We start from the raw sequence: 57,671 nt of genomic DNA, 5'->3' as shown, positions 1-57,671 counted from the left end.
CTAATCAACAATTTTTTCCATATCTTGACACAAGTCAAGAACTAACAAGGATATCACCCTTGTCTTGAGGAATATATTAATGTTGGCAACTCTTGAAGTGTCAAACTTCTCAATGATCGTAACAGCTTTGTCTTTTTGATCATACAATAGGGGCGATTGGCCGTTTGTCTCCACAAAGACCCATTAAAATCTTTGACCTATACCTAAATGTACTCGGCTTTCTCCTTGGTCATTAATTCCATAGTCAGCGCGAATTAAACCCAGAGGGGAGTCAATCCGGACTCCAGCCCCATAACCAAAACCATTACCTGGTTTACCGCGCACACCCGCGGGATCTCCGATGACGGTATCACCAGAACCCAAGTCTGAGGCAAAGTCAGCAAAGACGACACCACCTAACACAGGGATAATGGGAAAACGATATTCTGCGGAAGCCAATACATAAGTCCGCGCACTACCCACTTCGCCCGACTCATAACCCCGCACTGAATTAGAACCACCTAAGTTAAAACTTTCGTAGGGTGGTAAATCGCCGAGGACAGTCCCCGCTTGGAAATTGACAGCGAATACTTGTGACTGGGTGTTGTTAGTATTAAATAATTTTACTGGCACATACTGACTGTAATTCGCCGTGAGGCGATTCATGGAAATATTACCTTGACCAATGGGTAGGGATTGTTCTGCACTTAAACTTACCAAAGAACCTTGAGTGGGATTAAAAATATTATCTCGTTTGTCTTGGGACGCAGTGAAAGATACAGTAGCCAAATCATCAATCCCCGTACCACTGGCTGATAGGCGATTCCCTAGTTCGTCAACCGGGGAAATATTACCTTGGCGATCGCGAATACTGGTGCGTGTATAATTTAATCCCAAAGATGTATTCCAGTCGTCTAGTGGTTGCTGGAGGCTGAAGGACGCACCAATTTGACCTTCTCGCGCTTGGTCACCGTTGGGTAAGGGAACACTATTATCCAAGGTTGAGGAAATTTCCCGGCGACGGAAAGTATTAATGCTATAACCTAAACGATCTGGTTCTGTTGAACGATAGGGACTGGTAAATTTAGTATCAAACTGCACGTCTCGCCGACTTACACCTAAACTTACAGCCAAATTATCGTTAATACCACCAATGTTTTGGTCTTGATAACTTAAAGTTCCTAATAGTCCCAAGTCAGCGTTATAGCTACCACCAACGTTAACCGCCCTAGCCCCCATTTCCTTGAGATCGTAAACAACATCAACTTTATTGGCATCGCCTTCAAGGTTGACATTCACTGTCTGAAATAAACCAGTACCGTATAGTCGTTGAACATCTTCCCTGACAGTATTTTCTTGGTAAATTTGCCCTGGTTGCAGTTGTAATTGCTGCTGGAGGAAATCGGGTTTGGTACGTCCTGCTACTGGTTGTCCCTGACTGTCAACGGTTTTCCCATCTTCGCCAATAAAACGAAACTTGATGTCACCCACCAAGCCTTCCGCGACATTTACGGTGAGAACGCCTTGGCGGTTGGGCAAAATTGATAGCACATTTGCCAGTTGATAACCATTGTCGGCATACCATTGGTCGATTTGTTGGACAACTTGTTTGAGTCCCTCCGGACTAATGGGTTTGCCAATTTGTGATTGGAAACGTTCTTGCGCTACTGGATAAGTTAGTGCTTTAGCTCCTGACAGTTGCAGCGATCGCACGATTACTGGTTGCACCTGATACACTACATTTAAACCTGCTGGTGTGGTGCTGCTACTGACATTAGCACTAGTAAATAAACCTGTCTCTAAAATTGCCGCTACGTCCTGTTGTAGCTGGCTTTGACTAGTGTCCCTACCAACTTTGGTTTTCACCACTTGGCGCACAATCTGCTGCAATTCTTCGGTAGCACCTACTACTTGGATGTTTGTAGCTGTGACTACTAAGTTGTTATCAGTATTGGCCAAGATGAGGAGGGATTGTGGGGAGGTGAGGCGATTTTCTGGTACAGCTAGAGAGTTTCGGGAAAAATGTTGGATATCTAGAGTTTCTGGTGAAGCAGATATGGGTTGATTTTCTAGATTTATTGGCGTTAAAGCTACTGGAGATTTTTGATTGGTGCTTACTGGTACAACTAGAGAATTTTGAGAAAATTGTTGGATATCTAAAGTTTCTGGTGAAGCAGATATGGGTTGATTTTCTGGATTTATTGGTGTTAAAGCTACTGGAGAATCTTGATTTACACTTGCTGGTACAACTACAGAGTTTTGAGAAAATGATTCGGTAGTTACGGTTTCTGGGGATGCAACAGATTCCATGCGCGCAGGTGTTGCTTCTATAATCGGCACAACGGAGTTTTCCGCAGGTTCATCTTGAGAAATGGTTTTGCTAGATGTAGCCGTTGCTTGTTGTGTAATATTGCTAGCTGCCAAAGTAGCTAAAGTTAAAATTGCAGCAGAAGAAATTCGCATAATATTTATTTTAATTAACTGGTAGTTAGTTGTAATGAGGTGAGTTAATGAGGATTATACTAACTTCCAGCTGCTTGGCCGATTGATATCCTCATTTATACCTCTTGTCCAAACAGACAGTTAATTTTCAGATTTTGTTTCTATGCTGGATGAAAAGCGTTATTTACTAGATATTGCAGAATCTAAAATCCAAAATTGTTTAATGACCTTCACCAATTAGTTTTATTTGTGTCTACCTATTTATATGAGTAATGTCTCTCGGTTATCTTCAGATGCAACTTCTCGTTTGCAGTTACTAGTTTTAAGCAATGGTCATGGAGAGGATATAATTGCTATCCGCATTTTGCATGAACTCCAGCAACAACAAAATTCCCCGGATATTTTTGCTTTACCTTTGGTGGGTGAAGGACACGCTTACCAACAATTAAATATCCCACTGATCGGTTCAGTACGTACCATGCCTTCTGGTGGGTTTGTGTATATGGATAGTCGTCAACTAGTAAGAGATGTGCGTGGCGGTTTAGTGCAACTTACCCTGAATCAAATTAAAGCTATGCGTCGTTGGGTGCGTTCCCAAAAAAAATTAGGCAACAAGACAGCTATTTTAGCTGTAGGAGATATTGTACCGCTGTTGTTTGCTGCTTTTAGTGGTACTAATTATGCTTTTGTGGGTACGGCAAAATCAGAATATCATGTCAGAGATGAAGTAGGGTTATTATCCAGAAACTCAAAAGCCGCCTATTGGGAAAATTTTTCTGGTTCGATTTATCATCCTTGGGAACGTTGGTTGATGAGTCGTCGCCGTTGTCGGGCTGTGTTCCCTAGAGATTCTTTAACTACAGAAATATTACAAAAGTGGTCAATTCCCGCTTTTGATTTCGGTAATCCCATGATGGATGGTCTGCAACCGTCATTTTCTTCGGCAAAATTTTATAATGTCGCAGCCCAACAGCAAGAAATAGCTAGACCATTGGTAATTACTTTATTACCCGGTTCCCGTGCCCCGGAAACATATAATAATTGGCAAGTCATTATGACTGCTGTCTCTGCATTAATAGCTAGTTTTCAAGAACGAGATTCTATTTTCAACTCTTGTGGCAGCATAGTATTTTTAGGAGCGATCGCCCCGAGTTTAGACACCAACATTTTATCCCAAACTATTCAATCCCAGCGCTGGCAACCCCACACAGAATCGCCCATTCCCCTACCTGACCCCAATGCTTTAATATTTCAGCAAAAAAATGCATATTTAGTGCTAACACAACAATCATATAACGATTGTTTACATTGGGGAGATGTGGCGATCGCAATGGCCGGCACAGCCACAGAACAATTTATCGGCTTAGGTAAACCCGCCATCGCCATTCCCGGTAATGGACCTCAATACACCCCAGCCTTTGCCGAAGCCCAAAGCCGCCTTTTAGGATCATCCTTGATTTTAATAGATCATCCCACCAAGGTAGTGCAAGTAGTGCGATCGCTACTCAAAAATCCTGATAGTTTGCACGTCATTGCTGAGAACGGGATGCAACGCATGGGTAAACCAGGTGCTGCAAGACGTATCGCCGATTGTTTACAAGCAAAATTAGGGAGTAGGGAGTAGGGGAACACTTTTGAACGCCAGTTGCTACAAGTCGAGAAACCCGCCCAAAGCACTGGCTCCTTTTGACTTGCGCTATGCGGCCCCTTGTCCCTTAATCACCCAACTAAACCAGAACGCAACGCACGGACAGCAGCTTGAGTACGGTCATCGGCACAGAGTTTATTCAGAATATTCCGCACATGGGTTTTCACTGTCCCAACTGTGATGTAAAGTTGTTCGGCGATTTGCCCATTGCTACACCCAGCAACAATCAACTCTAGAATTTCTAGTTCGCGTTGTGTTAGAGGATAGGTTTCTAAAACTTGCTCGTATTCTGTGGCTAGGGCCTCGATTTTTACCGTTTTTGGCTTATCAGAACCTGGGGTTTCTCCAGGAATTCCTTGGCGCATTTTCCGTAACACTACGTTGGCAATGGCAGGATCAATCCAAGAGTTACCACCGTGAGTTGCTTGTATGGCTTCTGTTAATTTATTGATACTTGTCTCTTTCATGTAATACGAGTCTGCACCTGCTGCAAAAGCTGCTAGTACTGCATCCTCTGTATGATCCATTGTCAAGATCAAAATTTTAGTCGCTGTTTGTCCAGTTTCCGCTTGAAAGCGCCTAAACTTACGGGTAAGTTCAATTCCATCCATGTCAGGCAAGCCGATATCTACCACTGCTACGTCTGGCTTGGCTGTTTCCAAAAGTTTTAGTCCTTGGGTGGCATTTGCTGCCTCACCAATTACTTTCAATGCACTGTGGGACTGCAATGCAGCTCTTAGTCCCATTCTAGTCAGGTCATGATCTTCAATTAAAATAATGCTGATTTCACTCATCGCTATACCCGCTCTTTTCTGATTGCATCATGCAAACTATGGCTTTTTTTAGCAGTTTATCTGATTTTCCCAAACCTCAAGATAGAGGATATTTTATTAATCCTGCATCCACCGATAGAAATAATAAATACCTATTTTTTCAACAATATATACAGGAAAAAATCTAGCCTTAGATATATAGCTAGTTTAGCAAGAAAAATGAAATATTGATACGGACTATAATTTGTATCATTGCTTTAAGTATTAAGCAGTCATCTCATAATTAATACTATTCTAAATCCTTAAAAAGATCTAAAGAATATGCATAAATCAGATAAAGTTAAAGATGAAATGACAGAAAGTGAAAGACGTCTACGTGCTATTTTTAACCAAACCTTTGAATTCATTGGCTTAATGAAGCCAGATGGCACTCTGATTGAAATCAATCAAACGGCGTTAGATTTTGCGGCCCTCTACAAACACCAAGTGATTGGCTTGCCCTTATGGGAAACTCGTTGGTGGTCAATCTCTAAACAAATTCAGAGACAACTGAAAAATTCCATTGCTTGTGCAGCTAGTGGACAATTTGTGCGTTATGAAGTCGATATTGTCGGGACTGGCGATAGAGTTGCTCACCTAGATTTTTCGATTAAGCCCATCAAAGATGAAACTGGGCAAGTTACTTTCCTGATCTTGGAAGGTCGAGATATTACAGACCAAAAAATTATGGCAGTTGATGCCCATAGGTTATTTAATGAACAGGTTTTTTCATTACCTCATCAGTGTTTCAAGATGGGGTTTGATCATATGACTCAACGTCATCAGACAGAACAAGCATTACACGAAAGTGAAGCGAGATTTCGCGCTACCTTTGAACAAGCTGCTGTAGGTATTGCTCACATAGCGTTAGATGGTCGGTGGATACGCGTTAACCAAAAACTGTGTGAAATACTAGGTTATACCAATGAGGAGCTTTTAAAGCTGACCTTACAAGATATTTTTCATGCCGATGATTTAGCAACTGATGCAGTCAAAATTCGGCAACTATTAGCCGGAGAAATTCAGACTTACTCAACGGAGAAACGCTACATCCGCCAGGACAAGTCGTCAGCTTGGATTAATCTCACAATGTCATTATTGCGAGAAGCCGATTGGCTACATGGAAATTATGAGGCAAAACCTAATTACTTTATTGCGGTGATGCAAGACATTTCCCAGCGCAAACAAGCAGAATTTACTTTGCAACAACGGGCAGAGGAACTTACACGTTTAAACACAATTTTGGCCCATACCACTAGCTTATTACAAAAGCGTAATCAAGAATTAGATCAGTTTGTATATGTAGCTTCCCATGACCTGAAGGCACCACTGCGGGCGATCGCCAGTCTCTCTGAATGGTTAGAAGAAGACTTAAAAGAGCAATTACCCCCAGACAACCAACACCAGATGCGCCTGTTGCGGGGGCGAGTCCGCCGCATGGAAGGGCTAATTAATGGCTTATTAGAGTATTCACGAGTGGGGCGCAGTCAAACAGAATTATTCTTAGTTAATGTTGAAGCTTTGTTACGGGAAATCATCGATTCCTGGGAATTGCCATCAACATTTGTCATCGATATTGCTCCGGAAATGCCTACTTTTATCACCAAGAAATTTCCTTTACAACAAGTATTTGCCAACTTGATGGAAAATGCCATTAAGCATCACTCACGCGCCGATGGGCACTTAAAAATTTCTGTGCAAAATCAGGGGAAATATTACAAATTTATCGTGGCAGATGATGGCCCGGGAATTTCTCCTGAATATCAAGACAAAGTATTTGTGATTTTTCAAACGCTAGAAGCCCGCGATCGCCAAGAAAATACGGGTATTGGTCTAGCGATCGTCAAAAAGATTGTCGAAACCGAAGGCGGTACAATTACTTTAGAGTCTCAGCCTGGTATTGGCAGCACTTTTAGTTTTACTTGGCTGAAACAACCAAATGAATAACAACGTTCAGGCTTACGATACAGCATTTTGCTATTTAACTCTCACTAATGACTGAGGACGGGCGTTAACTCGCTCATTTACAATTATTGTGAGGTTTAATAAAGTATTTTATTTTATTTTCCTTGCTGTTATGCTGATTCTTGTCACTTAGCAAACTAACAGACCTGATTCTGAAATTTGTTACTTGACAAATTAACGAATTTCAGATTGTTAATAACTAATTGTCTACTAGCCATTAGTTATTAACCATTAGCTACAATTTAACATTTTAATTCTCATACACTGTTTAATTAACCAGTCAAAAATAAAAAAAAGCGAATTTAATGCCAGGAAATGCAAGAAAGAGTGATTAACATATTGCTAGTGGAGGATGACGAAGTAGATGTCATGAATGTCAAGCGGGCATTCAAGAAGGTTAATATTACCAATCCAATTTACCTTGCAGGCAATGGCATAGAAGCACTCAAAATGCTGGGTGGCAATGGGCAACCGCCCCAGATACCGGCACAAAGACGTTTGGTCTTGCTGGATTTGAATATGCCTAAGATGGGTGGGATCGAATTTCTCCAAAAATTACGTTCTGATCCCCAACTGAGGACAACTCCTGTAGTTGTGATGACAACATCCAACCAAGATCAAGACAGAGTAGAAGCTTACAAATTAAACGTTGCAGGCTATATTCTAAAACCTATTACCTTCACAAATTTTGTGGAAATGATGGCAGCACTGAATAAGTATTGGATATTGTGTGAAATACCTTGACTAACCAAAGCCGTGGTTTGACATCCTCAGAGTCTTCAGCCGATGAGTGGGAAAAATTCATAAAAAACCCATCTAATTTCAAAACTATTTAGTTGCCTATTTTGAACATAAAGATGCTAAACATCAACCTGTATTTGACAGCGAAAATAAAAACCAATGGAAGAGACGCTGAGAATTTTGGTTGTAGATGATGACGAAGTAGACCGCATGGCAGTGGGACGGGCCCTGACTCAAGCAGGAGTTTGTATGAAACTGTCTGAAGTAGACAATGGAAATGATGCACTAGCTGCTTTGAAGTCTACTACCTACGACTGTGTGTTCCTTGATTATCGTTTACCAGACCAGGACGGTTTAACACTGATCCAAACACTACGGGCTGCGGAAGTGAAAGTTCCTATGGTAGTTCTGACTGCCCAAGGAGATGAGCAAATCGCTGTCGAGTTGATGAAAGCTGGTGCTACAGATTATCTTTCTAAGTCGAGAGTAGGTGCAGAAACTCTGGCCCAGGTGTTGCGTCATGCCATGCGGGTACACCGTGCAGAAATGCAAGCAGCTTTGGCCAACCAGCGGCTGAGAGAAAGTAATGAACAGCTGATTCGTAAGAATCAAGAACTGGAGAGTCAACGTCAACAAATTCAGTTACAAAACTTCAAATTATTAGAAGCATCACGTCTCAAATCGCAGTTTTTGGCAACGATGTCTCATGAGCTGCGGACACCGATGAATGCCATTATTGGGTTCTCTCAAATATTGTTGCGCCCTAAGTTTGGTCATTTGACCCAAAAGCAAACAGATATGGTGGAGCGGATTCTCAACAATGGTAAACATTTGTTGATGCTAGTCAATGAAGTCCTGGATTTTTCTAAGCTAGAAGGAGGGCGATTAGAACTAAAACCAGAATTATTTGATTTAACAAAGGTGATCAATCTGGGCGTCGCCGAAATGCGTTCTTTAGCTGAGGCCAAAAAGCTGTCTTTGCGAGTTGACATTGACATCGAAAATCCTTGGATATTTAATGACTCAGTGCGCGTGCGGCAAATTTTAGTGAACTTACTATCCAATGCCATCAAATTTACAGAGTCTGGTTGTATTTGGGTGGAAATTGAAGAAGTAGCGAAAAATCGCGTGGCGCTGGTAGTTCGTGATACAGGTATTGGCATAGCAACCAAAGATTTTCCCTATATTTTTGAAGCTTTTCGCCAAGTTGATCAAAGTATCACACGCAAGTATGCTGGTACAGGGTTAGGGTTGGCCATCATTGATTCTTTAGTGCGAATGATGGGAGGCAAAATAATTTTGGAAAGTCAATTGGGAGTTGGTTCGATGTTTAGAATTGAAATCCCACGGCAAGTTTTATTACGCCAAGATTCTGGGGGAAATTTTCCGGCTCTAGATGTGGATGGCCATGATATTTTTGGTTCTGTGCAGAACCCACATCATTCTGCGACTAAATCCAGCAAAGCATCGATGGGATTTCACAAGTTTAAAATATAAAATATTTCAATTTTTTTTACAAAAAGTCGTTAATCATGTCTGTAGTGGAAAATTCTCAAATTGATCGTATTCTCGCCGTTGATGATACTAGAGACAACCTGATCTTGGTTCAGACTATTCTGGAAAGTGAGGGGTATGAAATTGATTTAGTTACAGACGGTATCACAGCTTTGGAGCATATTGAAAAATCTCCACCCGATCTGATTTTGCTAGATGTGATGATGCCAGGAATTGATGGTTACGAAGTAACTCGGCGGATTCGTCAAAACCCTAACTTGAATGTCAATTATATTCCCATTCTCTTAATTACTGCCTTTCACGAATCTAGTGTTGTGGAAGGCTTAGACGCAGGTGCAGATGATTTTATTCGCAAACCATTTGATACCGATGAACTTTTAGCCAGAGTGCGATCGCTCCTGCGCCTCAAACACAGTTTGGACGAACAAAAGAAGATGGCCCGCCAGCGCGAAGACTTTGTTTCGCGTTTAACCCATGATTTGCGGACTCCTTTAGTAGCTTCTGATCGAATGCTGAGTTTGTTTGAACAGGAAACATTCTGCAAAATTTCCCCGGAAATGAAACAGGCGATCGCTGTAATGATTCGCAGTAATCAAAACTTAATGCAGATGGTGAATACTCTGCTAGAAGTTTCTCGATTCGAGGCTGGTAAAAAGACTTTAAATGATGACATTTGCCATCTTCCAGAGATTATTCAAGAAGTCGTGAGCGAACTTAATCCTCTTGCTAGTGAGAAGAATTTATATCTAAAAATAGACACTAGCAAGTTAGAGCAACAGCCAGAAATGAATGGTGTCGTCATGGGTGACCCGTTAGAATTACGGCGTGTATTTAACAACTTGATTGGCAATTCTATCAAGTTTACGGATACAGGAGGTATAGAAATTCAGATTTCGGAAAAACTAGCTGATTCTCAGAGTCAGGGTTGGGTAACAATTGACGTTAAAGACACAGGTTATGGTATTGCTCCTGAAGATCAATCAACCGTTTTTGAGCGATTTCGTCAAGGCAGAAATAAACGCTCAGGTAGTGGATTAGGGCTGCATTTATCGAGCCGAATTGTCGAAGCACACGGGGGAAAAATTACGCTGACCTCTGAAGTTGGTAAAGGTAGTATATTCACCGTGACAATACCGAAAGATAGTAGTCAGTAGTCATTGAAGAAAGTAGGGGGAGCCGGGGAAGAAAAGAAAATATTTTTAATTGGTAGCTAAACGCCTCAAATCCTTGCTTGATAATCAATGTTTCTTGTATTTGCTTCCCCAGAATTGCCATATCACAAAATCGCGTTGCTTCCAAGGCTTTTACAAAAATTTAAACCGAGAGTTTCCATCTGGGCCAACTTTTCCAGACTACTTCCGCGCAGGTATACCTCATCTTATTGAGAACTGCTATGTTAATTGATTATTATTAAATTATTTTCCTTGTTTTACTTAGTATTCAGCACTTTTGAGAGTCGAGGGAGATTTAAGTTTACCTTGTAGCAGTCGGTGAAGTATCGCCTCTAAATCCTCAATCATGTAAGGTTTGCTGATGTAGTCATCAAAACCCCCTGCGAGGAGGCGCTCTCGATCCTCTTTACCAGCCAAAGCTGTAACTGCGATTACTGGAATTTCGCAAGTTAGCGGTTCTTGTTTCAGATAATGCACAATATCGACTCCACTCAGACCTGGTAACAGAATATCTAACATGATCAAGTCTGGCTGATACTCTTTTGCTACTAGTAAGGTAGTAGAACTGTCATTTTGACAAATAAATCTACAGCCAAGTGACTCAAGGGCATAACTAAGCAGCAGTAGACTATCATCATGATCTTCCACTGCTAGAATTAAAGGCTGCTGTGAGTTGTACTTCTTTTCATCACTCATGAAGGAATGGGCCAGATACATCTCTTCTCCAGAAGATTGAATTGGAATTTATCGTCTCACTTAAAGATACGAGTCATTCCGTAAGGGTATAGAATCACGCTAATCCAGGATTGGCTCAAGTTTTTCTTTTCCTTTGTTGATCAGTTAATAATTATCAGTCACGCTACAAGGATCAAGATAAATAAAATCTCTAGCCAATAGGTTTAGCAAGTACCCCTCGATTATACGCAAAATTACAGAATATGTTCCTCAGAGTTTATCAGAAGTGTCCATAAAAAATTAGCATCCACCGTATTATCTCTGGTGTGACTAATTTCCGTAGAGCCAAATATACAGAATCATAAATAGAGATTACTGCCAATCTTATCTGGAACTACTTGTCATTTATCTCTCAATCTCAGTAGAAATAACAGGACATCTTACTGCTAAATTTTTTATCTATTGGAATTTTTGTGCTACAATTGTAGTATACAAAAAATACAGCTTAAAAAATCAAAAATTTAACATATCCTAGAGCCACATAGCATTTCCCAATGACACGAGGTACACCCTAACTCCTAGCTGGTGTCAAAATTCGATTATCGCTGCGTAATTCAGAAATATGGAATTTGATTATTTTAGAAACAAAGAAAGTACTCCGAATAATAATAATGGTCAAAGTTTACTGTCTAGTGGTTGGCGACCATTTCATAGAGAGTTAGACTGGGAGTTTTTCTGGCAACTGTTACATAACGACAGCCACGAATTAACTCAAAAAAGTTTGAATTTAGTGAGTAATTTTGCTGAAGTTTTAGGACGCAATAATTATGCTTGGTGGGCTAATTTATTGAATGTCGTATCTGATAATACACGTTACGAAGTAGAAAAATTTTGGAATTATATTACACCAGACCCGCAATCACCAGATCATCGCCACAAAGATGTTTTGAGTACAGAAACACCTATTGTGCAATTTGTGAGCCGTAGCAGTATTCCTATTGACTACGTTTTGAACCGTCTGCAAGAAATTACCATATTACGAGTTTTACAACTTTTAGGTCGTCCCGATATTATTACCCAATACTACTTAGAAAGAGATTTTTATTTTCCTGTAGATAAATTTGTGACTTGGGAACGCTTAGACGTGATCAATACCGTTTATGCTTATTGGTCACAGGAAGATACTTGGCTGCAAATTGAGTCTTATGAGCGGGGACGGCGACAATATACTTTAATGTCAACCAATCTCTCGCCGCTGATTAACAAAGCAACTTATGACTTAGCAGTGATGCTGAGTGGATATCAAAGTCGTGTCGGTAAGGTTCATAGCCAATACCCCATTCGCAGTTTTCCAGCAGATATTCAAAACTTTAGTGACACAGTACAACAGGCAGTTTTGAATCAACATCAGTTAGCAGTTGTGGTACATGGTGAACCAGGTACAGGTAAAACTGTCTGGACACAAGCAGTAGCTAAAGAAATTATTGTGCCTTTAGGGTATGTAATTTTCATTTTGGATCATGATGCGATCGCTAACTTTGTACCACCAAGTTACTTAGAACGTATTTGCATCATCATCAACGAAGCTGATAACTTGGCACAAAATCGAGCATCTGAAGTAGCACAGTACAACAACAAAACAGAACACATTCTGGGTTTGTTAGATGGAACTTTGTACCAAAGTATCATTGATGATTCGGGGATTCAAAGCAAGCAGCGACTAGTAGTTTTGATGACTTGTAATACCACCGAAAGATTAGACCCAGCGATGTTACGCAAGGGACGAGTAGACTTGATCTACGAGTTTACCGAGAGATTTGTCTAGTAGGGAAGTAAATTTTGCCGCCCATGTATCAGCCTAATTTTCTGCCCCAAGTCAAAAAGGCATAAATACTTATTCATTGGGGAATTATGGACAAGCGATCGCCTTAGCTGAAAAACTACTCAAAATTCTCCTTCTAGAAGATGCGCCTGCTGTCAAACTATTAAATCCCCCCTCAATCAAACCGTTAATTTTGCCACAAAAGTCAGGGGTTACTATGAATTGTATTCAAAAATTCAATGCATTTTGACAATTAAGCTTCTTTAATATTCCAGATTTTTGGGACTCTAGTATCCTAGACATACAAACCTTTAGACAAATTGATATCAGTTGAATTTTGTCAGATTGGGGAAATTCCCCTATCAATAGCCCCATGAGGCTGAGGTACAATGCAAAGAAATATTTAAATTATGAGCGCCAATCCACATGATCTCATCAGAAAACAACACCACATCCACCGATAAAAGCCTAGAAGCAATGCGGCATTTTTCCGAACAATATGCCAAACGGACTGGAACCTACTTCTGTTCGGAACCTTCTGTCACCGCAGTGGTAATTGAAGGACTAGCCAAACATAAAGATGAACTAGGTGCGCCCTTATGTCCCTGTCGCCACTACGAAGACAAAGAAGCTGAAGTCCACGCTACATACTGGAACTGTCCTTGTGTACCCATGAGAGAACGCAAAGAGTGCCACTGTATGCTGTTTCTCACACCCGATAACGAATTTGCTGGAGATCAACAAGAAATTTCTCTAGAAACAATCAAAGAAGTGCGAGACAGTATGGGATGAGCAAAATGATGTCCCAAGAGTTTTGGCAAGGCGTAGAACAATTCAACTCTGGACAATTCTATGCCTGTCATGACACTTTAGAGGCTTTGTGGATAGAAGCAAGCGAACCAGAAAAAACCTTTTATCAAGGTATTTTACAAGTTGCTGTGGCACTATATCATTTGGGTAATCGCAACTGGCGAGGTGCAGTGATTTTACTGGGAGAAGGCAGCAACCGCCTGCGACGCTACCCATCTATTTATGGCGGCATTGATGTAGACGAGTTATTGAGTCAGAGTGCAGCATTGTTGACGGCATTACAAAATACTGAAGCAGATAAGATTAGCACTGGTGACTGGGATGAAAATCAGTTCTTGCCTTTGCCTAGAATTGTCCTCATGAACGATTAGTCAGGTGGTTTGGGGTCAAAAATTGGGGAATGGGGCAACTTTCCTCTTCCCCATTATGCTGATCTGACTTTTCCGCATCCCGTAAAAAGTCAGTTTCTAGAACTGGTAGACTTACCAAAGTGTTCTCATGCAAAGGACAGTTTAGACATCGCCGTAGCCAACTAAATTGCAAATGTCTCAAATGCCACCCGCACGGATTCAGATGCAGTAGAGATAAAATTGAGCTTTTCAAAACCAATAACCTTCCCATCTTTATCCTTCATCAACAACACCTCATCCCCCGTTTCTTCAACCTCATATTCATCTTCGGGATTGCCAAACCAGACAACTAGAGTATTACCAGTTTTGTCGTGAAAAACTTTTACTTGTGCCATATAACTTCTCCTTCTTTAATCGCACCTATTCGATATGCTGTAATCAGAAAGCCTTCACCATTCAGTTGTTTAGTCACTGCACAAACCCATCGCTTCTCACCATCTGCACGATAAAACAAGTAAACTTTTTGATCGCTTTTACTTAAACGAATTTCATCGGGTTCGCTGAGTGTAGCTTGAATATCAACTTCCCGTCCTCGCATAATTAATGTAATTGAGAAATTTTTACTTCCCATTAACCCTGGCACAGGGGTCACACCTTCCCCAAGTCCTTGACAAAATGAGAGTTACGCTAAGATGCTGCATATTGGCGAAACCTTGTTGCTGGGCCAAGCGTCAATATTTCAGCCAGCAGTTATCCCAAGTTATTCCAGAATGTAGATTTTATCTCTGGACAAAGTAATTGAGATAAGTGGTATACAAGCTGATATCCTAAATTCGTAATTAATCTATGACCACCTGCTATAAATTGCCAATATCACAAATACGTCGTTTTGGATTAGCCTTGATGCTACCCGCTGCACTCTTGGGTGCCTTGACATTTCCTACCCAAGTCCAAACAGCTACGGCACAAACATCAGGCGACAATCGTCCCCTAACCATCCGTTCTGATGTACAAGAATATAACGCCAACACTGAAGTAATTACAGCTCGTGGCAACGTGCAAATGTTGTATCCGGCTCGCCAACTGCAAGCAACTGCTGCTCAAGCACAGTATTTTAACAAAGAACGCCGCATTGACTTTAGTGGGAACGTTTATATTTTGCAACAGGGTGTCAATAGTATGCGCGCCGAGAGAGTGACTTATTTGATTGACGAGGGCCGGTTTGTGGCTTTACCTCAAGCCAATCGTCAAGTAGAGTCCACTTACATGGTCAATGACACTGAAATTGGTGGACAAGCTACCACACCAGCCCCAGCGACACCAGGTTTAAACTTGTCTAATTAGCATTAACCAGTAAGTAAAGGCGCGAATCGTGAAAATTGTTTTAGAAAACATTCACAAATCCTACGGTAAGCGAAATATCGTTAATCGCGTCAACATTTCTATTGCCCAGGGTGAAGTCGTTGGGTTACTAGGCCCTAATGGTGCAGGTAAAACGACGACTTTTTATATTGCCACGGGTTTAGAAAAACCTAATCAGGGAAGAGTTTGGCTAGATAGTCAGGAAATAACCGAGCTGCCTATGCATAAAAGGGCACAATTGGGCATTGGCTATCTAGCTCAAGAAGCAAGTGTTTTTCGCCAACTGTCGGTACGAGATAATATACTTTTGGTGCTAGAACAAACTAATGTGCCACGATGGGAGTGGTCAAGGCGAATGCAAACTTTATTGCGGGATTTTCGCTTGGAAAAAGTAGCCAATAGTAAAGGAATTCAACTATCTGGTGGCGAACGCCGTCGGACGGAATTAGCCAGGGCTTTAGCCGCAGGGCCAGAAGGGCCAAAGTTTTTATTTTTGGATGAACCTTTTGCTGGTGTTGATCCCATTGCGGTTTCCGAGATTCAGCACATTGTTGCCGGATTACGCGATCGCGGTATGGGTATCTTAATTACAGATCATAATGTGCGCGAAACTTTATCTATTACTGACCGCGCTTATATCATGCGTGAGGGACAAATTCTCGCTTTTGGTAATGCTGATGAACTTTATAACAATCCATTAGTACGTCAATACTATTTGGGTGATAATTTTCAAGCTTAATTAAAATAATTAATTCTTAAAAAGATAATTTTAATTTTTAATTTTTAACTCCCTTAATTTCATCTTTATTAGTCTGTTTTAATTACTAAGTTCAAAATCGTATATTTGTACTTTATTTCGCCTGGAGTGTTCAGACTTAATTTGAAAAATTTCTTATGATATCAAAAAAGCTCAAATTTTTTTACAGCCTCAATTCACTACTGCCTTTTACAATCATGGATCGCTACCTAACCAGTGAATTGGTAGCACCATTTTTATTTGGTGTAGGAGCTTTTTCATCACTGGGCGTCACTATTGATGCTGTATTTGAGCTAGTGAGAAGAATTGTCGAATCTGGACTGCCAGTAAACATTGCTGTTCAGGTTTTTTTATTAAAATTTCCCAATTTTATTGTCTTAGCCTTTCCCATGTCCACGCTGCTGGCTACTTTAATGACCTATAGTCGTCTTTCCAGCCAGAGTGAACTGATTGCTCTGCGTGGCTGTGGAGTCAGTGTCTATCGCATGGTACTAACTGCGGTGATGTTGAGTCTTTTGGTCACAGGACTAACATTTGTGTTTAACGAGCAAATCGCACCAGCAGCAAATTACCAAGCAAGTATTACTCTTGAGAAAGCTTTGAAATCAGACAAGCCGATTTTAAAGCAGCAAAATATTTTCTATCCCGAATACCAAGAAATTGAGCAGCCAGATGGTAGTAGGAATAGGATACTAGCGCGCTTATTTTATGCCGACCAGTTTGATGGTCAGCAGATGAGAGGTCTGACAATTATAGATCGCACTACAGAGGGTCTTAATCAAATACTTGTGTCAGAATCTGCCGAGTGGAATCCTGCTCAAAATGTGTGGGATTTTTACAACGGCACAGTTTATTTAGTAGCTCCCGATCGCTCCTATCGCAATATCTTACGATTTGAACACCAACAACTGCAACTACCGCGGACACCATTAAATTTGGTAGAGAGAAGCCGAGACTACGGCGAAATGAATATTGCTGAATCCCTAGAACAATTAGAAATAGAACGGATTGGAGGCGATCGCCAAAAAATTCGTAAACTGGAAGTACGGATTCAACAAAAATTTTCTTTGCCATTTGTCTGCGTAGTCTTTGGCTTGGTAGGTGCAGCAATGGGCAGCATACCCCAACGAACTGGACGAGGAACAAGTTTTGGTGTCAGTGTCATCGTGATTTTTACGTATTATTTAATTTTCTTTATTAGTGGTGCAATGGGACAAGCAGGGATTTTCTCTCCCTTCATAGGCGCTTGGTTGCCTAACTTCCTGTTTTTAGGAATAGGTTTATTTTTATTAATGCGGGTTGCAGGACGTTGAGGGAGTAGGGAAGGGGACAAGGAAGAAGACAAAGGGGAATCCATATTTTATCTGTACTGTACTAGTAACAAAATCTTTCTTCCCCGTAGCCCCATCTCTGCAACTAAGGATGGAAATTGCGACATTCCGGCGCATCTGGATTGTCCCGACAGTACTCCTCAAACGAAACCTTAGCGGAAACCATACCTTCCGATTTGTGATGAGCAGCTTCGGCCTGAAGTTCTTCTACTTCATCCCAGGCCGCAGCACAAGCTTTAGAATAAGCACCATGCTCAGTACAAATAGCGCGAGCGCCTTCAATAGCTTGCTTAATTCTCTCTTCTAGCATGAGCGCTTTTGGTGATTCCACAAAGTTGCTCTTGGTCAAAATATCCGTAGTCGAGATAATCCCCAACAATTTACCTTGAATTACAGGTGCCCTACGGATACCAGTATTCGCAAATAATCGTGCTACATATTCCACACTTAAATCTGGATTGACGATAATGCAGGGCTTGGTCATAATTTCGTAAACCCTGACCTGCTTAGGGTCTTTACCGTAGGCTATTACTTTATAGACAATATCCGTTTCTGTAACAATGCCATAAGCATCAGAATCATGGCGACAATCTACAACTAAAGCACGTAATCCTTTTTCTTTCAATAGCGCCACAGCTTCAGCGACAGTAGCCGAACCGCGAATGGTAACTACCTCTGTGGTCATGATATCTTCAGCTTTCATCATTACTGTAGTCTCCTGGTAAATAATTAAAATGCAATACGAGATATTCAGTCTTAAGAGACCTATCGCCACAAGTTATAGCCAGGGTATGGCTGAGTGCTAAAGGTAGGAAGATATTAGAAGTACAAAAGAAAAGTATTGCAGCACACAGTTTAGTAACGAGGGCATGAATCCAGCAATATTTTTCAGCCACAACAATAAATTAGTGCAACTTTTAGTTTCTGATGCTATCCAAAATGACCAAAGTCTAAAATCTGAGGATTAATCAACCCAGTCGGTCTAAAATACTTCGTTAAAATAAGCGAAAAGGGAAACAGTAAATTTTTGCCCCTGCCTGGCATTAAAACATGATTAAACTAGCTAAAAAAGCTAGGATCAAATCAAAATTTTGTCAATTATCATACATACACATTTATGCCACGTCGCCATTATCCCCCCGCTTATTTACGTTATTTCAGAGCTAGGTTATGGAATTTAGGCAAACCTAGTTTTTGGGTAACAGCAATTTTTATCTCTGTTTTGGGGTTAGTAATTAGGGAATACTGGCTGAACCCAGATATGTTTACTTATCGGCCAAACCTAGAATTCACTTCCTCTGAGGCTGATGACTCCTCCCTGTCACCAGAAGACAAAGCCATTGCTGCGGATATTGATAACTTACCAGCCTTGTTTAATGACTTTTCACCAATTAATTTGCCACCGATTCCTAGTACCCCTCAAGATAAACCTCAGGCTAACAATAGCAATAAGTTACTTGAGGAAATTAGCAAACAACAACCTGCTAACAGTACATCATTAGGCATAGCTAATGGTACATCAGTACCCCAGGCAAAAAATCCTTTTGTACTAGAAGCAGAAAATTTATTGCAGTTAAAGGCGTTCAATAATACTAGTCAGTCTTTAGGTATCGAATCTGGCTCAGGATCATCTGAACCAACACAAGCAGCCGCAACATCTTCCTTCTTGGACATAGGATTAGTTAATCAGACCGCAAATAATCAAAATATTGACTCAATTAGTCCTTTGCAAACACAGCCTAATCAACCCAACTCTAATGTGTTTGGTTTAAATAATGCAGCTTCTCCTCAAATCAATTCTGTAGGAGAAAGTTCAAATACTGGTGGAGTCATACAGATCCCATCCAAAAATATTTCACCAAGCCAAACTTTTGCACCTAGTACTGGGTTAAATAATGGTGGAGTCATGCAAATCCCACCTAACAATATTTCACCAAGCCCAACTTTTGCCCCAAATACTGGGTTAAATCCTGGGACTGGTTATTTACAGCCTAATACAGTCAACAATTTACCGCCAAACTCATATAATAACTTTAATAGCGGCTCGCCCTTAACCAGCCCAGCATTGCCAACAGCAGTGACATCACCTATTACTTCTGGTGTCCAGACTAATATGGCACCTACTGCTATACAACCGCCCAGTGCAAATGTTGTCACACCAATGACTCCAGTCATAGCCGATCGCAACGGCAATTTAATCTGGCAATCACCTACTCAACAGATGCAGTCTAATTCCTCAGATCCCCGCCAAGTACCAGGACAGGATACGGGTAGGTTTCAGAATAATCGGCCAATTTTGAATTTGAGATTTTAGATTCTACATGGGAAATTTTATAGAGAATTTCTCAGCTGTTCCTCAGAAACCCAGCTACCGTGGAAACCATAAGGTACTCTCTGGGGAATTAGTACCCGCGCCACAGGTGCGGCTGTCACATCTTGGGCGTTAATGACTACCAGTTCAGAAGTAGTGGTATTCTCATCGTGAACAAAAGTAACTAACCAACCATCATCTTCAGATGTGGCATTAAGACGCGGGGCAAATACGGCTTCACCTCCATAACAGCCATGTCCAAATTCATGAGTTTGGGATTTGCCATTGCTCAGGTCATACTTGATTAAACCGTCAAACAGTGGTAATGAACTTTTTGCTAGCTTACTAGCATAGCCGTATCGCATTAGTTGTCCCACGTAATTTTCATTCACCCGGGGAAATTCCGCAGGTACATCGTCTAGCATTTCCTCGCGTACTTTCCCAGTACTGAGATGAAATCGCCAGCAATACAGGCGGGGGATATCTGCGTCTGGATCTGCTGAAGAGTCATCATTTAAAACATTAGTAGACTTCATCCGACAGGCGATTAGTACTACTTCATTTCCATCTTCGTAGGCGTTGAGAGTATGAAAAATGTAGCAGGGAGAACTCTCAAACCATCTGATGTTACTGTTGTCACCATAACGTGGCACTATACCAAAACGACTGGGGCGATCGCGCTCAAACATCATCATAGGTTCTCCCCTTTTTACTCTTTCTAGGCTAAAAGTCAAGGGCAAATCCATAAATATTGTATAGTTTTCGGTGATGGCAAAATCGTGCATCATCACGCCTATAGGCAAATCAATGGGCACTGTCTGCAATAACTCACCTGCGGCTGAAACTACACTGTATTGCAAGTATGGTGGAGTGAAGGAGTAACCAAAAAACATCATTTCACCGTTATTTGGATCTACCTTGGGATGGGCTGTAAAGGCAGAAACCAGCTTGCCATTATAGGTGTATTCACCTTTTGTCTTTAAATCAGGCAGCTTGATGGCGTGTGGCGCACCGCCTTCATTCAATGCCAACATTTGACCAGCGTGCCACACTAACGCAGTATTGGCAGTGTTTTTATATCCACCGTGGGGATTATCCATTTGTGGCGGTTCTAATAACCCAGACCAGACAGCTTTACCTGCGGCTTGTTCTATTTTCCATCCTTGTGTTCGCACATAACGATTGCTATAAGTAGCTTGGCCGTTGCTAATTCTGACACCGTGCAACATACCATCCCCGTCAAACCAGTGATATTGGCCAATGGGTGACCACTGAGGATTAGGGCCATTCCGCACAAATATTCCTGATAGGTCGGGAGGTAACTCACCTATGACTTTGAGGGTATTGGTGGTGATTTCTTCACGCACTGGAGCAAAGTTGCCATTGAGATATGGATTAATAGCAGTAGTTGTCATTGTGTTGATTGTGTGAAGGTATAAACCTGATCATGGCACTTTCTCTATATTAGCGATCGCCTAATTTGTGCTTATCAACTATACCGACGAATATTTAGAGTTTCTCAACGCTATTTAATTTAGGATCATTTATTTTTTACAAAACTTTTTATCCAGGCAAAATTTTATCTATCAATCAAAAATAATAACAACACCTTATTTCATTTGGTAGCAATTTTTATATTAATGCTTTTTTTGATGGTTGCTAGATATTATAAAAGGGTTATGGAGCGCGCGTGTCTCCATAACCCTTAATTGTTACAATGTGGCTTATTACTTATTACCTGTTACTTTTTCCAAGAAATTCTGCACATTCTCTTCTACTGAGGTTGCACTTTGCGAATTTTCAGGACGCTTCATCTGGTTAATATCAGCATCTCCTTGAACTTCGTTAAGTCCTTTATTCGATTTTTCTTGAACTTCTTTCAGTTTTGGAGGTTCAGATTTAGCGACTTCATCAGTTTTTCGTTGGGTTTCCAGAAGTTGTGTAGTGCCTTCTGTAGGATTACTTTGATAGCTACTAATTGCAAAAGCGGGTAGCATATTATTGAGTAGTAGCAGTGTGCAAGCAAAAGCTAGAATTACAAAACGTACTGGGCGTAAAACAGATAAAACAAAAGAAAACATTTTCATTTTTAGTCCTCGATAACAGCATTAACAACGCTAGAATTGCACTTTATAAATAAAATCCATTGCTTTAATTAAATTAAACAACAGGATTAAATTATCAATTGTGCCTCTATGTTTAATTACTTTAAACTATGAAATAGTGAAGAATATTTTTTGTATTTCCGCCTCGAATCATCAAATTGCAAATGCCTAAATAATTCTTGCGTTGTCCAAAAATATTCCGCCAGTCAATTCCATCTTTTACACTTTTACTGGGAAATGACTAATGCTCGTATCGACCTGAGGAATGAAGTTTATTTTAATTGTCTTGACAATAAAATCAATCGCTAGATAGAGACTGGTCTAATTATCTACATTTGTTACTCCCTCATCACAGACGCACAAACTTGTGCTTCTTGCCAAAGTTGATGCAAAAATAACTCAATGCGTGAAGACTTAGGTACAGATGCTCCCATTTGCAAAAGGTCACCGTTTATAGAAAGATAACTATTGTTATTAGGCGCATCGCTAATAGTCGTAACAAACACACCCAAAGCAGTTTCAGAATTCTCTGATAACCACGAACCGCGTAAGGTGACTTCTATGTACTCAGTATCACAGGCACACAGGGCAATAATTTCACTATCGTATTGTTTTATCTCAGCCTGAAGCAAATCTACTCCTGGTAAATCAACAGGAAGCAAAAAGGAAGCCGTGCTAGGTTCAACGCCCAGGCTGTAGCCTACACGCATTGCCAAAACCACTCGCTGCGCTACCCATTGTTCTAAGGAGTGATTAAGACACTCTAAATAAAAGCTTCCTTCGGTATAAGTTAATTTCAGCATTCCTTATGCTCTCCTGTGATTCCAGGTTTGCTTGCACATTTTCCCTGCTGGCAAAATCCCCGTTACTTCATCCAGGGGATACGCTGAAACAGTGGTAAGTAATTTTGAGCAAGCACCACTACAAAATGGCTCTAAAAGTTGTATTGCTTTGGGATAGCGTATTGAATATCTGCTCACAACTGCGCTCCTTATCAAAAACCCCCGCTTCTTATTGGGATGAAGCAGGGGTTAAAATTTGACCGAAAAACTTTCTGGTCTTATGTCGGTACAGTATTACTCAGTCTGTATCCCCTGCTGTTTTTATTTATTTTTAGTTGTCCACTCAGCACACTAATGCCGATATATCTAAAATCATCATTACCCTCTGTGATTTGCCGATGCTCTCGATTACTATCACCCATAAATAAATACTCCACTTCCACAGTGACTGATTCCCAACTGGCTCGACAATTGGTGGCACACAAGAAAGTAGAGATGGGGTAAACGGATTTCACAGAAAATTTCACCTATTGAACATTCCTTTAAACATACTACACTTGTATTACCATCCTGTCTACACATTTAAGGAGAAAAAGTAATGCATACAATCACTCGCACCCCAACCACAGACATGGAAGTTACCAGCATTCGCCTGGAGCGGGAACTTAAAGATAAACTTAAAGAAATAGCTGGCAATCAGGGATATCAAGCCTTGATTCGAGATATCCTGTGGAATTATGTCCAACAAAAATCAGGTGAGTGGAAACCCCGATTTTCGCGAGCCGACATCCGAGCTAGTATAGCTGCCATAGCCCAGCAAGAAGAACGTTGTGTACTCACAGGTCAGTTAATTCAACCCCAACAACCAATGTTATTAGGACTCACGAGGAATGGCGATATGGTTCCTCTGTGTATCGAAAGTTTAGCTGGTTAACTTGTATTCTGGTGGATGCAGCTCAGTTAATCATTCAACTGGGTTGCATCGCCAATTTATCAATTTATTATGATGTCTGGCATAGATAAATTGTATAAATTTTAACATTAAAAAATACCTACTTAGATGATAAATTATGAATAAAGTTGTGTTGTTTTTGGCATTCATCGTCACAAAAGTTGACCAAGGCAAGGAATAAGTTCAACAGATCAATAAATGATCGAAATTATCGAAAATAAAAGTTAAATTGAAGTATCAACTGAGTCTCTTGCTGCCAAGATCCAGAAATCGTCACAGCTTTTCCCTGATCTCTGTCCTCAGAGTATTTAAATTTTCGGCAGTCTAAGATAAAGTTTGTTAATTGTGTTATTTTTTTGTAAAATCCAGTACTTATTCCTAAAAAATGAACCAGTAATAATACGGTTATTATTCGAGAGTTATAGTTCCAATTCAGGAGAAATTACGGTTTATGGATAGTTTACAGACAAAGTATCCTAGTTGCAAGTTAGTTTATTAAGTCTGCACAAACATCTAAGTAGTACTTAGATGAAACATCTTAGTATATTCTAAATATTTTAGTACTTATGTAGACATCAGTTAAATATATCAGCAACTTGGTCATCTGAAAGAGAAAGGGGCTATAACAGGTGAGAGAAAGTCTTAATCAGAGATGGGTAACTCACTATCAGGGTGTAGCAACGTAACTAACAGTGAAGAATATGCCAAGAGATTGGGTGCAGAAAACATGGGGTAATTATCCAAGAGCGTGCCAGGAATGAAAAAGCGTTTATCATTGCCACTACAGTCCCCAGATGACCTAGAGCGATTACAATCATACCCAGTTAAGCTGATGCAGCATCAGGAAGAAGCAGTCCACCAGCTAGCGCAAACAATTAACCACATCATTGCCGACAGTTCGATTACGGCATTGATGCTAGAAGAAATTGCTCAATTACTAGGAGTTACCTTTAAAGTAGATTGTTGCTGTTTAGTGACAGTTACCAACGAAGGTGGAGGTGAGGCGACTGTTGCTAATTGGTGTTCCCAAGAGTATCTGGGGATGCCCTACCCTAGTGAGATGTTCTCCATAGAACAATTAATGATGGACTTGCCAGTAGTACAATGTGCTGCTGAACCGTTAACAATTGAGGACATTTCGACTATTCAAAATAGTTTAGTCGTTGGATGTCAATATCTACCATTACCAATTAAAGCTGTTTTGGCAATCCCCACGCGGTTTGGGGGAAAAAATAACGGTGTGGTTTGTCTGATTCATTTCCAGCCTTACGATTGGAATGAGTCGGAAAAACGTTTGCTCAAACAAGTAGAGCCGTCTTGCGCCATCGCCTTTTCTCAAGTGCTACAAGCACAGTTAATCGCTACTCAAAACCAGTCTCTTCAAAAGACTAACCATCATCAAAGCTTGATCAAGCAATTAACTATATTAAGTCGGACTAACTTGGAGTTAAATCAGATGCTCCAGTTAGCGATCGCCTCAACTGCCGAGTCGTTACAGGTAGATCGGGGTTTACTTATACTCTTAAAATACACAGATCCACTATTTAGAATTCAATCTAAAAAACAAATTCCCAAAGCCAAAGCCACTGTTGCGGGTGAATGGAATCGAGGAATACCCAGTACCCAAACTCATAAACAAGATGCTTTAAATCAGTCATTCTTGCTTGCAGATTGTGGTTTGTGCCAACGCGTATTTATTGACTCCAGCAAACCAGTGCTGATCAATGACTATACAGAAATTCCAGAGAATTGGACAGTTGCTCCATTATTTGCCATTGAATTTTTACCTACAGTGCTGTTAATGCCATTAGAGAACCAAGGCAAAATCCTGGGATTCTTAGTGCTACAACAAGCAGTACCCCGTAATTGGCAACTAGCAGAATTAAATCTTGTGGAGATGGTTTGCGCCCAGGTAAGTAATGCCATCATTCAATCACAGACATTACGCCAAGTTCAGACTGTAGTAGATGAGCGGACTGCCAAATTAAAAAGCAGTCTGGAACTGCAAGCAAAACTGCATGAAAGAACACGGCAATACGTCGAGCAGTTGCGGGAACTCAATGAACTCAAAGACGAATTTTTGAGCAACATGAGCGATCGCCTGCGCTACCCGCTGACAAATATGCTGATGTCAATTAAAAATTTACGTCTGCCAGGAATAGCACCAGAGCGCCAGGCTAGATACTTAGATATCTTGGAGCAAGAATGTACCAAGGAAATCAACTTAATTAATGACTTACTGACCTTACAAAAACTAGAGTCGGAGCAAGAAGCACCGCAGTTAGAAACAATTAATTTAAATAATAAAATTCAAGAATTGGGCATAGCTTTTGAGAAAAGGTTAGTAAATAAAGGTTTGAGCATTACCGTAGATTTACCGACAGAATCGTTAACACTACAAACCGAACTAGAAAGTTTTGACCGCATTCTCCAAGAATTATTAAATAATGCTTATACATATTCGGAGCATGACAGCGCTGTCCACTTGCAAGCGTTTCACCGAGTAGAAGAACAAGTTGATCAAGTTATTATTAAGGTGACTAACATAGGACGTGCCATTTCCGAAGAGGAAGCAACCTATATTTTCGACAAATTCCGTCGTGGTAAAGGGCGTTGGCATCCAGGCACTGGACTGGGACTGGCTTTAGTCAAATCTTTAGTCCAGCACTTGCATGGGGCGATCGCTGTTGAGAGTACACAAATCTCAGATTCCCCATTGAGTGAAGTTTGTTTCACTCTGACTTTGCCTCAATTTTCTGATGTAAGCAAACCATATGCCGAAAGTGACTGAACAAAACAACACCATAGAGAATTTTGACTTTCAAGCTGCTAGCGATGACATCAGCCTCGAAAACAACTTGGCTGCTGATGCAGTTGGTTTACCGGATGTGGCAGTCCAAATTGAGAAAATAGCGGAGCGACAACGGCAAATTACTGCTAAAGTTCAAATTCCTCGTCCTGTTGAACAAATCTGGAAGGTGCTGACAGATTATGAAGCCTTACCTGAGTTCATTCCCAACTTGGCGAAGAGTTGTCGCCTGGAGCATCCTCACGGTGGTATTCGACTCGAACAAATAGGCTCTCAACGCCTACTCAAGTTCAACTTTTGTGCGCGTGTAGTTTTGGATTTGGAAGAATGCTTCCCCAAAGAAATTAATTTTTCTATGGTGGAAGGGGATTTTAAAGGCTTTTCTGGTAGTTGGTGCCTAGAACCATATTCTCTAGGTGAGGACGTCGGGACTATTCTCTGTTACACAATCCAAGTCTGGCCTAAATTGACTATGCCAGTGACAATTATTGAACGTCGCCTGAGTAATGATCTGCGGTTAAATCTTCTGGCGATTTACCAGCGTGTAGAGCAGTTAACTAGTATCTAGTAGTCTGTTCCATTAATTGTGAGGAGTTGGAGGAGTCACGAAAAAAGTAGGCCTTGACACTCCCCTATCAAGTTACAGTTTCTCCACAAGCTGGGATTTCAGTATATCCTAGTGTATTTGTTGACGTATCCTCACCCCTCTTCCCTGACTTACTAAACAGGTTCCGATAACTGACTATCAAGATGGCGAAATAAAAATATCCACAGTGGTAAGGAACTATTAATAGCGATAAGTCGCACTAAATGACCCGCTGTGACAATTTCTACATTATGATTTAATGCTAGCGACACTAGTATCATTTCTGGCGCTCCTCCTGGTGCTGTGACTAAAAGACAAGTTAACCAGTCCCAAGAGGTTAATTGCATAGCCAGAATAGCGGCAGCAGCACCGGCTACAAGAGTCATACCCACAGACACAAAAGCATAACCTATAGCTTTTCTATCTAAGTTGGGATTATCTCCCCAATACTCTCCAATGGTAATTCCTAGCAGTAGTTGACCCAATAATTTGATGAATAATGGCGAGTCCAAGTTAACGTGACCCCAGATAGGTAGCCAATGTAACACAGGATTAAAAGCTATACCAACTAATAATGCCCCACAAAACTCGGCAGCAGGAATTTTGCACAATGCAGCCAGATACACTACGAATACGGTGGTTAGAAGGGCTAACAATAGTAATCCTAATTGAGATATATTAAAATTCAGGAATATATCTGTCACAGGCAATGTTTGTGGAATCAGTACATGATCAACTGACACTGATGTCCGAGCAATTAAAGGAATCAGCAAAACTACAGTGGTGACACGAATTGCCTGCACCAGGGCGACTAAAGAGACATTTCTATCATAATCGGCAGCAATAGATGCCATTACGCCCACACCACCGGGAACAGTAGCCAGCAAGGAAGTTAATAAATTGGTTTGACTCAGGCGAGAGTAAATATAGCCAATGCAGCTACCACATAGCAGCAAAAATAAAGTGAGAAAAATAAATATAGGAATACCAGAGGCTAGAACAGTGAAATTACTACTGCTGCTTGACACGCCCACAGACAAACCCACTAACGCCATACCCACCTTTCTGGCAGTGCGGTTTGGTGGGGGAGAGTATTGATAAAAAATTCGACATCCTTGCAGAACCATAACACCAGCCGCAATTCCGCCAAATATCCAAGCAAATCCACCGACGTGTAATTGAAATAACGCTAAACCCAAAGGCAGTGCCAGTAGCATTTCCCAGAAGAGGACAATTAGTCGCTTCATGGATAGCAGCGGTTTAGCAATAACAGGATTTTCATGAGTGATTTCCTCTGGGGTGGGAGTAACACTGAGGTTTTGGTTCATCGATAAAGGGTTGTTAAATTAATTTTGCTATGCACTCAAAATAACGCGGTCAGCGTAGGTAAGCTGTTAGGCTGATATTTTATTTGTTCATCTGTTTTAGGTAAGGAAATAATTACAAAAATTCGACATGTTGCAGGCTATCTACTACAAGTCGGGGAACCCTGCTAACGCACTAGCTCAACTTTTCGCCAAATCCAAAATGGTATAACCTTCCATTTCTCGTTCTTCCATTCCCTAACTGTGGCACAATAAAAAATTGTAATCAGAAAAATATTGTTAAGGTAATTTAGTGACTCCAACTGCTCAATCCACGGCAAGTGCGCGTCGCGTGGTATTTCCATTTACAGCAATTGTGGGCCAGGAAGAAATGAAACTGGCACTGCTGTTGAACGTGATTGATCCCAAAATCGGTGGTGTAATGATTATGGGCGATCGCGGTACCGGCAAATCCACAACTATTCGAGCCTTGGCTGATTTGCTGCCAGAAATCCCTGTGGTTGCCAATGACCCCTTTAACAGTGACCCCAACGACCCCGATGTGATGAGCGATGAAGTCCGCCAAATGGTAGAACAAGGGGCGGAAATTCCTGTAGCTCATAAAAAAGTGCAAATGGTAGACTTGCCATTAGGAGCGACAGAAGACCGGGTTTGCGGTACTATCGACATCGAGAAAGCTTTATCTGAAGGCGTCAAAGCCTTTGAACCGGGGCTACTGGCTAAGGCTAACCGGGGCATCCTCTACGTAGATGAAGTCAACTTGCTAGATGACCACCTAGTAGATGTGTTACTCGACTCTGCTGCCAGTGGCTGGAACACCGTAGAACGGGAAGGTATTTCTATTCGTCACCCAGCACGTTTTGTGCTTGTAGGTTCTGGTAACCCCGAAGAAGGTGAATTGCGTCCCCAACTATTAGACCGTTTTGGGATGCACGCAGAAATTCATACAGTTAAAGAACCAGCTTTGCGGGTGCAAATTGTGGAACAAAGGTCGGAATTTGACCAAAATCCTCCACATTTTTTGGAAAATTACCAGTCCCAGCAAGAAGCTCTGCAACAAAAAATCGTCAACGCGCAGAATTTGTTGCCAGAAGTTAAAATTGAATACGACCAACGGGTCAAAATTTCGGAAGTTTGTTCAGAACTGGATGTAGACGGTTTGCGTGGTGATATTGTCACTAACCGCGCTGCCAAAGCATTAACAGCATTTGAAGGGCGCACGGAAGTGACTGTTGATGATATCAGGCGTGTAATTACATTATGTCTGCGTCACAGATTGCGGAAAGACCCCTTAGAGTCCATTGATTCTGGCTACAAAGTAGAGAAAGCCTTTGCACGGATTTTTGGTGTAGAACTACCAGACGATGACACTGCACAAAAAAATGGTACAGGACAAAAGTTAGGAGCAAGAAATTAAAAGCAAGAAGTGTTGAGTTGTGAATAACTCTTTCATGACTCAGCACAAGCTAAACCCCCTATGCTCTCAGCGCAGCTATGCCCATATAGCTTTACAGCACTCAGTAATGAATTATGAGATTGTGGAATTTCTGGTTAAACAGCTTTATATTAGCTAGCCAATACAACCCGCCTAGGTTTGTAGAGTTATTGATGCTTATGGTAGCGATCGCTATGCTGATAGTAGCGATTATATTACCCGATAGACCTTATTTAGTATTAGGTTTAAGCCTTGTAGTGGGAGCATCCATTTCTATCCTAGTACGAGAAGCGATCGCCCCTTCACCTCAAACAAAAGTCACCCGACTCACAGCACTCTTATTGCTTTTCATTAGTTTCTACGGCTTTGCCGATTTGCTGTATACCCTGTAATGGGGAAAATAACAAAAATACTTCGTTCGTCACAAACAAAAAGGTGAAAATAACGACGACAAATAATGTCGTCCAAATTTTAAAGCTGGTATTTATATGATGAAATCTCAACAATTCTGGAGATACTCTCTGCCACTTTTTAGAAATAATATTTGGCTCAATCCCATAGCTGCGATCGCTGCTGGCTATTACGGTATTATCATTCCTGCAAAAATGATGGGTGTTAACGTATCTGAAAATCTTTAATTAATTATAAGTAAAAACACCGGAAAAATTTCAGGCTTAATAATTATGCTATGTGTTGCAGAGATAAAAATATTCTGAAACATTTTCTTAACTAGGAATTGAAAAACTTAGGTAAGGGATTTCCCTGTAATAAATTATTCAGCTTTTGTAATTAAAAGGACTTCTGTAGTGGTCTTTAGACAAGGAGCTATTCTGTGATTTGGAATTCCTTCAGCAAGATTGCTAGAGTAACCTTTACGCAAATGCGCTGACACTTGCTTGTCCCATCTTCATAAATCCCGCAAAAATACGGTTACGCTAACTTGTACTTCTGATCAAAACTGCAATTATCCAGTTTACTAGGGTGCATAGATGAATAGCCCTGCCAATACGGTGATCCGATTCAATCTGGAAATGGCCAAAGAAGTTGCTCATGAATGGGAGCAAGCTTCGCATGTTCAAATCAGTACTTATTGTCTAGAGATTTTAAAAGAAATCGGATGCTCTGATACTGAACTTCCAGTCAACTTACAGACTCGCGAACAGCAACTAAATTTTATCGTAGGTTTTGCATCTTTAGCGTTTGGGGAGGTACAAAATGTCCAGAGCGTTAATTGAAGATATCTTTAACGAACCAGAATGGTCAGAAGAGACTGCTTTTCCGGCAACTGATAAAGAACTGTTAATTTTAACCCAACAACTTTCCGGTTTTGAAGTTCCCATAAAAGTTTTCTTACAAGCCGTGGCTATTGCTGCGTATGATTGTGAATCAGCATTTCGCTACGCTGATAACTATTTGACTATGGTTCAACGCAAAAACAAAGGTAAAAGTAAAAATTTATTATTATTTCGGACTTCACCTAATTTTGCCAACAATTGAGGTGCTTTTGTTGACATAAGTCTGCCCTTCAACGCTAATCGTCAGAAGGGCTTGTTTTTTTTGGTAAACATCATAATTTTAGACCACAGGTAGAAGAAAATACTGACAAAATTCCGTAATCTGAGACTAGTTGCTCGAACATCAGGAAAATACCAGTGGTTCCAATTAAAGATGATAATCCTACAAAAATCACTCCTTATGTGACTTATGGATTAATTGCTGCCAATGTTTTGGCTTTTCTTTATGAAGCTAGTCTTCCTCCCCAGGCATTAAATGGGTTTTTACATCTGGCAGCTGTCGTCCCACGAGAACTTTCATTAAGTTTTGCTGGCGTTTCTGTCAATCAGCCAGTACCAGAATGGGCAACATTGATTACTGCACAATTCTTACATGGCGGTTTTTTGCACCTAGCCGGCAACATGTTGTTTCTCTGGGTATTTGGTAACAATGTAGAAGAGAAATTAGGCCGTGCCAAATATTTACTGTTCTATTTATCTTGTGGTGTCTTAGCCTCTTTAGCCCAGTGGTTCTTTGCCCAAAACTCTAATATTCCATCTTTAGGAGCAAGTGGGGCGATCGCAGGTGTGATGGGAGCATATATTCTGCGTTTTCCCAATGTCGAAATTTTGGGTGTAGTACCTTTAGGATTTTTCTTCCCCACATTTCGCGTTCCGGCGTATTTTTTCTTAGGATTATGGTTTATTCAACAAGCTTTTTACGGGCTTGTGAGTCTAGAAGCACCTACCAATATTGGTATGGAAGGTGGCGGTATTGCCTACTGGGCCCATGCAGGTGGTTTTCTGTTTGGTGCAGTTCTGGGGCCATTGCTGGGTTTATTTAGTGATAAATCCGCGGAAGAATCTCAATACGGTTAGGGTATCGCATCCATTGCACTAAGGCCTCTAATGCTTTCTCCCTGATACCTCTGAGTATCAGGGAGAAAGTCAAACTGTTAGAGGCTTTTGATCAGCCTAAATTCACACATGTTAACAACACAGGGTATATTGCAAATATTGATAATTAGGAAAAGCACCTGTGTTTCCCCTCTATGATGAAAACCCGACGCGAATCACACCGTATCTAACTTACGGGTTGATTGGGATGAATATTATAGTTTTTCTTCATGAAGTGAGTCTGTCAAGTGCAGAATTAGATCAATTCTTCCGAATGTATGCGTTAATACCACAAGAATTAACTAATAACTTTGCCCAGGAATGGCCAACTTTATTTACGTCGCAATTCTTACATGGTGGTTGGTGGCACTTAATCTCAAATATGGTTTTTCTTTGGGTCTTTGGTAACAATATTGAAGACCGTTTAGGCCATGTCAAATATCTAATATTTTATCTAGCTTGTGGTGCTTTAGCCGCCTTGTGCCAGTGGTTTATTAACACGGATTCAACTATTCCGTCTTTAGGGGCTAGTGGGGCAATTGCTGGGGTGCTGGGTGCATATATTATCCGTTTTCCGCAATCAAGAATTTTGTCCTTAGCTTTTTTGGGCTTTTTCGTCACCACAATCAGGATTCCTGCCATGATTCTGATCGGCATTTTCGTGATCCAAAATGTTATATCTGGTCTTGCCAGCCTGCAAGCTGCTGCCAATATGAGTGTAGAAACGGGTGGAGTTGCTTACTGGGCACATATCGGCGGTTTTGTGTTTGGGGTAATTCTTGCCCCATTATTTGGGTTATTCAGGCGCGACTAACTAACACATAAAAAAAATAATCAATCGCGCTTTGGTGAGCAGGGGTAGCAATCAAGAGATTTTACTCCTTTGCTCCCTCACCTCTGCTGGATTAATTTCTGCTGGCGCTAGCTGACACTTCCTCAACGATTGGTGGTTGTTCCTCAACTGAATTAGTTTGAGGTGAGGTAACAATAATATCAGCACCGTTGATGATAGTACCTAATAAACCTAATTCAAATTCAACTAATTGATCAATAGCTTCTGCCAACATATTTTCTTCGGTATGATTTGGCCGCGCCACTAGTACTATGGCATCGCTGTAGGGTTGAATTAACAACGGATCATTAGATAAACTGAGGGGATTAGTATCTAAAATCACGAAATCAAAGCGTTCCCGGACATCTTCCATGAGCTTCCGCATTTCGCTGGATTCAATCACAGCAGCCGACTGTCGCACAGGGCCAGGACTGGGAATAATGTATAAATTTTCTACATCTGGGACTAAGCGGATACATTCGTTTAAATTGGCGTAATAGCGTAGGGGTTCTAGGCTGGCCCCCGTGTCTGGAGAAATATTTAATGATGCCGCACGCGAAGGCGATCGCAAATCGGTTTCGATAATCAAGGTACGTTTCCCTGCACGGGCTGAGGCTATACCCAAGTTATAAGCACTGACAGTTTTACCTTCTTGACTACTAGTACTAGTAATCAACAGTACCTTCAAGTTTTTCCCACCTAGCCGCCGCACATTACTACGAAACTTCTCATAAAACTCCAAATAAGGAGAATCTGGGGAATATAGCACAGGTACGGCTTCTTTGTCTAAATCATCCACAGGCATTAAAGGTATTTCTCCCAGCAGAGCAACTTCCCGTTGGCGGAGACTGTTGCGGATATCCTCCTTGGTTTTGAAAGTACCTTCCAATGACCCCAATAAAAATACAACGCCACCGCCAATCAGCAAACCTAAGAAACTTCCCACACCCAAAGTTAGGGGAACGCTCCGAGCATTAGCAGTATTGGTGACCACATTGGGCACCCTGGCAACTGTTAAGCTACTAACTGTTTCAGCTTCTGCGGTTCTAGCATCGGTTAATTTCACCTGCATTTGGTCATAAACGGCTTTTCTCAGTCCTACTTCCTGTTCTAAACGCGATCGCTCTAATTGCTTGTTGGGTATTTGGGAATACTCCTGGCGCAAGCGCTCTTCTTCTCTAATTTGTTGAGCTAATTGTTGTTCGAGTGTCTCGCGTTGAGTTTCTAAAGCCACCAACTGGTAGGCTAACTGTTGTCGGGCTGGGTCTAAATTGCTTTGGGCACGAATCCCTGTAATATTTCCCGGCAAAGGAGCCGTGGTACCACCACCTCCAACCACTTCGGCTGCCCGTTGTTGCAGTAATTCTTCCACAGATTCTTTTTGACGCTGCAATTGAATCATTGTGGGATGTTCAGGTCGTAAATCTTTACCGAGTAAAGTTATTTGAGATTCAGCTTGGTAAATTTGCGATCGCAAGTTGGCCAAAATAGGATCGGCACTCAAAGCCGACGACACATAAGCTTGACTAGCATTTAAACCCAACTTGTCTTGCAAACTGCGAGTTTGGGCATCAATCCCGGCCACAGTTAGTTGAATTAACCGTTGCTGATTTTGGCTATTTGTCACTGCACCTAGCAAACTACCATTTTCCGCCGCCAAGATTGCCGGACGTTCTCGGCGATCGTATTGTTCAAGCTTTTGTTCCGCTGCTTCGAGTTCCGATTTAGCTTGCGGTAAACGCTCATTAATTTTTTCAATAATGGCTTTCAATCGCCCAGTATTAATATCGCCACTTAACCTGATCATGGCTTGCATTAATTCTTGGACGATCAATTGCGCTCGCTGACGATCAGTGTCCTGATATTTCAATTCAATGATTGTGGATTGCGCTTCTCCAGGTCTGCTTCTATCTGGTAGACGCAAGGCGATATTTTGACCAATAGTTGATGGTTTGACGTTGACTTTTGTAGACACAGCTTCAATTATCTGGTCTGATAGCAACACTTGCCGACTTAATTCTTGTCCTTGTTGCTGAATTTCACTCCCAGTCGTAGAAAAGGAAACTGGTGGACGAGTGTAGGTTAGTGCGCCATCGGCTACGTAGCTGGGTGGTGGTTCTGGCTGTGTAGCCACCACAGTTGACCCCGCTACAACTAAAGCAAAACTAGCTAATCCAATCCATTTGTATTTATCAAAAGCAATAAGATAGCGCTTAACAATTGGTGGGGTCATGGCAGAAGCATCGATAAACAGTTTTGAGTATTGTCAGTGTTATGGTGTGGAACAGGCGGGAAAGTTTTGTAGTGTCTGGGTTGAAAACACAAAACTATCTTGAGCCGCCGCCAAAGTTATCAAAGAAATTAAGAAAAGTCCGAATATTGAAGAACGGTTGAGTAATAGTACCTAGAAAATTAGTAATTCTACCAATCAAATTCCGACCTACTACAATTACATCATTATCTTGCAGCGGCACATTTTGTGAAGCATCACCAGCCAGTGCTTTTCTGGCATCTAGGTTTTGGGTAACTGCTCTACCTTGTTCGGCATCGAAACGCACTAAAGCCACGTCCCGTAGGTTAGCACTATCCAAATTAATCCCTGCCAAAACATCAACAAAATTACTCCCATTAGGCAGTGCTTGAGTGACAATGCCTGAAGCAGAATAGTTTAAAACCCGGACTCGAATTTGTGGTACAGCCAAAGAAGAACGAGCGACTAAATTGCGATCGTAACCGTCATCAGCACCGATTTCCCGGCGGGGTACCACTATTGCATCTCCGTCTTGTAAGCGTAAACTAGGCAAAGAGCCGTCATTTTGCAATACTGCATACAAGTCGATAGTTTGTGAAATCACAGAACCATCTGTCAACCTCCTTCGGACTTGTACTTGCCGCAGGTCGGCGGTCATGGTTGAACCACCAGCGATGAATAAAGCATCAGCGACACGGGGTGTTGCCGAAGTAACAGGATAAATACCGGGTCGAAACACTTCACCGCTAATGGTGACTTGAACTGGTCGTGGTGAAGTTAGTGACACGACCAAATTGGGGTCTACCAAAACCTTACTTAAACTCAAGCGAATTTTTTCTTGGGCTTCTTCTAAACTTAAACCTTGTAGCGACACTGTTCCTACTTGGGGAACGACAATATTACCTTCTGGATTAATTTGGGCTTGAAAACTAGAATCTGGACGTTGCCCTGTTAAAGATAAAACTATTATGGGGTCAATAACAAAACGATTTAGCAATATCCGAATTTTTTCTTGGGCTTCCTCCAAGGTTAAACCTTGTAGCGATACGGTACCCAGCAGTGGCACGATAATATTGCCTTCAGGATTAATTGAGGATTGAAAACTCAAATCAGGGAAACGCTGAACCACAACGCTAATTGCATCTCCTGGGCCCAAGCGGTAGGGGCCAGGAGGACGCTGAAAGATCACGCTAATGCCATCTCCTGGGCCTAAAAGATAGCGGTTGAGTTGGGGAGAAAGTTCGTCACTAACGCTTTCAGCACCTAATGGTGGCCCAGGAGGTTGCAGTGGTGGTTGTACTTCCACCGTACCTGATGGCAGCGAGGGTAATTGCCCTAATAATTTTTCTGGAGATGATACAGGTTGAGCGACAACAGGCTGGATAAAGGTTATGAAGAAAATCCCTACCTGAAAACTCACAAAAGACAGGGCAATAAATGATGCACGCATATGCAAACCGGAAACATAATAAAGCTGAATCTAGATGAGTAACCCTGAGGGGTTATTTTACGTTGAAAATATTTTTTATGTCTTCTCTTATTGTGCCGCTTTTAACTTTGTACTGCATACTCTAACTCACTTCTCAATTTGAGGTCATATTTACCATCGCTGAGATTCGCTATATATCTACATCTGCAAGGGTAATGGCGGATTTATGATAAAGGGCCGTCCATCAATGTAGCTTGTACTGTTTCACCTAAAGACTGTGCTGAGGGCCAAGTAGTTTCCACTTGTCCTAGAGGTTCCATCGGCATCATGATGCTGACACTAACCCAAGGGACGCGATTCCTTTGCCATTGTGCTAATTGGTCTGCTAGAAACCAACGCCAAGGTGATGGATTTCCACCATTAGGTGTGGCATACCATTGCAAGACAGCAAAAGTTTCTTGGGCGGTGACAACTCGAAAAAACCTAGCTGTTACTTTAGCTTCACTATTTGCATCTGAATTGGAGGGTCGTTTGACAGCAAATTCAGCCGAGCGAGATTGAGCAATATCCCATCTTCCCCAACGCAACTTTCCCCAGCTATTAATATCAGTCCACTCTACTTCGGGTTGATCCATTGGGCCATTTTGGGGATGCAATAGTAGTATTGCCCGGCTTGGCGAGTCTATTTTTTGCAAAATTTGGATTGACCATCTGCCGGTGCTGACTTGTTGTTCTGCTTGTTCAACTGTTTGCCAACCGGGAAGGGTAATTCCGGTTTTACGTATCTCCCGCAATTGACTGAGATTGGTAACAGATGGCGGTTGTTTCCATTGCCACCGTCCTGTCAGGTAACCGGGAACTCCTCCTACTACCAACAGAATCAGTAACAGTACTAGTACTGCCACATAAGTAAATTGCTTTTTTTTGAAGAACTTAGATAAGGAAATCATTAGTAAAAATAAAAATTGCCATATTTACGCAAAATCTTACTGATAAAATAACACCATAAGCTCCGTAATCAGCAAACTCCATCGACCTTGCAGCATGGGACTTTACTTGTCTTGGGGACTCTTGCTTCTCCTGCTCACCAAAGCGTAAAGCCCTAACGGGCATAGCTGCGCTTACCGCGTAGCGTCCCGCAGGGATTTGATTATTTTTTTATTTGTCAGTCCCTTGTTCTGGCTGAAGTTCTGCCTCTGGCAAGAAATAGTTATTCATCCAATTCAGTAAAGGTACTAACAATAGCAGCATACCAGCAGAATAAAGATCACCACCCCAACTGTCATGTAACCATTTAAACGCTGCCTCACGCCCTGTGCCATGAAAGAAGCTCAGTAAAGTGTTGCGAATAATGTTAGCGGTGACGCTAATGATTATGCCACCAGATAAAAACCAAAGAGTAATACGGCGTGAAGACAAAGAATCTGTCCAATAAAGCAGCATCAAGCTGACGTAGAGTGTAGTAAACAACATTTTTAACCCAGCACAATAAGGGGCTACTTCTACAATCCGTCCACCTACATATATATTTATTTCATCGACAACTACTTCCATGCCCATTTGATTGAGGATAAAACCTGCTGTACCGGCAATAAAGCTTTGCAGAGGCAAGGTGTAGGGAACGAGGAGGTAGGGTATTGCTGTGGGGGTGGCTAAAAATATGAGCAGTAAAGAAAATGCTTGTAATCGGAAGCCGGGTATGCCTTTGAACCATAAACATAATCCTGCCATTATGGTTGGTAGGGAAACATTAACCCACTCTGGGACACCGCTCAAATAAAAACCCCCCCCTACTAAAAGCAAAACAGCACCTAAAGGATGAGTAGTATCTGGGAGACGATACCACTTTTTTCGGTTTAACCAAATTAGGTAAGCGGCAAATGGTAGACCAATAATACCGTGACTAAAATATTCGTGTTCAAGACTGATGCTTTTGTTGAGCCAACCATCTAGCCAGTGAAGCAAGACAGGAGCATAGAGCAGCATCAAAAATCCGATAATTGCTATGTTGAGCAACTGGGCTGTATTTCTGTTTTTTATTTGTTGCTGGAGTGCCATGATTTTCAATAATTGCCAATTAACAATTCACACACAGTGCTACTAAAAGTAGTTATGGGGAATGGACAGTGAAACTGTAAATTAAATACATAATAACTGTTGTTGTTCACTACTCAGGGTTGATGCGATCGCCTCGACAACTGCTTGAATTTGGCTACTGCTTAAACCGGGGTACATTGGTAACGACAATATTTGCTGTGCGAGCTTTTCTGCTTGGGGAAAGTCTCCCGGTTGATAGCCTAAATATGTGAATGCTGGCTGGAGATGACATGGTATTGGGTAGTGAATGCCAGTTTGAATGCCCACTGCTGTGAGTTTATCTTGAATTTGCTGGCGTTTTAGGGGACAAACATCATCAACTCTAATCACATAAAGATGATAAACATGTCCGGTGTGGCTGTGGTTTTGTAGAGGACTAATGCCAACATCTGCTAAGGGTGCTAGTTCTTGATCATACTCCTGGGCAATACGTAAGCGATCGCCATTCCACTGGGGCAAATGTGGCAGTTTTGTTAACAGTACTGCTGCTTGCAATGTATCTAAACGACTATTTGTTCCTGATTCCACATGGACATATTTTTGGGATGCACCATAATTTCGCAGACGCACCATTTTCTGGGCTACATCTGCATCTTTTGTCAGCAGCATCCCGCCATCCCCAAATGCTCCCAAATTCTTGCTGGGATAAAAACTAAAAGCTGCCGCTATTCCTACCGAACCGGCTCGATATCCTTCTCTTTCGGCTAAATGTGCTTGGGCTGCATCTTCAAAAATTAGCAGTTTATAGGTATCAGCAAAATCTAGTAGCTGAAGGGGTGATACCATCTGCCCATACAGATGAACAGGGATAATCGCTTTTGTCTGTGGCGTCACTGCTTTGGCTGCTGCTTCTAAATCAATTAAAGCTGTTTGCGGATCACAGTCTACGAAAATGGGCTTGGCCCCAGCACGCAAAACTCCAATCAATGTGGCTACAAAGGTGTTAGCTGGTAAAATCACTTCATCCCCAGCACCAATATTACACGCTTGCAAACCGAGGGCGATCGCATCGGTTCCTGATGCCACACCTATGCCATATTTTGTACCGGATGCTGCTGCAAAAGCTCCCTCAAAATCTGCAAGTGCTTGCCCTAAAATAAAATCTCCTTGGGCCAATACCGCCTGGATTGCTTGCTGCAATTGATGTTGAATTGGCTGGTGTTGTAAATTTAGGTCAACAAAAGAAATTTTATTCATTATATTCATAACTAATTTTCCTTAAAGATCAATATCAAACTTTTTAGTTATTCATACAAGCTTTACTGATGAAGTAATAGTAAAGTCTTAATAAAATATTGATTTACTTCAATCACTTGTTTTTATTTAGAAAATTTTGGTATCTACAATATTGCAAATAATCAATTTTTATGTAAAATCACGAATAAACTTGACTTATTTTAGTCTATATTTTTTTAATTTGCTACAAATAATGTTAATACAGCACAGCGTCAGATAATTTTAGATTTGAGATTTTGGATTGACATCACAGATAAATTTGGGGGATTGAGGATTTGAGATTTTGGATTAATTTCATGTGGAATATGTTTTTCAAACTTGTACCAGACCATTAGCAAAAGTTCTCCGACGACAGCAATAGTATTAACGCGTATATGCAAATCAAGGAAAATCAAAATAAAAAACCAGGTTAAATTTTCTCTTGGTTTTAGCTTTAGGGTTATATTACCCTCATCGCCGCTGAAACTAACTTTGTCAGGCGGCAAAACCTATTTATGGATGAATTACAAAATTTCTCTTCCCATCTTGTTTATCAGCAGCTAAATTGGGGAATGCTTAAAAATAGAAAACCATAACCCAATAACAGTGGTTATATCAATTACAAGATCGAGAAATTATTAAGGTAGCAGTGGCAATGGTAGAGCCTGAAAACAAATTATTTGGCTTCAAGGACGGTTGGGTTTCTCAGGAAGCGCGAGAGCAACAACGTCTCGAAGCATTGTCTGAATTAGGTCTGCGGCAACCAGAAACGATTCCAGTCTTTGAAGAAGCCACTCAAACTGCTGCCCATTTTTTAGAAGCGCCAATTTCCATTCTGGGATTTGTAGATCAAGAACTTCATTGGTTCAAGTCATCTGTGGGCTTATCTAGACTGGGACTGATGAATCATCTGGCACAAAACCGCCAACTGTTACGCCGAGAATCCTTTTGCACTCAAGTGGTAGAAAGCCTGCAAGTGCTAGTCATAAATGATACGAAACAAATCACCAATTCAGTACTGATTACTAGTAAATTAATCCAGGATTATGGTATACGTGCTTACTTAGGAGCGCCACTGATTGATGCTTCCGGAAATTGCTTGGGTGCATTAGCCGTGATGGATTTAGTGCCACGTAACTTTGCCACTCGTGACATTGAGTTTTTACAAATTATCGCTCGTTGGTGTATGAGTGAATTTGAACGTAACCGATTGCTATTGGCAGACAAGCCAGAAAAAACTAATAGCGGTGCTACATCCTCACTCAATGATGAACGCACAAATGACTTAAAAATTACTCCATCTAATTTAACCAAAGAACCATTTTATACTAAGCAAGTCAAACTGGAACTGTTGGAGCAATTAACTCAAGAATTGCGTACACCTTTAACATCTGTGCTAGGTATGGCTAGTGTTTTAGGACGTGAAATTTATGGGCCATTGACTACCAAACAAAGAGAATATTTAGATATCATTCAACATAGTGGACGGTACTTATTATCTTTAGTTAATGAAATTAACGAACTGGGAACTATAGACGAAAACTCGATGGTGTTGAATTTAGCTCCTGTCGATATTGAAATGCTTTGTCAACAAGCTATCAATACCCTAGAGGAAGCAGCTAACCGTCGTGAGCAAGATATTCGCCTATCCATAGAACCAGGGCACAGTCGCATTTGGCTGCTAGATAAAGACAAATTGCGGCAAATTCTGTATCACTTAGTTTTTAGTGTGATTCAAGTTTCTGCTACAGGCAGCATTGTGCGGATTCATGTTTCTTACAAGGAAAATACACTGAATATTACTATTTGGGTATCCCATCCTTGGTTGGGAGATGGAATGACTGAAGTTGATCCTTACTTTCGCCTTAACTCCTTGTCGCTACGTGAAATTACAGACGATACAGGTAACTACAACGCTTACCCCGATAGTCAAGAGGAAGCAGGAATACCAGTAACTATGCAAAAATCATCCAACATGACTGATACTCACTTAGATATTTTGACCATGAGTTCTGGACAAGATTTAGCTAATGATCATGGTAATATGTCTCGTGAGAGCTTGGGTCTATTGCTTAGCTGTCAGTTGGCAGAATTACATGGTGGACAAATTGCCATTCAAGGTTCACCAGAGTCAGGACACCGCTATGTACTTTCTTTACCACTCCAAGTACCTGTTGCCTCAGACACAGTTAGCGATTAATTATACTGAGCTAATTCACAAGTGGGCAATTACTAATTATTAATTACCAATCGACGTTACTACTTTTGCACTACCCGCATTATGATTAAGTCCAAGTTCCCTAAGGGCGTACTAATTAATCACAGCGTGTTTTATGAATTTAGTCTGGCAAAGATTTACTTTATCCTATTTACCCCTTAAACAATATCTTGCTACCAGCTTCCTACATCGTTTTTTTGTAGGGCTGTTACACTCTTGGCGGCAAAGTAGCATCTTGATGCAGTGGGGAGACGCTATCGCGGTTGCCTTACTCAGTCTAGTGTATGCCCTTGCCCCTTTCGTATCCAGTGGTTTAGTAGGAGTATTATTAGTAGCTTGTGTAGGATTTTGGCTGCTGTTGACTTTATCGGATGAATCAACATCTGCTGTTCCTTTATTTACCCCTATTCATCTGTTGCTGTTGCTCTACTGGGGAATTGCTGTAGTATCTACAGCTTTATCACCGGTAAAACAGGCAGCATTTAAAGACTTAGTAGTCTTGACACTTTATTTATTGCTGTTTGCCCTTTGTGCTAGGGTGCTGAGATCACCTCGTCTGCGATCTTGGATTATTACTTTGTACTTGCATGTAGCGTTGATTGTGAGTGTATACGGGTTACGGCAATGGTTTTTTGGAGCCACAGCATTGGCAACCTGGGTAGACCCACTATCTCCTCTAGCTAAGACAACTAGGGTCTATAGTTATTTGGGTAATCCTAACTTATTAGCGGGATATTTGGTACCAGCGGTAGTTTTAAGCCTAGTGGCAATTTTTGCATGGCAAAGCCCCCTCAAAAAAGCTTTAGCCTTAACTATGTTGATTGTGAATGCGGCTTGTTTGGTTCTAACTTTTAGCCGTGGCGGCTGGATTGCTCTAGTCGTGGGTATATTAACTGCGATCGCTTTGCTAATTTATTGGTGGAGCGTGCAATTACCTACTTTTTGGCGCACTTGGTCGTTGCCAATTGTTTTAGGTGGGATGATTGGGTTACTTGTACTAGCTGTGATCTTTGTCGAACCAGTACGTTTGCGCGTTTTGAGTATTTTTGCCAATCGAGGCGATAGTAGTAATAATTTTCGCCTCAATGTGTGGGATGCTGTCTTTGAAATGATTCGCGATCGCCCGATGATCGGCATTGGTCCTGGTCATAATGCTTTTAATCAAATCTACCCACTTTATCAACGCCCTCGTTACACTGCTTTGAGTGCCTATTCAGTTTTTTTAGAGATTGCTGTAGAAACTGGCTTGCTTGGCTTGGCCTGTTTTCTGTGGTTAATCATTGTCACTTTTCATAATGCTTTTGTGCAAATGCAAAGACTGCGCCAATCTAGAAGTGTCGAAGGATTCTGGTTAATTGGAGCAGTTGCCGCTGTAGCTGGAATGTTAGCTCACGGTACTGTAGATACTATTTGGTTTCGCCCTGAAGTTAATAGCCTATGGTGGCTGATGATAGCCTTGATTGCTAGCTACTGGACACCTATTACTCAACCAGTGAGTTCACTCAACTCAGAACCTACAGTCAACTAAAATAAACAAGTCTCAGTTGTCGGTCGTCAGAAGAAATACAACTGACAACTGAAGCCTCTTGATCACAAAAATCTCTTGATAAAGCCTTTACATCTCAAATCTCAAGCTGCTATTAGTCCCTGTATGTGGTAGCGCCAGGAGCACTAGGATCGCGATAACGGGTTGGTTCATCGGTACGATTTTTACCTGCTAAACCAGCTAGACCAAATAGACCAATTAACCCTAACCAACCCCAATCAAAACCATCATCTTCTTCTATAACTGTAGTCCTTGGTGTAGTTTGCACTCCGGGTTCAGTTACCTGGGCTTTTACAGGTAGAGTTAAAGGCAAAATTGCCATACTTAAAGTGAGAACGCCAGCACCAATTGCTTTGGTTAAGTTACGTGTCATGATAAAACTTTCCTGATAGTTTCTAACATTACCCACCACTGTATCGATTCCCCAGGCTAATCAAATCAATCTACGGCTATAAACTAGGTTTTGTTTTAACTCACACTGAAGGTATACGATTTTTTATTCACTTGTGCCTTTGTTGAGTTTTTAGGGGGATCTTTACGTCATAGTTATAGTCAAACTTAATAATTTTTCATCGCCCTTTGAATATCCCGTTGATCTTGGCGTCGTTTGAGAGATTCTCTCTTGTCGTGGAGCTTTTTACCTTTACCCAGAGCTATACTTACTTTTACCCAGCCTCTTTTGAGGTACATCTTCAAAGGTACTAAGGTTAAACCCTGTTGTTCTACTGTGCCAATTAACTTACGGATTTCTTGGCGATGCAGTAACAGCTTACGCGTGCGGCGCGGTTCATGATTAAAGTACTGTCCACTGGCGTTATAGGGAGAGATGTGGACGTTAATCAGCCATGCTTCGCCGTCGCGAATCAAAGCATAACCATCTTGGAGATTGACTCGACCTGCACGGATTGACTTCACTTCTGTTCCTGTTAACTCAACTCCGGCTTCATAAGTTTCCAGGATTTCATACAAATAACGGGCTTGACGGTTGTCACTAATAACTTTGTAACTTTCGCTTTTTTCGCTCATTGAAAATTAGATGTGCTTTAAATGTGTTTAATAAATAATTGAGACAGTCTGTTGAATTTATAGGAAGATAGATACAGCAGTTCTCAATTGAGTAGAGTACCGTAATTATAGATAAATCTATACCTCATCTGTATAAAACCCGCTGCATACTGACACTTAATCTAGTTTATCATCATTTTTAAACACTCAAATAACATCCTCGATAATTTCATACTTAATTATGTTTTGCAGACAAATTGAGTTTGTTAACGATTAATCACTAAAGGTATGACTAGATGAAAATCGGTTAGATATGCTATTGCGGTTTGATGAAGGAATACTTGGGACTCTTGCTATTATTTGAGGCTGTAAAATTGAATTTTTTTCATCATAAATAATTAAGTAGATGTTTATTTAAACTTGTTCAGTTAACGCCAAACAAAAATAGAAATTTTGTTTGTTATTAAGTTACGCTCTCACATATATGGTTTTTGTCCAGTTTAAGATATATTATAAAATCGTCCCTAAACCATTGTCAGCTTACGCTGTAAGCTAATTATGTATAAATTCGTAGTCAACCTCTACTTTTTTTTCATATTGCCGTACTAGAAATTTTTAATCAAAATGTCTAAAAGTGTTGATATTACGTCATTTAACGAAAGCACTAATAGGGTTGTTGTCATGGTCGAGCCATACAGCCAAAAAGCACAAATACAGCAAGTTGTTTACCGCATTTTAGATGCCAATCTAGACCGCGCTCGTGAAGGCTTACGAATTATCGAAGAGTGGTGTCGTTTTGGGTTAAATAATGCTCAGTTACTTGGGGAATGCAAGTATTTGCGACAAGAGTTGGCTCACTGGCATACTGCTGAACTACGGGCAGCACGGGATACACCAGGTGATCCAGGTACAGAGTTAACCCATCCCCAGGAAGAACAACGTTCTAGTATTAGATCGCTATTACAAGCAAATTTTTGTCGTGTCCAAGAAGCACTGAGAGTGCTAGAAGAATATGGCAAACTGTATCACCCGAATATGGGCAAAGCTTTTAAGCAGATGCGTTATCGGGTTTATACCCTAGAAAGTAGTTTAATGGGTTACCAACGTCATCAACTGCTGTGGCGATCGCACTTATATCTGGTCACTTCTCCCTCAGAAAGTTTGTTAACAACTGTAGAAGCTGCCCTTAAAGGTGGATTAACCCTGGTGCAATACCGCGATAAAACTGCTGATGACACGTTGCGTTTAGAACAAGCGATGAAATTACGGCAACTATGTCAGACCTATGGGGCCCTATTTATCATCAATGACCGCGTAGATATGGCTTTGGCAGTGGATGCCGATGGGGTACATTTGGGACAACAAGATATGCCTATTGACACGGCTAGACAATTGCTAGGGCCCCAACGCTTAATTGGCAGATCTACGACAAATTCTGAAGAAATGCAAAAAGCCATTCTTGAGGGTGCAGATTATATTGGCGTCGGGCCAGTTTATGAAACGCCTACTAAAGCAAATAAACCTGCTGCTGGCTTAGAATACGTCAAATATGCTGCTCAAAATAGTTCCATTCCTTGGTTTGCCATTGGGGGGATAGATGCAAATAATATCAATGATGTGATTGATGCGGGCGCAGAACGTGTAGCGGTGGTAAGAGCGTTGATTCAAGCCGAACAGCCGACTTTAGTCACACAATATTTTCTTTCCCAACTGAATCGTGTCAAACCCGAACCAGAATTTTTTCCTCAGCATACATAAAGACAGCTTATGTCTAACCAGATTATCGTCCAGGTCAATGGAGAAAGTCGTAGCTGCTTGTCGCCAACTTTATTACCAGATTTACTGCAAGAGTTAGGTTTTAATCCTCGTTTGGTGGCGGTGGAGTATAACGGTGAAATTTTACATCGCCAATATTGGTCACAGACACAAGTGCAGCCAGGCGATCGCTTAGAAATAGTCACCATTGTCGGTGGTGGTTAATTCAACAAACCGTTGGGGAGAGGTTCAGATCTGTATAGCGATCTATGCAAGGTTTTACGCCTGGCCAATTCTTTACCTTTGCGACCTAGTTGTTCTCGTAACTGCTGGTCTTGACACAATCGCTGGAAAGCTTGAAAAACTTCGTAGCCAGATTTGGGATTCACCAGAATGCCATTTTCTTCATGGCGAATTATATCAATGATGGAGCTTAAACGAGAGGCAATTACTGGTTTACCGAAATAACTCGCTTCTAAGTAGACCACACCAAAGCCCTGTACACGATTAACCGCTGTGTCTAACAAAGTTAACATGGCAAAGATATCACAAGCTGCATAGTAGCCAGCTAATTCCCGATCAGGTACATAGCCAACAAAATGTACCCGTTGGTCTACTCGCAAACGCTGTGCTAAAGATTGTAATGCAGGTTCACAGGGCCCCTGTCCACAAATTATATAGTGGACATCAATGCCAATAGTTAACAGCAGTGGTAAGTTCTCAATCACCCGCTCAAAGCTTTTCTGCTTGACTAGCCTACCTACCGAAAGAATAACTAGTGCTGTTTGGGGAATATTATATGTTTCACGCACCCTTTGGCGTAAATCATCAAGAGTTGTTAGATTTTGACCTACACCAAACTTTTCCGGTCTCACCACTGGTTGAATCACATGGGTAGGAGTTGCCAAGCGCAAAGAATTCCTCAGATAATCTTGTGTAACATAGCTATTACAGACAATACCTGCGGCGCGAGCTAAAGTCCATTTAAAGAGCGATCGCCCAACAGGATTATGTAAAATCTCAATAATATCGCTACCATGCAAATAAATAAAAAAGCGTATAGGTAATATATAGCTCAATAACAACAGTGCAGGAAACTCGTAGCTGTGTCCCCACTCTATATAACGGTAGTGATAACGAAAATATAGTTTAATAGCTAGCACAAACGAGCAAATTAAATTGCAAGTAGGCTGCAACAAATTGCCGATAAAATTCCCCAGCCAGTATCTCAGGTTTATCCAGCGATATACAGAAAACTTTTGCTCTTGATCAAATACTTGATCTCCTGAACAACCTGCTGCTAATACAACCACTCTTTCTGGGTCTTGAAGACAGCGATTATAGATATATTCTCCAATTACTGTTTTTCGTGGGAGAAATAAACTAGATATGACTAATATATCTGGGTATGCTGTTTTGTCTCGGACTTTTGTGGGCAAATGTGAAATATGTTCCATGTGAATTTCGCCAATTTTAATTCAAATAATGTGTAATTGTTAATACTAGAATTTAAATACACCAATTAACACTAGTCCCTCCAAGGTCAAGTCAACAATTCAAAAGTTTATCTGAGATATTTTTCATGGATTTTAAATATTTGGGTGTTTAACGCAGTGCTGTAATGTGAGAGTTAATAACTCTTCAAATACACTCAATTTTTTCTATTTTTTGTCAGCCAAAATTTTCCCTAAGTATGAAATTAGCTGGCAATTAAGCTAAAACATCAATTACAGGATGAGGAATAACTTTTTGTGAATCTAAGGCAGATCCTACAACAGCAACAAGCCTATAAAGCTTTTGCAATTGGCAATTTCCGGATTTCCCATTTCTTCTGGCAAAACATGTTGGCTCCTCAAATCATGCAGCCTATGGACACAATATCCACTATATATTGAGCAAAAATTCCTGGTGATGATTTCGTGGGGGAATTCGCTGGCTCTATATCTAATTGTCCCCTCTTTTTTCATGTTAGCCAACAGCTATGCTCAAAAAACTAGGAATTTACACATTTTTGTTAGTTTTTTTACAAACCTTAATTAATCCAGGTATAGCAGAGATATTTGTAAACATCATAATTGCTTTGAAAAACATACTTTTCCATATATGTTTGAGCAAATGCATTACAAATATCTCATTTATATTCTAGAACATTTAATCTCAGGACATTATTATTGTTTCTGTGAAGTGTTGGTTGATTATATTAGTGCTTGATAAATTTTACCAATTCATTTACGCAGCTAAAATTGATTTAATTGGATAATTATAATTGGCAAATAACTATAAAATGCTAATTTTAGCTAATTTATAAATGATAAACTGCTACAAAAATAACTGAATTTAACTTTGATAAACAACATATCCTAAATAAATTTGATTGTCATGCCAAAATGCCAAAAATTGCTTGATCTCCTGGACTTTGCAGACGAAGTAATGATGATGTTGTTAGCAGTGCCCACTCTACTGGACTACAGTTAGCTTCAGAGATAGAGGAACGTCTAAAAGCGAGCTATTTATCCTCAAGTAGTCCTAATTATTGTAATTTCATACCAGTAGTCGAAGAAAATTTGCTCAACTACAGCTAAAATCAAGAAGAAAAATCAAGTTAAAGAGCAATTAGCCAGTTCTATGGAAGCACTAGAACTCAAACGTGAAATCGAAATATTGTCCGGTCGTCTGGGTAAAGCCCAGGACTATCTTTGACATACCTGCACTGACCGCCAAAATTCAAGACCTGGAGCAAATAGCAGCCCAACCGGAATTCTGGAACGACCAAACCCAGGCACAAACAACGCTGCAAGAACTTAATGACCTCAAAGCCCATATCCAGCAATACGATCAGTGGCGAGCTAGCCTAGAAGATACTAAGGCTGTAGTTGAGCTATTAGAGTTAGAAACCGATGAAGCATTATTGCAAGAAGCGGAATCTACGGTCAGCCAACTCAACCGCGAACTTGATCAATGGGAATTACAACAATTACTTTCTGGCCCTTATGACGCTGAAGGGGCAGTGTTAACAATCAATGCTGGTGCTGGCGGTACAGATGCCCAAGACTGGGCTTTTATGCTGATGCGGATGTATACCCGTTGGGCAGAAGCTCACGGCTACAAGGTCAGTTTAGCCGAAGAGTCAGAGGGGGATGAAGCCGGAATTAAGTCGGCAACCTTGGAAATTACTGGACGCTATGCCTATGGTTACTTGCGGTCAGAAACAGGCACACATCGCTTAGTGAGAATTTCGCCTTTTAATGCCAATGGCAAGCGACAAACTAGTTTTGCAGGCGTGGAAGTGATGCCGCAACTAGATAGTTCTGTGCAACTGGATATCCCGGAAAAGGATTTGGAAATCACCACATCCAGGGCTGGTGGTAAAGGTGGGCAAAATGTCAACAAAGTAGAAACGGCTGTGCGGATTGTGCATCTTCCCAGTGGTTTAGCTGTGCGCTGTACCGAAGAACGCTCCCAACTGCAAAATAAAGAAAAAGCCCTGGCTCGCCTGAAAGCGAAACTGTTGGTGATTGCCAGAGAGCAACGGGCCCAAGAAATTGCCGAAATTCGCGGTGATATGGTGGAAGCTTCTTGGGGTAACCAAATTCGCAACTATGTATTTCATCCTTACCAGATGGTAAAAGATTTACGTACCAATGCAGAAACAACTGCGATCGCGGATGTGATGAACGGTGATCTTGATGCTTTCATTCAAGCTTATCTGCGACAAGAAAACCAGATCGTAGAAAGTACTCCTGCCTAAGAAAGTATGGGTAATGTGTAATCTTGTGACCCTTACCTATTTCTTAAAAAAGACAAAATGGCAAATAAATGCCTAGGCAAACTGTTACATTTGTATCCAAAAGAGGTTGTATTATTATGAGCAACTCACCTTCCACAGAACCCAAACCTAGCTACGTCAAACTTGCCATGCGAAACATGGTACGCAAAGGTGGCACTTCGATGAAACATTTTGCCCTCACCACTGTAGGACTTTTAGCTGTCCTGGTGGGACTTGCCTATCTAACTCGTTAACTGCAAGAGGTAAGGGAGTGGGGAGCCAAGGAGATAAATTATACATTGGTTCTCCAATGAATCACAACTCACAGGGGTAAGGAGAGTTTGTCGGTGGTACTAGTTGAACTAGATGTACAGGATGTATTTGACCTATCATTCCCCAGAGAATCAATAAATTTGGGGCATAAAGATAGTCAAGTTGCCACTCAAACTTGGGAAGACTGGTTTAGTTGCTGGATGGAAAATCTACAGCCTCATCTGCCTCCAGCCCCAAGTTATGAAATAGGAATGCGTTTGACAGACGACACAGAAATTCAAGCACTGAACACTCAATATCGTCATCAAAATAAACCGACAGACGTTTTAGCTTTTGCGGCATTAGAGGTAGATTGTCCTCAAAGTCCGGAAATGCTGGCTGCGCCTTTGTATCTAGGTGATATTATCATTTCGGTAAACACGGCCCAACGTCAAGCTCAACAGCAAGGGCATAGTTTACCTACGGAATTAGCTTGGTTAGCGGCTCACGGCTTATTGCATTTATTGGGTTGGGATCATCCAGATGAAGAGGAGTTAATGAAGATGCTCAAGCAGCAAGTAGAATTACTGAAGGCGATTGGTATTACTATTGACATAGAATATTAAATATTCTTGATGTCTGTAAGTGTTTATAATACTTCTGTAGAAAATTAGCTTAAAGTTAATTACATCATTAAAAATCTGTGAAATTTCTCTGTAATTACCCCATAGTTTCATTGTCAAGCTTATGTCCCAACAAGTTTCTCCTCCAACTACACCAAACTGCTTACCATCATTGATAACTAAGGAACGGGAACTATCCTGGCAAGTGGCATCTAATTTATTTATCAGCTTTAAATATGCCTGGGCGGGAATCAGTTATGGTTTTCACACTCAGCGGAATTTTCGCATTCATCTAAGTGTTTGCGCCTTGGCGATCGCCTTAAGCATTTTCTTGCATCTGTCAGCAGTAGAAATTGCCGTTATTGGTATAACTAGTGGTTTAGTTTTGGCATTAGAATTACTGAATACAGCGGTTGAGTCTCTAGTAGACTTGACAGTAAAACAGACTTACCATGAATTAGCAAAAATCGCTAAAGATTGTGCGGCGGGTGCTGTATTAATTTCTGCTTTAGTGGCCGTATTAGTGGCTGGAACACTTTTGCTGCCGCCCCTGGTAATTTTAATCATGTCAAATTTCTAAGTGTGCTTACTGATTTCACCCTGTCTGATCAGATTTTGCTGGCTGATATATATTTCAAAATGTCATTTTGATGTTCAGCCCAGGCAGGGCATAATTTAACTCTGTACAATATTGATTTATTAATCACGATAACTTCCAAAGCAGTTCGCTACTGGTGATAATTAAAGATGATACGAGCGATCCAACCAGGAGCTATAGGCAGTGATTATAGTTATCGATAATTACGACAGTTTTACATATAATTTGGTGCAGTATCTGGGAGAACTAGAAGCAGAATTTCCTGTAGCATCGGATATTAAAGTTTTTCGCAATGACAAGATATCAGTAGATGAAATTCGTGCCTTAAACCCGGAGGTTGTGGTGATTTCCCCTGGGCCTGGTCGTCCAGAAGATGCCGGTATATCCTTGGATGTGATTAAACAGCTAGGTCATAACTTACCAATTTTGGGTGTATGCTTGGGACATCAAAGCATTGGTCAAGTATTTGGTGGTAAAATTACCTCTGCTCCAGAGTTAATGCATGGTAAAACGTCGCAGGTATGTCACACTGGAGTAGGTGTTTTCCAGGGATTAGAAAATCCTCTGGTTGCCACTAGGTATCATAGTTTAGTCATTGAACGTGAAACCTGTCCTGAAGACTTAGAAATTACTGCCTGGGTAGAAGATGGCACAATTATGGGGGTGCGACACCGGAACTATCCTCACATTCAAGGCGTCCAATTTCATCCAGAGAGTGTCCTCACATCTTCAGGCAAGCAGTTACTGCGAAACTTTTTGGAACAGTTACAGTCGAGAGAGTAATTAATGAAACGACGACAGTTGATGGGCTATGCTGGGGCGGGGTTAGTCACAACTCTGGTGACTAGTTTGGGTTCCCACCAGAAGGCTGACGCACAATCTAGCAGTTTATCAGTTCAGTGGTTGGGTCATACTTGCTTTCTCTTTACTGGTGGCGGTGCGAGAATTCTGGTTAATCCATTTCAGACAGTTGGTTGTACCGCTGGTTATCGTCCGCCCAAAGTCTCAGCAGATTTAATATTGATTAGTAGTCAATTGCTAGATGAAGGTTCTGTAGACGGTCTACCGGGAACTCCCAAGTTAGTATATGCACCAGGTGTTTACGAGTTCCAAGGCATTAAGTTACAGGGAATTGCTATAGACCACGATCGCTTGGGTGGTAGGCGGTTTGGTATAAATACTGCTTGGAAATGGCAGCAAGGTGGGATTAATGTTTTACACCTAGGCGGAGCCGCTGCACCCATTTCCACTGAGCAAAGAATTTTGATGGGACGACCTGATTTGGCGTTAATTCCTGTAGGCGGCAGTGATAAAGCTTACAACGCTCAAGAAGCCAAGCAGGCGACTGAGGTGTTAAATCCTAAGTTGATCATTCCCACTCATTACCGCACTCAGGCTGCTGATGCTGCTAGTTGTGATATTGCTCCTGTAGATGAATTTCTCAATTTGATGCAAGGGATAACAGTACGTCGTAGTAATACTGATACTGTGAACATTACCTCAGGAAATTTGCCAGAAAGTAGTGTAATTCAGCTTTTGAGTTATAGATTTTAAACAAGGGAAATGGGGGAGATGGGGGAGAGATGAAAAACAAAGATTTTGGTACTTATCGAAAGTCTTTCCCCCTGCACCCTGCCCCCCTGCCTCTTCTTCCCAGTCCCCTACTTACCTAAAACCTGACGTAGGGCGGTTAAAAGTTGGTCAACACTTTCTGGTCGACTATTAAAACCCATCAGTCCGACACGCCAGACTCGACCAGCTAATTCGCCCAGACCACCGCCAACTTCAATGTTATATTCATCGAGTAACTGCCGAGCGATCGCTTTACCATCTACACCCTCTGGAATGCAGACAGTAGTTAGGGTGGGCAGTCGATATTCTCGCTCAACGTGCATACTTAATCCTAAGTCTTCCAGTCCTTCCCAAAGATACTCAACATTCTTTTGATGACGCTGCCAGCAATTGATTAAGCCTTCCTCAGCAACTAAACGCAGGGCTTCTCGCAACCCATAGTAAAGGTTAACTGGTGCGGTATGGTGATAGGTGCGTTCACTACCCCAATACTTACCCAATAACGACATATCTAAATACCAATTTGCCACCTTTGTCTGGCGCTGCTGCAATTTTTCCATTGCCCTAGCACTCATGGTAAAAGGCGAAGCCCCAGGAGAACAACCCAATCCTTTTTGGCTACAACTATAGGCTAAGTCAACTCCCCAATCATCCAAAAATATAGGAACACCACCTAAACTTGTAACGGTGTCTACAAGTAGTAAAGTACCAAATTCCCGGCAAATCTCAGCCACTCCTTCCAAGGGCTGACGCGCGCCTGTAGAGGTTTCGGCATGAACCAAAGCCAAAATCGCCGGACGATGGGTTTCTATAGCCGCTTTGAGTTCATCTAAACTGAAAACTTGTCCCCAGGGTTTAGTAATGGTTCGCACATCTGCACCATATCGCCCAGCCATATCTACCAGGCGATTGCCAAAATAACCAGCGACACCAATTAAAACCACATCACCGGGTTCTGTGACATTGGCGATGGTGGCTTCCATTGCTGCTGAACCTGTACCACTAACCGCGATGGTAAGAGGATTTTCTGTTTGCCAAACATAGCGTAACAGAGATTGAATCTCATCCATTAGTTCTAGAAAAGCTGGGTCAAGATGCCCCACAGGTGAAGTACTCATGGCCTGGAGAACTGCGGGATGGGCATTGGATGGCCCGGGGCCCAATAATAGACGGGATGGGATGTCTAAAGGTTTGAGTTGTAAGCGCTGACTATCGTTAATTGAAATAGTTGGCGTCATAATTTGTCTTCGCCTAGACGATACTTACCGCATCATAAAGCGATCGCATCCCCAATGTTTTAAATAAATCCATCATTTGCTGGAAGCCGCAACAACGACAAGGCTTTACAGTAAAGTATATCCACCTCTAGCCCCTACCCTAGCCCCTTATATTATGATTTTTTCAGGTAAACGACCGAATACTTTGGGTGTGAACAATGGCAAATTAGCACCTTGTCCCAATTCACCTAACTGTGTTTCTAGTCAGAGTACAGATGCACAACATCAAATTGCCCCGTTGACTTTTACCACTAATCCTCAACAGGCGATCGCTAATCTCAAAAATATCATTCAATCTTTACCTAGAACTAAAATAATTACGGAAACAGAAGATTATATATATGCAGAATTTAAGAGTGCTTTAATGGGATTTGTCGATGATGTAGAGTTTTATTTAGATCCTCAAGCTAATGTCATTCATGTGCGTTCAGCTTCCCGCTTAGGTCAGAGTGACTTGGGTGTTAATCGTCAAAGAATAGAGACAATTAGAGCCAAATTTCAGTAATTTCGGTTGGCTGGTAATTGGTAATGGGCTGTGTTAATTACCCATTATCAATTTCCTCTAACTTAAGTCAAATGAGCCACCCATAGCACATTTCATATGGATGAGGGTATATCGCTCTAGACTCTAGCCCTTGGTCCAAGTGATAAACACTGTAAATCAGTCTAATACCCTACACCAGCAACACTGGGAACATAACCGTTTTTAGTAAACCGCTCTGCAATAATTTGTTGATATGCTGCCTCATAACCATCGACCATATTTTGCAGACTAAAATGCTTTTCTACATGTTGCCGACATTCATTGCGGTCTATATCTGCTACTTTGTCAATGACAGTAATAAAATCTTCTACGTTCTCGCAGAGAAATCCCGTTTTACCATGAGAAATAACTTCTACTGTAGATCCTAATTTCATAGCAATAACGGGCGTACCTGCTGCCATTGATTCAACCATAACTAACCCAAAAGGTTCTCGCCAGGTAATAGGGAACAAAGTGGCTACAGCACCTCCCATTAACACATTTTTTTGTTGATGATTAGCTTCACCTAAATACTCAATTTGCTTACCATCAATGTGTGGTTGGATTTCCTGTTCATAATATTCTTGATCCACCACATCTACTTTACCTGCGATTTTCAAATGCCAACCAGTACGTTTAGCAATGGCGATCGCTAGATGAGTCCCCTTCTCAGGTGATATCCTGCCTAAAAAGGCCAAGTAAGGTGGATTATCAGGTTGGGAATAAAACTTATAACTACTAACATCGATTCCGTTGTAAACCGTGGCTGCATAGTTTAATCCTAGCCTCATTTCTCTCTGGGCATTGGAAATACTCACAAAAGGTTGATGTTTCGCATATTGAAACATCTTTTCGTTATCAGGTGTAAAAATACCGTGTAAGGTATGAACTGTAGGAGTTTTTACAAGATTTGCATAAGGTAGTGCCGAACAGCATACATGGGAATGAATAATATCAAACTCTTCTGCGCGTTCATATACTAAACCCAATTGCAACATTTCATAAATAGTATGTTCCTTAACATCAGGATCGAGTCGTAAAGCACGGGGATGAACAGATACTAGCTTTGCCAGACTGATAGAATCGCCCGATGCAAATAAAGTTACTTCATGCCCACGTTTTACTAATTCGTCGGTTAGCAACCCCACTACCAACTCTATGCCCCCATATGCTGTAGGGGGTACTCTCTCGGCTAAGGGGGCAATCTGAGCAATTCGCATTACAAACCTCCTAAAAAATAATACCTGAATTAAGTATCTGTTTGTTATGTCAGTAGTGCTTACGAATGACTTAATTTAGCCAAAAAACTCATTTTAAAGCACTAACAATTATGCATAGGTACTTTACAAATTTTAAGCCTTGAATTGTAGAGTTTTTGTCTACCTTAGTAGGGAATTGTACCTCTTCCCAAGACATAGAATAGGGTTTATCTTTTATAAGAAATTAATTGCGAATATTTAAATTTATCGAGTTTTAGCAATTATATTGAGTAGATATGGTAATTTTGTAGCAATAAATAATTTCTGAAAGTGAAAATTTGCTTCATTATGCTTTTATGTTTGCGGCTGCTTTCCTACTGTTACTCTAATACTTATGAAAATTAGATATAATTGTGAAATTTCTTTCTCAAGATAGACTTAGAAACTCTATCTTTCTTACTTCCAGAATGGCATTGACGTTAAATGTTATGTAAAATAAAATACTTGTAATACAAAATAACTGAATATTCAACATCACATCAACGATGAATATTGCTCCTACCCCCAAAAAACCGCGTGTCCCTTGGCAGGCGGTTTTCTCAGTAATTATATTTATATTTATGTACCTGCCTATACTAGTACTAGGTTTTTATAGCTTCAATCAATCGCCCTACAGTGCCACTTGGCAAGGATTTACCCTTAATTGGTATCGTCAGTTGTTCAGCGATGAGCGGGTTTTATCAGCTTTGAAAAATAGTTTAATAGTTGCTAGTTGTGCAGTAGGTATTTCCTCAGTGCTAGGAACCTTAATGGCAGTAGGACTAGCACGTTATCAGTTCCCTGGTAAAAAATTATATCGGGGTATTTCTTACCTACCATTGATTATTCCCGATATTGCGATCGCAGTGGCTACACTAGTGTTTCTCGCAGCCTTCGCCATTCCCCTAAGTTTATGGACAATTATCGCGGCACATATAGTATTTTGCCTTGCTTATATTGGACTTGTGGTGTCTTCACGCCTGACTAACTTAGACCCCCACTTAGAAGAAGCAGCACTAGATTTAGGCGCTACACCCATCCAAGCATTTATTAAAGTATTACTACCTCAGTTAATGCCTGGAATTATCGCTGGTTGTTTGCTAGCTTTTGTCCTCAGTTTAGATGATTTTCTCATCGCCAGTTTCACAGCAGGTAGCGGTTCAAACACATTGCCAATGGAAATTTTTAGTCGCATTAGGACAGGAGTCAAGCCTGACATTAATGCTCTGAGTATTCTTTTGATTTCAGTGTCGGCAATTTTTGCTGTTATCGCTGAATTAATTCGGGCTTTTGGTGAGAAAAAGTAACTGTTATTTATTGTGTGCAATTACTAGTACTATGAGCATACCCTTGACAAACTCAATGAGTTTGCCCTATTATTTTGTCTGTAAGGAAAAT

54 protein-coding genes and 1 pseudogene are annotated in these 57,671 nt (G+C 41.1%); 34 read left to right on the top strand and 21 right to left on the bottom strand.

From position 1 onward, the window contains the following. Positions 1 to 183: 183 nt before the first annotated feature. The gene (locus ACM0OT_RS18990) at positions 184 to 2,442 is read right to left on the bottom strand and encodes a BamA/TamA family outer membrane protein (RefSeq protein WP_414565964.1); all 2,259 of its coding nucleotides are present in this window, start codon (positions 2,440 to 2,442) and stop codon (positions 184 to 186) included. 244 nt (positions 2,443 to 2,686) lie between these two features. On the opposite strand from ACM0OT_RS18990, the gene ACM0OT_RS18985 reads away from it, so the two are divergent. Beyond that, entirely contained in the window at positions 2,687 to 4,045 is a 1,359-nt protein-coding gene (locus ACM0OT_RS18985; protein ID WP_414565963.1) for a lipid-A-disaccharide synthase-related protein, read from the top strand. Between the two features lie 95 nt (positions 4,046 to 4,140). Here the strand turns inward: ACM0OT_RS18985 and ACM0OT_RS18980 are convergent, their stop codons facing one another. Then, positions 4,141 to 4,863: a response regulator gene (locus ACM0OT_RS18980; protein WP_414545848.1), complete on the bottom strand. Its 723-nt coding sequence runs from the start codon at positions 4,861 to 4,863 to the stop codon at positions 4,141 to 4,143. A gap of 300 nt (positions 4,864 to 5,163) precedes the next feature. Here ACM0OT_RS18980 and ACM0OT_RS18975 point away from each other — a divergent pair, with 300 nt between their 5' ends. The 4 genes from ACM0OT_RS18975 (at position 5,164) to ACM0OT_RS18960 (ending at position 10,256) form a co-directional block, all read left to right on the top strand. After that, positions 5,164 to 6,828 (top strand): PAS domain S-box protein, encoded by a 1,665-nt coding sequence (locus tag ACM0OT_RS18975; RefSeq protein WP_414565962.1) that lies wholly within the window; start codon positions 5,164 to 5,166, stop codon positions 6,826 to 6,828. 333 nt (positions 6,829 to 7,161) lie between these two features. Then, positions 7,162 to 7,590, top strand: coding sequence for a response regulator (locus tag ACM0OT_RS18970; RefSeq protein WP_414565961.1), 429 nt, complete (start codon positions 7,162 to 7,164; stop codon positions 7,588 to 7,590). A gap of 156 nt (positions 7,591 to 7,746) precedes the next feature. Continuing rightward, positions 7,747 to 9,084 carry an ATP-binding protein gene (locus tag ACM0OT_RS18965; RefSeq protein WP_414565960.1) on the top strand — a complete coding sequence of 446 codons (1,338 nt, stop codon included), beginning with the start codon at positions 7,747 to 7,749 and terminating at the stop codon, positions 9,082 to 9,084. Between the two features lie 35 nt (positions 9,085 to 9,119). Next, positions 9,120 to 10,256, top strand: coding sequence for a response regulator (locus ACM0OT_RS18960; RefSeq protein ID WP_414565959.1), 1,137 nt, complete (start codon positions 9,120 to 9,122; stop codon positions 10,254 to 10,256). Positions 10,257 to 10,535: 279 nt separating this feature from the next. Here the strand turns inward: ACM0OT_RS18960 and ACM0OT_RS18955 are convergent, their stop codons facing one another. Continuing rightward, the gene (locus ACM0OT_RS18955) at positions 10,536 to 10,991 is read right to left on the bottom strand and encodes a response regulator (protein WP_414565958.1); all 456 of its coding nucleotides are present in this window, start codon (positions 10,989 to 10,991) and stop codon (positions 10,536 to 10,538) included. 580 nt (positions 10,992 to 11,571) lie between these two features. Between ACM0OT_RS18955 and ACM0OT_RS18950 the strand changes: the two genes are divergently transcribed. The 3 genes from ACM0OT_RS18950 (at position 11,572) to ACM0OT_RS18940 (ending at position 13,952) form a co-directional block, all read left to right on the top strand. Further along, entirely contained in the window at positions 11,572 to 12,774 is a 1,203-nt protein-coding gene (locus tag ACM0OT_RS18950; protein ID WP_414565957.1) for an AAA family ATPase, read from the top strand. A 423-nt stretch (positions 12,775 to 13,197) separates the two neighbouring features. Next, positions 13,198 to 13,563, top strand: a complete 366-nt coding sequence (locus tag ACM0OT_RS18945; RefSeq protein WP_414546518.1) for a ferredoxin thioredoxin reductase catalytic beta subunit — start codon at positions 13,198 to 13,200, stop codon at positions 13,561 to 13,563. After that, a complete protein-coding gene (locus tag ACM0OT_RS18940; RefSeq protein ID WP_414565956.1) occupies positions 13,560 to 13,952 on the top strand; it encodes a DUF309 domain-containing protein in 393 nt (130 codons plus the stop codon). The genes ACM0OT_RS18945 and ACM0OT_RS18940 overlap by 4 nt, the downstream gene beginning before the upstream one ends. Before the next feature lie 161 nt (positions 13,953 to 14,113). On the opposite strand, the gene ACM0OT_RS18935 is transcribed toward ACM0OT_RS18940, so the two are convergent. Beyond that, positions 14,114 to 14,326 (bottom strand): DUF2283 domain-containing protein, encoded by a 213-nt coding sequence (locus ACM0OT_RS18935; RefSeq protein ID WP_414565955.1) that lies wholly within the window; start codon positions 14,324 to 14,326, stop codon positions 14,114 to 14,116. Next, positions 14,314 to 14,583, bottom strand: coding sequence for a hypothetical protein (locus ACM0OT_RS18930; protein ID WP_414565954.1), 270 nt, complete (start codon positions 14,581 to 14,583; stop codon positions 14,314 to 14,316). Before ACM0OT_RS18930 ends, ACM0OT_RS18935 begins: the two co-directional genes overlap by 13 nt. A 194-nt stretch (positions 14,584 to 14,777) precedes the next feature. On the opposite strand from ACM0OT_RS18930, the gene ACM0OT_RS18925 reads away from it, so the two are divergent. From ACM0OT_RS18925 to ACM0OT_RS18915, 3 genes are all read left to right on the top strand, one after another. Further along, entirely contained in the window at positions 14,778 to 15,275 is a 498-nt protein-coding gene (locus tag ACM0OT_RS18925) for an LptA/OstA family protein (RefSeq protein WP_414565953.1), read from the top strand. Positions 15,276 to 15,303: 28 nt separating this feature from the next. After that, the gene (gene lptB, locus ACM0OT_RS18920; RefSeq protein WP_414565952.1) at positions 15,304 to 16,032 is read left to right on the top strand and encodes an LPS export ABC transporter ATP-binding protein; all 729 of its coding nucleotides are present in this window, start codon (positions 15,304 to 15,306) and stop codon (positions 16,030 to 16,032) included. Positions 16,033 to 16,247: 215 nt separating this feature from the next. Continuing rightward, positions 16,248 to 17,363 carry an LptF/LptG family permease gene (locus ACM0OT_RS18915; protein ID WP_414565951.1) on the top strand — a complete coding sequence of 372 codons (1,116 nt, stop codon included), beginning with the start codon at positions 16,248 to 16,250 and terminating at the stop codon, positions 17,361 to 17,363. Between the two features lie 103 nt (positions 17,364 to 17,466). Here the strand turns inward: ACM0OT_RS18915 and ACM0OT_RS18910 are convergent, their stop codons facing one another. After that, positions 17,467 to 18,087 carry a CP12 domain-containing protein gene (locus ACM0OT_RS18910; RefSeq protein WP_414565950.1) on the bottom strand — a complete coding sequence of 207 codons (621 nt, stop codon included), beginning with the start codon at positions 18,085 to 18,087 and terminating at the stop codon, positions 17,467 to 17,469. A 411-nt stretch (positions 18,088 to 18,498) separates the two neighbouring features. Here ACM0OT_RS18910 and ACM0OT_RS18905 point away from each other — a divergent pair, with 411 nt between their 5' ends. Continuing rightward, positions 18,499 to 19,695 carry a hypothetical protein gene (locus ACM0OT_RS18905; RefSeq protein ID WP_414565949.1) on the top strand — a complete coding sequence of 399 codons (1,197 nt, stop codon included), beginning with the start codon at positions 18,499 to 18,501 and terminating at the stop codon, positions 19,693 to 19,695. A 17-nt stretch (positions 19,696 to 19,712) separates the two neighbouring features. On the opposite strand, the gene ACM0OT_RS18900 is transcribed toward ACM0OT_RS18905, so the two are convergent. The 4 genes from ACM0OT_RS18900 to ACM0OT_RS18885 form a co-directional block, all read right to left on the bottom strand. Further along, complete coding sequence (locus ACM0OT_RS18900; protein ID WP_414565948.1) at positions 19,713 to 21,107, bottom strand: carotenoid oxygenase family protein; 1,395 nt, start codon at positions 21,105 to 21,107, stop codon at positions 19,713 to 19,715. A 312-nt stretch (positions 21,108 to 21,419) separates the two neighbouring features. Beyond that, positions 21,420 to 21,779 (bottom strand): hypothetical protein, encoded by a 360-nt coding sequence (locus ACM0OT_RS18895; RefSeq protein ID WP_414565947.1) that lies wholly within the window; start codon positions 21,777 to 21,779, stop codon positions 21,420 to 21,422. Positions 21,780 to 22,135: 356 nt separating this feature from the next. Beyond that, positions 22,136 to 22,600: an alr0857 family protein gene (locus ACM0OT_RS18890; protein ID WP_414565946.1), complete on the bottom strand. Its 465-nt coding sequence runs from the start codon at positions 22,598 to 22,600 to the stop codon at positions 22,136 to 22,138. A 257-nt stretch (positions 22,601 to 22,857) separates the two neighbouring features. After that, positions 22,858 to 23,094: a hypothetical protein gene (locus ACM0OT_RS18885; RefSeq protein WP_414565945.1), complete on the bottom strand. Its 237-nt coding sequence runs from the start codon at positions 23,092 to 23,094 to the stop codon at positions 22,858 to 22,860. Positions 23,095 to 23,177: 83 nt separating this feature from the next. Between ACM0OT_RS18885 and ACM0OT_RS18880 the strand changes: the two genes are divergently transcribed. The 3 genes from ACM0OT_RS18880 (at position 23,178) to ACM0OT_RS18870 (ending at position 26,908) form a co-directional block, all read left to right on the top strand. Then, positions 23,178 to 23,513 (top strand): hypothetical protein, encoded by a 336-nt coding sequence (locus ACM0OT_RS18880; RefSeq protein ID WP_414565944.1) that lies wholly within the window; start codon positions 23,178 to 23,180, stop codon positions 23,511 to 23,513. Between the two features lie 775 nt (positions 23,514 to 24,288). Continuing rightward, entirely contained in the window at positions 24,289 to 26,322 is a 2,034-nt protein-coding gene (locus tag ACM0OT_RS18875) for a GAF domain-containing protein (RefSeq protein WP_414565943.1), read from the top strand. Next, positions 26,315 to 26,908: an SRPBCC family protein gene (locus ACM0OT_RS18870; protein ID WP_414565978.1), complete on the top strand. Its 594-nt coding sequence runs from the start codon at positions 26,315 to 26,317 to the stop codon at positions 26,906 to 26,908. The genes ACM0OT_RS18875 and ACM0OT_RS18870 overlap by 8 nt, the downstream gene beginning before the upstream one ends. Before the next feature lie 152 nt (positions 26,909 to 27,060). On the opposite strand, the gene ACM0OT_RS18865 is transcribed toward ACM0OT_RS18870, so the two are convergent. Next, positions 27,061 to 28,254 carry an AbrB family transcriptional regulator gene (locus ACM0OT_RS18865; RefSeq protein ID WP_414565942.1) on the bottom strand — a complete coding sequence of 398 codons (1,194 nt, stop codon included), beginning with the start codon at positions 28,252 to 28,254 and terminating at the stop codon, positions 27,061 to 27,063. Positions 28,255 to 28,543: 289 nt separating this feature from the next. On the opposite strand from ACM0OT_RS18865, the gene bchI reads away from it, so the two are divergent. The 7 genes and pseudogenes from bchI (at position 28,544) to ACM0OT_RS18830 (ending at position 32,890) form a co-directional block, all read left to right on the top strand. Continuing rightward, positions 28,544 to 29,668, top strand: coding sequence for a magnesium chelatase ATPase subunit I (bchI, locus tag ACM0OT_RS18860; RefSeq protein WP_414565941.1), 1,125 nt, complete (start codon positions 28,544 to 28,546; stop codon positions 29,666 to 29,668). Between the two features lie 113 nt (positions 29,669 to 29,781). Continuing rightward, the gene (locus ACM0OT_RS18855; RefSeq protein ID WP_414565940.1) at positions 29,782 to 30,078 is read left to right on the top strand and encodes a hypothetical protein; all 297 of its coding nucleotides are present in this window, start codon (positions 29,782 to 29,784) and stop codon (positions 30,076 to 30,078) included. A gap of 129 nt (positions 30,079 to 30,207) precedes the next feature. After that, positions 30,208 to 30,324: pseudogene (locus ACM0OT_RS18850) on the top strand (DUF4383 domain-containing protein); the annotation flags it as partial. Between the two features lie 351 nt (positions 30,325 to 30,675). Continuing rightward, on the top strand, positions 30,676 to 30,921 hold the full coding sequence (locus ACM0OT_RS18845; protein ID WP_414565939.1) for a hypothetical protein: 246 nt from the start codon (positions 30,676 to 30,678) through the stop codon (positions 30,919 to 30,921). Then, on the top strand, positions 30,902 to 31,183 hold the full coding sequence (locus ACM0OT_RS18840; protein WP_414565938.1) for a hypothetical protein: 282 nt from the start codon (positions 30,902 to 30,904) through the stop codon (positions 31,181 to 31,183). The genes ACM0OT_RS18845 and ACM0OT_RS18840 overlap by 20 nt, the downstream gene beginning before the upstream one ends. Positions 31,184 to 31,338: 155 nt before the next feature. Continuing rightward, the gene (locus tag ACM0OT_RS18835) at positions 31,339 to 32,058 is read left to right on the top strand and encodes a rhomboid family intramembrane serine protease (RefSeq protein ID WP_414565937.1); all 720 of its coding nucleotides are present in this window, start codon (positions 31,339 to 31,341) and stop codon (positions 32,056 to 32,058) included. A 160-nt stretch (positions 32,059 to 32,218) separates the two neighbouring features. After that, entirely contained in the window at positions 32,219 to 32,890 is a 672-nt protein-coding gene (locus ACM0OT_RS18830; protein ID WP_414565936.1) for a rhomboid family intramembrane serine protease, read from the top strand. A 91-nt stretch (positions 32,891 to 32,981) separates the two neighbouring features. Here ACM0OT_RS18830 and ACM0OT_RS18825 read toward each other — a convergent pair whose 3' ends face one another. The 5 genes from ACM0OT_RS18825 to ACM0OT_RS18805 form a co-directional block, all read right to left on the bottom strand. Next, positions 32,982 to 35,141: a GumC family protein gene (locus ACM0OT_RS18825; protein ID WP_414565935.1), complete on the bottom strand. Its 2,160-nt coding sequence runs from the start codon at positions 35,139 to 35,141 to the stop codon at positions 32,982 to 32,984. Positions 35,142 to 35,235: 94 nt separating this feature from the next. Then, a complete protein-coding gene (locus ACM0OT_RS18820) occupies positions 35,236 to 36,609 on the bottom strand; it encodes a polysaccharide biosynthesis/export family protein (RefSeq protein WP_414565934.1) in 1,374 nt (457 codons plus the stop codon). 203 nt (positions 36,610 to 36,812) lie between these two features. Then, positions 36,813 to 37,538 carry a cyanoexosortase B system-associated protein gene (locus tag ACM0OT_RS18815; protein ID WP_414565933.1) on the bottom strand — a complete coding sequence of 242 codons (726 nt, stop codon included), beginning with the start codon at positions 37,536 to 37,538 and terminating at the stop codon, positions 36,813 to 36,815. A gap of 208 nt (positions 37,539 to 37,746) precedes the next feature. Continuing rightward, entirely contained in the window at positions 37,747 to 38,646 is a 900-nt protein-coding gene (crtB, locus tag ACM0OT_RS18810; protein ID WP_414565932.1) for a cyanoexosortase B, read from the bottom strand. Between the two features lie 81 nt (positions 38,647 to 38,727). Continuing rightward, on the bottom strand, positions 38,728 to 39,882 hold the full coding sequence (locus ACM0OT_RS18805; protein WP_414565931.1) for a DegT/DnrJ/EryC1/StrS family aminotransferase: 1,155 nt from the start codon (positions 39,880 to 39,882) through the stop codon (positions 38,728 to 38,730). A gap of 673 nt (positions 39,883 to 40,555) precedes the next feature. Here ACM0OT_RS18805 and ACM0OT_RS18800 point away from each other — a divergent pair. Next, entirely contained in the window at positions 40,556 to 42,100 is a 1,545-nt protein-coding gene (locus ACM0OT_RS18800) for a histidine kinase dimerization/phospho-acceptor domain-containing protein (protein ID WP_414565930.1), read from the top strand. 133 nt (positions 42,101 to 42,233) lie between these two features. Beyond that, on the top strand, positions 42,234 to 43,646 hold the full coding sequence (locus tag ACM0OT_RS18795) for an IctB family putative bicarbonate transporter (RefSeq protein WP_414565929.1): 1,413 nt from the start codon (positions 42,234 to 42,236) through the stop codon (positions 43,644 to 43,646). Positions 43,647 to 43,758: 112 nt separating this feature from the next. Here ACM0OT_RS18795 and ACM0OT_RS18790 read toward each other — a convergent pair whose 3' ends face one another. Then, entirely contained in the window at positions 43,759 to 44,037 is a 279-nt protein-coding gene (locus ACM0OT_RS18790; protein ID WP_414565928.1) for a WGxxGxxG family protein, read from the bottom strand. Positions 44,038 to 44,222: 185 nt separating this feature from the next. After that, positions 44,223 to 44,690 carry an SsrA-binding protein SmpB gene (smpB, locus tag ACM0OT_RS18785; protein ID WP_414541118.1) on the bottom strand — a complete coding sequence of 156 codons (468 nt, stop codon included), beginning with the start codon at positions 44,688 to 44,690 and terminating at the stop codon, positions 44,223 to 44,225. Between the two features lie 603 nt (positions 44,691 to 45,293). Between smpB and ACM0OT_RS18780 the strand changes: the two genes are divergently transcribed. Beyond that, positions 45,294 to 46,427 carry a thiamine phosphate synthase gene (locus ACM0OT_RS18780; protein ID WP_414565927.1) on the top strand — a complete coding sequence of 378 codons (1,134 nt, stop codon included), beginning with the start codon at positions 45,294 to 45,296 and terminating at the stop codon, positions 46,425 to 46,427. 9 nt (positions 46,428 to 46,436) lie between these two features. Continuing rightward, entirely contained in the window at positions 46,437 to 46,649 is a 213-nt protein-coding gene (thiS, locus tag ACM0OT_RS18775) for a sulfur carrier protein ThiS (RefSeq protein WP_414565926.1), read from the top strand. Here thiS and ACM0OT_RS18770 read toward each other — a convergent pair. Next, positions 46,646 to 47,881, bottom strand: a complete 1,236-nt coding sequence (locus ACM0OT_RS18770) for a glycosyltransferase family 4 protein (protein WP_414565925.1) — start codon at positions 47,879 to 47,881, stop codon at positions 46,646 to 46,648. The two genes, thiS and ACM0OT_RS18770, sit on opposite strands and share 4 nt — an antisense overlap. A 1,168-nt stretch (positions 47,882 to 49,049) precedes the next feature. Here ACM0OT_RS18770 and prfB point away from each other — a divergent pair. The 6 genes from prfB to ACM0OT_RS18740 all read left to right on the top strand — a co-directional run bounded on the left by prfB (position 49,050) and on the right by ACM0OT_RS18740 (position 53,217). Next, positions 49,050 to 50,172, top strand: a protein-coding gene (prfB, locus tag ACM0OT_RS18765; protein ID WP_414565924.1) for a peptide chain release factor 2 whose coding sequence is annotated in 2 segments (ribosomal slippage) — positions 49,050 to 49,121 and positions 49,123 to 50,172 — 1,122 coding nt in all. Because the reading frame shifts where the segments join, the coding sequence is not laid out codon by codon here. Between the two features lie 116 nt (positions 50,173 to 50,288). Beyond that, positions 50,289 to 50,444 (top strand): DUF3285 domain-containing protein, encoded by a 156-nt coding sequence (locus ACM0OT_RS18760; RefSeq protein ID WP_414541123.1) that lies wholly within the window; start codon positions 50,289 to 50,291, stop codon positions 50,442 to 50,444. A 93-nt stretch (positions 50,445 to 50,537) separates the two neighbouring features. After that, positions 50,538 to 51,068, top strand: a complete 531-nt coding sequence (ybeY, locus tag ACM0OT_RS18755) for an rRNA maturation RNase YbeY (protein WP_414565923.1) — start codon at positions 50,538 to 50,540, stop codon at positions 51,066 to 51,068. A gap of 121 nt (positions 51,069 to 51,189) precedes the next feature. Continuing rightward, complete coding sequence (locus tag ACM0OT_RS18750; protein ID WP_414565922.1) at positions 51,190 to 51,645, top strand: diacylglycerol kinase family protein; 456 nt, start codon at positions 51,190 to 51,192, stop codon at positions 51,643 to 51,645. A gap of 201 nt (positions 51,646 to 51,846) precedes the next feature. Then, complete coding sequence (locus tag ACM0OT_RS18745; protein WP_414565921.1) at positions 51,847 to 52,446, top strand: anthranilate synthase component II; 600 nt, start codon at positions 51,847 to 51,849, stop codon at positions 52,444 to 52,446. Positions 52,447 to 52,449: 3 nt separating this feature from the next. Next, positions 52,450 to 53,217 (top strand): MBL fold metallo-hydrolase, encoded by a 768-nt coding sequence (locus ACM0OT_RS18740; RefSeq protein ID WP_414565920.1) that lies wholly within the window; start codon positions 52,450 to 52,452, stop codon positions 53,215 to 53,217. Positions 53,218 to 53,324: 107 nt separating this feature from the next. Here ACM0OT_RS18740 and ACM0OT_RS18735 read toward each other — a convergent pair whose 3' ends face one another. After that, positions 53,325 to 54,473: an alanine--glyoxylate aminotransferase family protein gene (locus ACM0OT_RS18735; RefSeq protein ID WP_414565919.1), complete on the bottom strand. Its 1,149-nt coding sequence runs from the start codon at positions 54,471 to 54,473 to the stop codon at positions 53,325 to 53,327. Positions 54,474 to 54,627: 154 nt separating this feature from the next. Between ACM0OT_RS18735 and ACM0OT_RS18730 the strand changes: the two genes are divergently transcribed. After that, entirely contained in the window at positions 54,628 to 55,017 is a 390-nt protein-coding gene (locus ACM0OT_RS18730; RefSeq protein WP_414565918.1) for a DUF1499 domain-containing protein, read from the top strand. 161 nt (positions 55,018 to 55,178) lie between these two features. Here ACM0OT_RS18730 and ACM0OT_RS18725 read toward each other — a convergent pair whose 3' ends face one another. Beyond that, on the bottom strand, positions 55,179 to 56,255 hold the full coding sequence (locus tag ACM0OT_RS18725) for a glycosyltransferase family 4 protein (protein WP_414565917.1): 1,077 nt from the start codon (positions 56,253 to 56,255) through the stop codon (positions 55,179 to 55,181). Positions 56,256 to 56,854: 599 nt separating this feature from the next. On the opposite strand from ACM0OT_RS18725, the gene ACM0OT_RS18720 reads away from it, so the two are divergent. Continuing rightward, positions 56,855 to 57,580, top strand: coding sequence for an ABC transporter permease (locus ACM0OT_RS18720; RefSeq protein ID WP_414565916.1), 726 nt, complete (start codon positions 56,855 to 56,857; stop codon positions 57,578 to 57,580). Positions 57,581 to 57,671: the final 91 nt, after the last annotated feature.

Source organism: Anabaena sp. CCY 9613 (genome assembly GCF_963920895.1).
Classification (GTDB): domain Bacteria; phylum Cyanobacteriota; class Cyanobacteriia; order Cyanobacteriales; family Nostocaceae; genus Cyanocohniella.
Note: the sequence above shows the minus strand (reverse complement) of the source record. Positions and strands in the feature narration are given on the sequence as shown.

What these genes read in the sequence shown, in the direction of transcription:
- ACM0OT_RS18990 (WP_414565964.1), bottom strand. Translation starts at nt 2,442, where the DNA reads ATGCGAATTTCTTCTGCTGCAATTTTAACTTTAGCTACTTTGGCAGCT.
- ACM0OT_RS18985 (WP_414565963.1), top strand. Translation starts at nt 2,687, where the DNA reads ATGAGTAATGTCTCTCGGTTATCTTCAGATGCAACTTCTCGTTTGCAG.
- ACM0OT_RS18980 (WP_414545848.1), bottom strand. Translation starts at nt 4,863, where the DNA reads ATGAGTGAAATCAGCATTATTTTAATTGAAGATCATGACCTGACTAGA.
- ACM0OT_RS18975 (WP_414565962.1), top strand. Translation starts at nt 5,164, where the DNA reads ATGCATAAATCAGATAAAGTTAAAGATGAAATGACAGAAAGTGAAAGA.
- ACM0OT_RS18970 (WP_414565961.1), top strand. Translation starts at nt 7,162, where the DNA reads ATGCAAGAAAGAGTGATTAACATATTGCTAGTGGAGGATGACGAAGTA.
- ACM0OT_RS18965 (WP_414565960.1), top strand. Translation starts at nt 7,747, where the DNA reads ATGGAAGAGACGCTGAGAATTTTGGTTGTAGATGATGACGAAGTAGAC.
- ACM0OT_RS18960 (WP_414565959.1), top strand. Translation starts at nt 9,120, where the DNA reads ATGTCTGTAGTGGAAAATTCTCAAATTGATCGTATTCTCGCCGTTGAT.
- ACM0OT_RS18955 (WP_414565958.1), bottom strand. Translation starts at nt 10,991, where the DNA reads ATGTATCTGGCCCATTCCTTCATGAGTGATGAAAAGAAGTACAACTCA.
- ACM0OT_RS18950 (WP_414565957.1), top strand. Translation starts at nt 11,572, where the DNA reads ATGGAATTTGATTATTTTAGAAACAAAGAAAGTACTCCGAATAATAAT.
- ACM0OT_RS18945 (WP_414546518.1), top strand. Translation starts at nt 13,198, where the DNA reads ATGATCTCATCAGAAAACAACACCACATCCACCGATAAAAGCCTAGAA.
- ACM0OT_RS18940 (WP_414565956.1), top strand. Translation starts at nt 13,560, where the DNA reads ATGAGCAAAATGATGTCCCAAGAGTTTTGGCAAGGCGTAGAACAATTC.
- ACM0OT_RS18935 (WP_414565955.1), bottom strand. Translation starts at nt 14,326, where the DNA reads ATGGCACAAGTAAAAGTTTTTCACGACAAAACTGGTAATACTCTAGTT.
- ACM0OT_RS18925 (WP_414565953.1), top strand. Translation starts at nt 14,778, where the DNA reads ATGACCACCTGCTATAAATTGCCAATATCACAAATACGTCGTTTTGGA.
- ACM0OT_RS18915 (WP_414565951.1), top strand. Translation starts at nt 16,248, where the DNA reads ATGGATCGCTACCTAACCAGTGAATTGGTAGCACCATTTTTATTTGGT.
- ACM0OT_RS18910 (WP_414565950.1), bottom strand. Translation starts at nt 18,087, where the DNA reads ATGATGAAAGCTGAAGATATCATGACCACAGAGGTAGTTACCATTCGC.
- ACM0OT_RS18905 (WP_414565949.1), top strand. Translation starts at nt 18,499, where the DNA reads ATGCCACGTCGCCATTATCCCCCCGCTTATTTACGTTATTTCAGAGCT.
- ACM0OT_RS18900 (WP_414565948.1), bottom strand. Translation starts at nt 21,107, where the DNA reads ATGACAACTACTGCTATTAATCCATATCTCAATGGCAACTTTGCTCCA.
- ACM0OT_RS18895 (WP_414565947.1), bottom strand. Translation starts at nt 21,779, where the DNA reads ATGAAAATGTTTTCTTTTGTTTTATCTGTTTTACGCCCAGTACGTTTT.
- ACM0OT_RS18890 (WP_414565946.1), bottom strand. Translation starts at nt 22,600, where the DNA reads ATGCTGAAATTAACTTATACCGAAGGAAGCTTTTATTTAGAGTGTCTT.
- ACM0OT_RS18880 (WP_414565944.1), top strand. Translation starts at nt 23,178, where the DNA reads ATGCATACAATCACTCGCACCCCAACCACAGACATGGAAGTTACCAGC.
- ACM0OT_RS18875 (WP_414565943.1), top strand. Translation starts at nt 24,289, where the DNA reads ATGAAAAAGCGTTTATCATTGCCACTACAGTCCCCAGATGACCTAGAG.
- ACM0OT_RS18865 (WP_414565942.1), bottom strand. Translation starts at nt 28,254, where the DNA reads ATGAACCAAAACCTCAGTGTTACTCCCACCCCAGAGGAAATCACTCAT.
- ACM0OT_RS18855 (WP_414565940.1), top strand. Translation starts at nt 29,782, where the DNA reads ATGAGATTGTGGAATTTCTGGTTAAACAGCTTTATATTAGCTAGCCAA.
- ACM0OT_RS18845 (WP_414565939.1), top strand. Translation starts at nt 30,676, where the DNA reads ATGAATAGCCCTGCCAATACGGTGATCCGATTCAATCTGGAAATGGCC.
- ACM0OT_RS18840 (WP_414565938.1), top strand. Translation starts at nt 30,902, where the DNA reads ATGTCCAGAGCGTTAATTGAAGATATCTTTAACGAACCAGAATGGTCA.
- ACM0OT_RS18825 (WP_414565935.1), bottom strand. Translation starts at nt 35,141, where the DNA reads ATGACCCCACCAATTGTTAAGCGCTATCTTATTGCTTTTGATAAATAC.
- ACM0OT_RS18820 (WP_414565934.1), bottom strand. Translation starts at nt 36,609, where the DNA reads ATGCGTGCATCATTTATTGCCCTGTCTTTTGTGAGTTTTCAGGTAGGG.
- ACM0OT_RS18815 (WP_414565933.1), bottom strand. Translation starts at nt 37,538, where the DNA reads ATGATTTCCTTATCTAAGTTCTTCAAAAAAAAGCAATTTACTTATGTG.
- crtB (WP_414565932.1), bottom strand. Translation starts at nt 38,646, where the DNA reads ATGGCACTCCAGCAACAAATAAAAAACAGAAATACAGCCCAGTTGCTC.
- ACM0OT_RS18805 (WP_414565931.1), bottom strand. Translation starts at nt 39,882, where the DNA reads ATGAATAAAATTTCTTTTGTTGACCTAAATTTACAACACCAGCCAATT.
- ACM0OT_RS18800 (WP_414565930.1), top strand. Translation starts at nt 40,556, where the DNA reads ATGGTAGAGCCTGAAAACAAATTATTTGGCTTCAAGGACGGTTGGGTT.
- ACM0OT_RS18795 (WP_414565929.1), top strand. Translation starts at nt 42,234, where the DNA reads ATGAATTTAGTCTGGCAAAGATTTACTTTATCCTATTTACCCCTTAAA.
- ACM0OT_RS18790 (WP_414565928.1), bottom strand. Translation starts at nt 44,037, where the DNA reads ATGACACGTAACTTAACCAAAGCAATTGGTGCTGGCGTTCTCACTTTA.
- smpB (WP_414541118.1), bottom strand. Translation starts at nt 44,690, where the DNA reads ATGAGCGAAAAAAGCGAAAGTTACAAAGTTATTAGTGACAACCGTCAA.
- ACM0OT_RS18780 (WP_414565927.1), top strand. Translation starts at nt 45,294, where the DNA reads ATGTCTAAAAGTGTTGATATTACGTCATTTAACGAAAGCACTAATAGG.
- thiS (WP_414565926.1), top strand. Translation starts at nt 46,437, where the DNA reads ATGTCTAACCAGATTATCGTCCAGGTCAATGGAGAAAGTCGTAGCTGC.
- ACM0OT_RS18770 (WP_414565925.1), bottom strand. Translation starts at nt 47,881, where the DNA reads ATGGAACATATTTCACATTTGCCCACAAAAGTCCGAGACAAAACAGCA.
- ACM0OT_RS18760 (WP_414541123.1), top strand. Translation starts at nt 50,289, where the DNA reads ATGAGCAACTCACCTTCCACAGAACCCAAACCTAGCTACGTCAAACTT.
- ACM0OT_RS18750 (WP_414565922.1), top strand. Translation starts at nt 51,190, where the DNA reads ATGTCCCAACAAGTTTCTCCTCCAACTACACCAAACTGCTTACCATCA.
- ACM0OT_RS18740 (WP_414565920.1), top strand. Translation starts at nt 52,450, where the DNA reads ATGAAACGACGACAGTTGATGGGCTATGCTGGGGCGGGGTTAGTCACA.
- ACM0OT_RS18735 (WP_414565919.1), bottom strand. Translation starts at nt 54,473, where the DNA reads ATGACGCCAACTATTTCAATTAACGATAGTCAGCGCTTACAACTCAAA.
- ACM0OT_RS18730 (WP_414565918.1), top strand. Translation starts at nt 54,628, where the DNA reads ATGATTTTTTCAGGTAAACGACCGAATACTTTGGGTGTGAACAATGGC.
- ACM0OT_RS18725 (WP_414565917.1), bottom strand. Translation starts at nt 56,255, where the DNA reads ATGCGAATTGCTCAGATTGCCCCCTTAGCCGAGAGAGTACCCCCTACA.
- ACM0OT_RS18720 (WP_414565916.1), top strand. Translation starts at nt 56,855, where the DNA reads ATGTACCTGCCTATACTAGTACTAGGTTTTTATAGCTTCAATCAATCG.